Raw genomic sequence first — 57221 nt, 5'->3', positions numbered from 1 at the left:
CATGCTGGGCACGCTGCGGCCCTTGCTGAACCACGCGGCCAGCGCAATGCTCAAGCGAGCCGTGCCGACAGACCTCACGATTTACCAGGATCGGGATTTGAAGGAGCGCGTGGAGCTGGCCTTGGCGTCTTCCGAAGGTCAAGTCCACTAAGCCTTGCGGGCCGAACTACCACAAGCTGGTCAAGCGTCCATCCACCAGACGCACACCGCGCCCGCCCATGGCACGCGCTTCGGACTCGTCATGCGTGACCAGCAGCGTGGCCATGCCGGCTTCTTGGATGCGCTGGCTGAATTCATCGCGCAGGGCGACCCGAAGTTCGGCATCCAGCGCGGAAAACGGCTCGTCCAGAAGCAGCGCCCGGGGTGCCGTGATGAGGGCGCGCGCCAGGGCCACGCGTTGTTGTTCTCCACCCGACAACAGCCAAACATTGTGAGTGGCATGGCTGGCCAGACCAAAACGGCTCAGTAGTTCCCGAGCCCGCTCACGGGCCTCCGTCTTGACGATGCGCTGCTCAATCAGACCAAAGGCCACGTTGTCCAGCACATTGAGATGGGGGAAGAGTGCGAAGTCCTGAAACATGAGGGCAAAGCCGCGCCGCTCGGGCGGCTGCGCGCTGATGTCTTGCCCATCAAACCACACACTCCCCGCATCGGCCACCTCCAGCCCCGCCACAATTTTGAGCAAGGTGCTTTTGCCGCTGCCCGATGGACCCAGCAAGGCCACGATTTCACCGGCGGCAACCGACAAACTCACGCCGTCGGCCACGGTGCGCTCACCAAAGTGTTTGTGCAAATCGCGCAGCTCAAGCATGGCTCAATTCCTTTTCTCGGTGCCCGGCAGCGACAGCAACCCGAGGACCACGCGGTGCGGGTGTCGCGTCCCGTTCAGACGCTGCATTTCGTTGAGGCCACTCAATCACCAGAAAGGCCAACAGCGCCAGCCCCATCAACACACAAGACAGCACCATGGCCACGTCCAGATTGGCCACGCCGGGGCGCCCCAGGCGCTGGTAGATGAGGGTCGTTAGCGTGGCCCACTCGGGGCGCGACAGAAACAGCGTCACCGCAAACTCCCCCAAGGCTGTGGCGGCGGCAAACGCCATGCCGCGCCGCAGCGCAGTTGCCAACATGGGCAGAGTCACCCGCCAGAAGGTGCGCCATGGACTGGCACCCAACGTACGAGCCGCCTGAGGCAGGTGGGGCGGCAAACTGTCCAGCCCTGCGGCCAGTGATTTGGCGACAAACGGATACGCCAGTACGGCGTACGCGGCCACCAGCAGCGGCAAGCTGGCGGTCCATTGCGGATACAGCAGCAGCAAACCAAAAGCCACCGTGACGGGTGACACCACAAACGGCAAAAATGCCGCCGCACGCCATGCCACCGAGCGGGTGGCGACCAGCGCGTGGGCCACGCCCAGCACCGTGGCCACGACCAAGGCCATGAACGAGAAGCGCAAGGTGTTCCACAAGGCGTCCAATGTCTCTTCGTCCAGCACCTGCGCCCAGGCCTCGCTACCGGCAGACACCGCGCGCCAGACAATGGCCAGCATGGGCGCCACACAGAAAAACACCAATACACCCAGTCCACCGGCCAACGCCACCCATTGCCAAATACCTTGCGGGCGACGCCGGGCCAGGGGGTCCACCCGCGAAGGGGCGGCCAGCCGCTTCTCAATGGCCGCATAGGCCAGGGCCACGCCGCCGGTGAGCAGAATCATCCACACCGCCAGCACACTGGCTTCGGCCAGCTTCAGCTCGTGGGCGACCAGAGCATAAATCTCCACTTCCACCGTGGCATAACGTTGCCCGCCCAGCACCAGCGCCAGGCCAAACCCGGCAAAGCAGTACAAAAAAACAAGGCACAGGCTGGAGGCCAGCCAAGGGGCAATGGCGGGCCACTCGATCCGCCAAAAGGCTCGCCAAGGTGTGGCCCCAAGCGAACGGGCGGCAGCGACTTGGCGGGCGCTGACCTGATTCAACGCGTCCACTCCCGCACGCACCACCAGGCAAAGATTGAAAAACAGATTGCCATAAAGCAGCAACCAAGGAGTGTTTTGCAGCGAGACACCTAGCCAGCCACTGAACACCCCATGCGGTCCCCACAAGGCCAGCACACCGAGCGCCGCCACCAGCGTCGGCACCACAAACGGCAGCATCAGCAAGCGCAGCACCAGCCGACGCAGCGGAAATTCAAAACGGGCCAACACCCAGGCCACTGGCAGGCCCAGCACCAGCGCCAGCACACAGGTGACGCCGGCTTGCGCCAGCGACCAGAACACCCGCCAGCGCAGGTAGTCGTCTTGCCAGACGGACCACAGCGAGACATTAGCGGTCTGGCCGAACTCAGGCGCCCCGCTCCACCCTTGCCATGCCAGGCGGGCCAGTGGCGCGACCAGCATCAGGCCCAGCGCCAGCAAGGGCAGCGCGGCCAGCATCCCGCGCCCGAGTCGCGACTTGAAGGTCATCGCGCCGGGCATCATGGATCTACTTCAGAACGACTTGCGTCCAGCGGCTGACCCACTGGCTGCCTTTTTCGGCAATGGTGTCGGTGCCCATGCTCTCAAATGTCGTCGGCTCTTGCGCATGGCGCATGACTTCGGCACGGGGCGTGCTGCTTTGGGCCGGGTACATCCACATGGTGGTTTGCAAGGCTTCCTGCACGGGGGCCGAGCGCATGAAGTTGATGAACTTCAAGGCAGCTTCCCGCTGCACGCCACCTTTAACAAGCGCCACGCCTTCCACTTGCTGGAACACGCCGCCCTTCAGAGACAGCGAGCCAGTGGGCGACTCGGTGATTTTTTCCTTGCTGTAAAACACCTCCGCTGCCGGGCTGGTGGCATAGCTCACCACCAGCGGGTAGGCGCCACCGTTCCGGCTGAACTCGGTGTAATAAGCCTCGCTCCAACCTTTGGCAACTTTGACGCCGTTGGCGCGCATCTTGGCCCACCAGTCATAGGCTTTTTCTTCCCCCATGCCGGCAATGGTGGCCAGCATGAAGGCATAGCCAGGGCTGGACGTGGCCGGGTTTTGCACCACCAGCCAGTTGCGGTAGGCGGGCTGGGTCAGATCGTCCAGTGTTTTGGGCAGGGCTTGCCCGCTTTTGGCAACGGCCGCTTTGTCGTAATTGAGGGTGACGTAGCCATAGTCCACCGGCACCACCAAGGCACCGAATTGTTTCTCAGCGCCGGCCACAGTGCCTGCCAGCGCTGGCAGGCCATGGGCCTCCAGCACGTTGGCGGCCTGCGCCTTGGCGACGAGGGCGTTGTCGATGCCAAACACTACATCAGCCACGGGTTGGGCGCGGGTCAGAATCAGTTTATTCAGCATCTCACCCGCGTCACCGCCTTTGATGACGCTGAGCTTGAGACCGCTTTGGGTTTCGAACTGGGCCAGCATGGGCTTGGGCAGGGAGAAAGAGCTGTGCACCATCACGCGCAACTCGTTGTCGGCGGCGTTGGCCGGGGCTGCCAAGGTCCAGGCCGCCAGGGCGACCGCTCCAAATACAAAAATCCGCTTGTTCATTGCTTCGTCTTTCATTGCGCCGTCGTGGTGGCGTCAAAAAAGGGACGAGTCTCGTGACAGCGGACCTTGTTTCACGCTCCCTACGCTGGCATGACCCAGATCAGGTGAGTGGGGTATTTCTCAGTCCGCTTCTCAGCAGACACCCCCGGTGAACTTTCGATTGTAATTGCCCGGCAATTCCGCGGCGCGCCTTTGCGGATGCTCAACCCGCGCCCGTCGCAAGCACAACGCAATCGCCACCTCTCGCCTTGGATTGGTACATGGCTTTGTCTGCACTTCGGGACAAGGAGACATTGCTGTCACCGTGGTCAGGGAAAAGGGCGACACCGACGCTGGCTGAGATGTTCAGATCCAAACCGTCGAGTTCAAAACGTTGATTCAAGGCGGTCCGGATTTTTTCAGCAACCACCAGCGCGTCGCGTACCTGTTCGATGGCCGGCAACAACACCACAAATTCGTCGCCGCCTAAGCGTCCAACGGTATCCGCCTCGCGCACACAACCAAGCATGCGCGTTGCCACACCCTTCAAAAGCCAATCACCCACATGGTGACCGTGGCGATCATTCACGGCCTTGAAGCCATCCAGGTCCACAAACAGCACCGCCATTCGACCGCGGTCCCGACGAGACTGAGACACGGACTGGTTCAGCCGGTCATTGAACAAAGCCCGATTGGGCAAGCCGGTCAACACGTCATGCTGGGCGAGATGTTTGAGCGACTGCCGGCTCTCGTTCAACTCACGCAAGTTCTCAACAATGGTGCTCTGCATCTCGTTGAGACTGCGTGCTAGCAGACCTATTTCATCCTGGCGGGAAGATGGCAGCACACTGATGGACTGCGACCGTGAAAAGCTGCCCACCGCTCTGACCATCGACTTCAATGGCCCAGTCACCAGCCGCGACACCACGGCTGCCAGAGCCAAGGCCAAGGCGGCCAGCACCCCAATGATTTGAACGGTGTTCCAACCCATCTGATTCGCAGCGTGGACTACCTCCGGCAAAGGCCGGGACAATCCCATGATCACAAATCGCTGCGCTGACGCATCGCCGAACGGCAAGCGGACAAACGCACTCACCAAACCGCCATTACCAGACTCAGCTTCCTCGACACGGGCCACGACTCCGCTCTTATGACCGGCGATGAGGTCGGAGACCAAGGGAAACGAATCCTGAATCAATACCCGGCGCCCGGTCTCAAACCCAAAGGTCTGCGAGGCATCAGGGTGGACCAGAAAATCACCCCAGCGATTGCTGAGATAGACCTGATAGGAGGCTGGCAAATCAAGCCTCAGTCGATCAAACACGCTGTTCAGGTCCAGATTGATCACGATCAGCCCTTTGACGGCGCCGTCTGGCCCAATGATGGGGGCCGCGACCCGCACCGTGGGCTGATCCATTCCCGAATGGGCGCCCTTCTCATGATTGAGCCGAATATCAGACACGTTGACCTCACTGGAACCCAATCTCACGGTATTGAACACATAGGGAAAATGCGCTTTTTCCTGAAGCGAGGAGCCGCTCACTTGCGTCAACTTGTCGTCATCGCGATCCACCCGAACTTGCTCCAACCCGTACTGGTCAGCGCTGATCAGTCGAACCTGAAAATACTCGGGGCGCACCGACATCAGCGACTTGAACGTCGCCGACAGAGTCGACTTCTCGGCCTGCACAGAAGCCTCCCCGAGGCCCTCAAGACTACGTATGGCCGACGGCAACCCAGCCAACATGCGAGCATCGCCGGATACGGCTTCAATCGTGACCTGAAAATTGCGACTGACCACCTGCGTTGCCGTGAGCAAATTGGTCTGGGCGTTGTCCAGCAAGCTGGCGCGGCTACTGACGTGAGAGTAGTAACCCACCAGGCCCATCGACGCAATACCAAACGTGGCCAACAGGAGCCCTAACTTGAAGCCAATTCCATTGCGCATGGACTAAAACCGTTCGGGTCGATCGCCCGACACAATTCGTGCCCACAGTTCACTGCGGCGCGTCCCGTCTTCGACGGTTTCCAACCAGTGGATTCGATCCGATCCATGGCCGCCAGCGCCAACGCTCATGGTACTCGACAGACCCTGCCGCTGGACCAAGGCGTCACTGGCTCCGCGGCCCAGCATGAAATTGATCCAGTGGTGAGCCAGCAACGGGTTCTGGGCACCCTGAGCGATGGACCAACAATCCAGCCAGGCCAGCGCACCCTCCACAGGAATCACGTAGCCGACGTCCGCACCTGCGTCCTGCAACAGCTTGAGTTGCTGGCGACCATAGTTGGCAAATAAAACAGCTACCTTGTGATCGCCAAATAATTCGACAGACTCTTCGGGCGAGGTGTAAAAGGCCAGCGCATTGCGGCGCAGGGCAATCAAACGCTCAGCCACTTTCTCGAAGCGACCGTCGTCAATCTGAAAGGGCTTGCCGCCTATGGAGAGTGAGGCAAGGGAGAAGTTGTGATTGCCATCATCAAAGGCCAGCACCTTGTCCTTGTAGATGGGATCCCACATGACCGCGAGCGAGGTGCGGACCCGCGTGGATTGCTTTCGGTCGTAAATCAGCCCCATTTCGGCATAGGTATAGGGCACAGCGTAAACCTCATCCCCCCGGGTGATGCCCGGGATGCGCTGCGTCTCCCGAAAACGGGGTAACTGATTGGCGACTAGGGGAATCCTGCTAAGGGTAAGCGGGCGCAGCAGCTTTTTCGTGACGAGATTTTTAATTTCAACCGTGTTGGCTGCAATCACGTCAAAGTCGCCACCTTGATTGGCCTGCACCTTTTGACGCAAGGATTCGTCTGAGCTGACGAAACTGAGTTGCACCCGAACATGGTGCAACGCCTCAAATGCATTGACCAGTTCCGGCTCCGCGTAGCCGGGCCATGCCAGCACACGCAATACTTCTTCAGCCCGGGCTGGCCAGCACAAGGCCAAGCCGAGAAACAGCGCCGTGAAAAAACGCTGTGCCATGTCGGGCTAGCTGCCCATGGCCTTGGCAACAGCCGCAACCAGCACCGTCATGCCGCCCAAGTAGGGCTGCAGCGCTGGAGGGATCGAGATAGAGCCATCGGCATTCTGATGGTTTTCAAGCATACTAACCAGTGTACGCCCCACGGCAAGCCCTGAACCGTTCAATGTGTGCACCAACTCGTTCTTGCCCTGCGCGTTCTTGAACCTTGCCTGCAAGCGTCGCGCCTGAAAGGCTTCACAGTTAGAGACCGAGCTGATCTCACGGTAAGTGTTCTGCGCTGGCAGCCACACCTCCAGATCATAGGTTTTGGTGGCGCCAAAGCCCATGTCGCCGGTGCACAGCGACATCACCCGGTAGGGCAATTCCAGCTTTTTCAACACAGCTTCGGCGTGCGTCACCATGGTTTCCAGCACCTCGTAGCTGGTGTCGGGGTGCACGATTTGCACCATCTCTACCTTGTCAAACTGGTGCTGGCGAATCAGGCCACGGGTGTCGCGCCCGGCGCTGCCTGCCTCGGAGCGAAAACAGGGGGTGTGCGCCGTGAGTTGGATGGGCAGGTCGGACTCGGCCACCACCTCGTCGCGCACAAAGTTGGTCAGCGTGACTTCGCTGGTGGGAATCAAATACAGCGCCGTGCTATCCGGCTGGGCTTCGCCCTCTTGCCCGCCTTTCCGGGCGGCAAACAGGTCGCCTTCGAACTTGGGCAACTGCCCCGTGCCACGCAGCGTGTCGCCATTGACGATGTAAGGCGTGTAGCACTCGGTATAGCCGTGCTCCAGGGTTTGCACGTCCAGCATGAACTGCGCCAGCGCGCGGTGCAAGCGGGCGATCGGCCCTTTCATGACCGTGAAACGGGCGCCAGTGAGCTTGACGCCCATCTCAAAGTCCAGCCCCAGCGGCTCGCCAAGGTCCACATGGTCTTTGACGGGAAAGTCATACGCTTTGGGCTCGCCCCAGGTGCGCACCACCACATTGCCATGTTCGTCTTCGCCCACGGGCACGCTGTCGTGCGGCAGGTTGGGCACGGCCAGCAACAGGGTTTGCAGCTCGGCCTGAATCTGGTCCAGCCGCGCAGCTGAGGTTTCCAACTCGGTCTTCAAACCACCGACTTCGGCCATAACGGCATCGGCCTCGTCTTTGCCCGCCGGGCCTTTGGACTTGAGCTGGCCAATTTGCTTGCTCAGACTGTTGCGCTTGGCTTGCAGTTCTTCGGTGCGAATTTGGATGGTTTTGCGCTCGGTTTCCAGCGCGCGAAAGGCGTCCACGTTCAGGAACACCTGGGGCGACTTGCGGGTTTCCAATCGGGCGACGGCAGAGTCCAGGTCTTTGCGGAGCAGGTTGATGTCTAGCATGGCATTCGTCTCGTATCAAAAAAGGTTGTTACGACCTCCGTTTTACAAGCCTTTTAGGGCTCTAGCCCTTATTCAACCTGCGGAAGTCGCTATAAATAAGTGAGTATTCAGTCTGCGCTGGGTGTCCAGCCGTCAGCATCCAGTTTCAAGCCTTTGGGCAGGGGAAACTTCACGGTTTCCTCAATGCCGTCCATTTTGCGCACCGACACGGCGCCCAGCGCCTTGATGCGGTCAATCACCTCGCGCACCAAAATCTCGGGGGCGGAGGCGCCAGCGGTCAGGCCCACACGCTGGCGGCCCTCAAACCAGGCCGGTTGCAGCTCGTTCGCGTTGTCCACCATGTAGGCGTCGGTGCCCAATTTTTGGGCCAGTTCACGCAAGCGGTTGCTGTTGGAGCTGGTGGGGCTGCCCACCACAATCACCAAGTCCACCTGCGGGCTCATGATCTTGATGGCGTCTTGGCGGTTTTGCGTGGCATAGCAAATGTCTTGCTGCTTGGGCTCGCGCACGCTCGGAAAGCGCGCTTTGACGGCGGCCGCAATGTCAGCCGCATCGTCCACGCTGAGTGTGGTTTGCGTCACCAACGCCAGCTTGGCGGTCTGAGCGGGCTGCACTTTGGCCACATCGGCCACGTCTTCCACCAGGTGAATGCCGCTCTCCAGCTGTCCCATGGTGCCTTCGACCTCGGGGTGGCCTTTGTGGCCGATCATGATGAACTCAAAACCTTCTTTGGCCAGCTTGGCCACTTCCACGTGCACCTTGGTCACCAAGGGGCAGGTGGCATCAAAAATTTGAAAACCTCGCGCCTTGGCTTCGTCCTGCACCGCGCGGCTCACGCCATGGGCCGAGAAAATCAGCGTTGCGCCAGGCGGCACCTCGTCCAGTTCTTCAATAAATATCGCGCCCTTGGCCTTGAGGTCGTTGACCACAAAGGTGTTGTGCACGATTTCATGACGCACATAAATCGGGGCGCCAAACTTGGTGAGTGCCCGTTCCACAATCTCAATGGCGCGGTCCACACCGGCGCAAAAGCCGCGTGGCTCGGCCAGCAAAATCTCCTGGGGGGTGTTGGCGGCGCTCACAAGATGCCAATCACTTGGACTTCGAATGTCACCGGCTGGCCGGCCAGCGGGTGGTTGAAGTCAAACAACACGGCATCGCCGCGCTCGTCCTGGCGAAACTGGCGGATGGCACCTGCAAACTGGCCAGCGCCATCGGGCGTAGGGAACTGAACCACGTCACCAACCACGTACTCCGCGTTGGCGTCCCCCATGTCGAGCAACTCCTTGCGGGCCAGCCACTGCATCATCTCGGGGTTACGCTCGCCAAAAGCGATGCCTTTGGCCAGCTCAAACGTGGCCCGGCCGCCTTCATTCATGCCCAGCAAATGAGACTCCACGGCAGGTGACAGCTCGCCCGTGCCCAGTGTTAAGGTGGCGGGCTTGCCTTCAAAGGTGTTGATCACATCGCCCGCTGGCCCGGCCATGCGGTAGTGCAGCGTGAGGAAGGAGCCGGGTTGAACGGAGGGCAATGGGGCGGTCATAAAAGTCCTGAGCGGGCCGGGCGCGGCCCTGGTTTGGCGAATAAACTGATCCCCCATTCTAAAAGCTTGCCCCATGCCCCTGAAAGACCTGCCCCTTGATGCCCGCCCCCGGGAGAAGCTGCTGGCGCGCGGGCCGGGCGCTTTGAGCGATGTCGAGCTGCTGGCCATCCTCTTGCGCACTGGCATTCAGGGCAAAGGCGTGCTTCAAATGGCCCAGGAACTGCTCCAACTCAAAACTGGCACCAACGACAACGACGGGTTTGACGGCATCGCTGGCTTGCTGCACGCTACCTCAAACGACCTGAAACGGATCAAAGGCCTGGGCCCGGCCAAACGGGCCGAGATTGTGGCCGTGCTGGAGCTGTCGCGCCGCGCATTGTCGCAGCAGCTCAAAGAACGCACGGTGTTTGCCACGCCTGACGCGGTCAAGCACTACCTGCAACTGCATTTGGCGGCCAAGTCCCATGAGGTGTTTGCGGTGCTGTTTCTGGACGTTCAAAACCGCTTGCTAGCCATGGAAGAATTGTTCCGAGGCACGCTCACTCAAACATCGGTGTATCCCCGGGAAGTTGTGCTTCGCGCCCTGCACCACCAGGCCAGCGCCGTGGTGCTGGCGCACAACCACCCGAGCGGTTCAGTGCAGCCCTCCCGTGCCGATGAGGCGCTAACCCAGACCCTCAAAACCACGTTGGCACTGATTGATGTGCGGGTGCTGGATCATGTGATCGTCGCGCCCGGAGAAGCATTGTCGATGGCTGAGAAAGGCTTGATATGACCCGCCCCCCCGTCAAAGTCAGCAGCCTGGCCGACCTGAAAGTCGTCAAACGAGAGATTGCCGAGCAAGCCGCCGCCCGCGCCAAACTCGCCGCCGGGCAGCTGGCGGCCCAGCGGCAAAAAGAAGCGGAGGTCAACCTCTTCGTCAGGGCCGCTGGCGCCGTCCGGCCCCTGCCAGACAAGCGCACTGCGCTATTGAAGAAGGAGCGCACCCCTCCTGCCTCCCTGCAATACCAGCGCGACGAAAAAGCAGTTTTGAAGGAGGCGCTCAGCGACGAGTTCGATGTCAGCACGTTGCTGGAAACGGACGAACATCTGAGTTTTCGCCGCCCCGGCATTGGCACCGACGTGACGCACAAGCTACGCCGGGGAGATTGGTCGATCCAACGCCAGCTCGACCTGCATGGCCTGCGCCGGGACGATGCCCGTGAGGCCCTGGGTCATTTCATTCGCCAAGCCCACAAACAAGGCATTCGCTGCGTGCGCGTGGTGCACGGCAAAGGCCTAGGCTCCCCCGGCAAAGCGCCCGTGCTGAAAAGCCGGGTGCACAGCTGGCTGGTGCAAAAGAACGAGGTGCTGGCCTTTGTGCAAGCCAAGCCCGCCGACGGTGGTGGCGGGGCCTTGGTGGTGTTGTTGATGGCGTCGCGGGGTTGAGGATCTTTGGCAAAAATTTTGATGAATTTAGCCTCTAGCGCCCGTCCAATAGGCGCAAGAAGCTATCAATTGGGTAGCAAACAGATTTCTGACCTCCCAATCACATGCGAAATGCCAATGATGTTGACACTCGACAACACCGCAAGCTGTTGATTTTTCAGCCCCGGAAGGAGTGCCATTTACTTGGGCCTCCTGCGTTTGCACCACTCAACTTACTATTTTTCGGGCGCCCGCGTGCAAAGCGGAGGTCGGTGACGCAGAGACTGGGACAGCAAAGCGGGCGAAAGCGGTCATTGACGGTGGACACCGCTACTTTGGCACTGACGGCACTTGCTGTCGTTCGCGAATAACCGCTGACAGGCGGTCAAAGCCCGCTTTGAAGCCCACGACGGTTCTGGCCCAATGGCCATTAGGCGCTGATCAGTTTGAGGTCAAAGGCGCGCTCGATCAACCATACCAGCGCAACCAACATCGTTAGCCAAGAGCCCAGCACGAACACGCCGCGCAAATAAAAGCGCGTATTTCGCAATAAAAAGGCCACTGGAAAAAACGCCGCCACAATGGCCATTTGCCCCACCTCCACACCGGCATTGAAGCCCAGCAGCGACAACGCCAGCGCGTCCGCGGGTAGACCCAGTTCGGCCAGTACGCTGGCAAACCCGAAGCCGTGGATCAGGCCGAATCCGAACGCCACCAACCAACGCCGGTGCTCCACCACGGGCCACAGATTGTTGGCGGCAGCCAACACCACCGATAGCGCGATGGCGGACTCCACCAGCCGCGAGGGCAGCGAAACCAGTCCTAGCGCTGCCAGCGACAACGTAATGGAGTGCGCCGCTGTAAACGACGTCACCACCCAAAGCACCTCCCGCAAGGCCACGCCAAAACGCTCCACGCCCTGCCAGTGCCGCATCCGCACGACCAGCACAGCGGGCAGCAGCAGCGAGAGCAAAAACAGAATGTGGTCAAAGCCGATCCAGATGTGCCAGATGCCTTCCATCAGGTACTGTTTAAACTGGGCCCAGCGCGACACCTGTTCCGCACTGAACTGCACCTTTCCGCTGGTCGGCGACAGCACCGTGGTGTGGGTGGCACCGTCTAGCGTGAGGCGCAGCAGGCCGCGATGCAAGTTGTCCAAATCAAATAGCAAACGATATTGCAACGCCAGGTCGCCTGCGGCCTCCGGGCACTCGCCAGTGATGTTCAGCACGGCGTAGCCGCCGTCCGTGTGGTCATCCACCTGCAGGCTTGAGACCTTGAGCAGGCAAGCGCCACCGCGCTCAATCTCCAGCCGGCTTAAGGCCCAGGCGGACAGATCGCTCTGGCGCGCACGCAGTTCACCCCAGGTGACCTCTGCATTGCCGTCGTGGTCCAAGCCCAAGGCAAAGTCGATGTCCCGCAGAGCAATGTCCCATTGGGCCGCAATGGTGGCCCCTTTGGCATCCACCACCAGATAGCTGTCACTGGCCTTGTGCGCCCAAGCCCCGGCTTGGCAAAACAGCAAGACCACCAGCAGGGCAAGACGCCTCATCATGGTGTACCCCCGGACTTGTTCGTGCTGGTGGGCAATTGCAATGTCTGCGCCGCCAGGGCACGCAGGCGGGCATCTTCAAAGCCGGTGCGCTGAAGCCAGTCGCGAGCGGCTTGGGCCGCTTTGCCATCCCCTGCTGCGAGCGCAGACTCCAGCAGAATACGCAGGTCGCGCGGCTCTTTTTGCACCATGTAGTTGGCAGCGGCCAACTCCACAGCTTGAGCGGGGTTCTTACGCAGTCGCAGTTGGAAGCGAGCCTCTTCGGCCCGGTGAGTCGTATCGCCGCGCAGCTTGGCAGCGGCAAAACGGTCGTCAAGGGCCTGAATATGCGCGGACGCGGCTGGCAGTTGCAGCGCCGCCTCAGCTTCTGCCAGGCGCAACAGCAGCCCATCGGATGCCTCCCAGCTTGCCAGTAACTTAACTACTTCTGTGGGGCGCCGGTTGTCCAGCAAAAAGTCCGCCCAGGCGGCCAACAGATAGCCATCGTCCTGCCCTAGCGCCAGGGCCTCGCGGTAGTGGCGCTCGGCCTTGGCGCTTTGCCCCTGCCACGCGGCCACTTCGCCCAGCCGTGTGAGCAGCCACAGACGCTGGTCGTCAGCATAGGTGAGAGCTAAGGCTTGTTGCAGTGTGGCGTAGGCACCTGCGAGCTGGCCGGTATAGGCCTGCGCGAGACCGGCACAACCGCCGTGAAGCACCGGGCGCTGCAGGCGCAACAACGCGGCGCACTCTTCGCGGGCATTGGCGTATTGCGCCTCCACCAGATAGATGGCGCCGCGCCAGGCATGGGCACCTGCCCGGTCAGGATCGAGCATCAATACGGCAGCAAAGTCGGCCAGGGCTGCGGCAAAGTCATGTCGGTATTGCCGCAACATACCGCGCACCATCAGCAACTCGGCGTCCATTCGCGTGCCAAAGCGAGTCACGATGGCATCGGCATAGCCTACGTAGCGTGGGTCGCCCCGGGCCAGCGCCAGATCGAAATACGCCTGCGCCAGCGCCACGGATGCGGATGTGTCTTCGGGCGCCTTCAGCACGTTTGCCCGCAAGTCGGCCAGCGCCCTGCTGCGGCTGTCGCTCGCGCGAAAGGGCAACCGCTCGATGACGCTGGCGTCGTCAATCGGTGTGCGCGGCGCCGACAAAACCGGCACGGCTAGCAGTGTGCCAAGCAAAGCCACACTCAACCGGAAAGTCCACTGACAATACTTGATATTCATAATTAAAGTAGATTCTGCCTGCGGCCTAAATGCCGTGTGTCTCACCCATTAATTCCCAGGAGATTGAATATGAAAAAGTTGTTTTCCAGCCTCGCAATTGTCGCCCTCGCAACTGCTTCCGTGGGTGCTTTTGCCGCGTCTCACGGCGGTGCCATGTCGGACAAGGATAAAGCGGACATGACCGAAAAATGCGCCAAGATGGACCCTGCCAAGGCTGATGAAAAGATGAAGGCCGATTGCAAGAAGTTCATGGAAATGAAGAAGTAATCTTTACGTCCTTCGAAAAAAGTGGACTGCAAGTCCACTTTTTTTATGGTTCGCCCGACAGGGCGTACCTCATTGAAGGTAAAAATCCTCCATCAGCCCGCCAGGGGACGAGTTAGCCAAGAGCCAGGGGTCGTTGGTGACTGCGAGCCGGAGAAAGACCGATGGCAGGCGTGACGAAAAGAAAGCGGGCACGAGGCGTCGTGCTGGGTGTGGCGGGAATATTCAGCAAGACCCGAAACTTGCGCGGAGTAACCAAAGCACACCTGAATCCACAGTTGAATGCCCTTTAGTGGTCTTCTGCAGCGGCGGCAAGCGATCTCTCTCAGCTAAATCGTATGGTCGCTTTCTATTTTTTTGGATGGGGTTTTCTCCGTTTCAGTGATTGGCTCCTGAACGCTTTGGCGAGTCAGTCGTGGGCAAAGCGCCAAAGACTGTTGGCGCTGCGTACCTGACTTTGGAGGGCACTGAGTGAACTAAGCCAGGGCGTCTGAAGCTGCTCCCCACTCGCCTGCCAAATGCATTGCCCCTTGAGGCTGCCAGCATTAAAAAGTCAAGCTGAACGATCTGGCACGCCACAAAACTGAAACACAGCTTGCTGGTGCAAAAAGACGAGGTGGAGGAATTTTTTAGAAAACCCTTTGGGTAAAACAGCCTCTACCCCTAGCTCTACTTGCACAGGAATCAATCAATCCCATAGCAAGCAATGAAGTTTGAGGCAGGTGTGCCGCAAGGGCCACCCCTCGATAGTGACATGTGCCTTGCCTTTGACGAAGCGCTTCTTTGACTCAACTGTTGCAGTGAATGTCATGAACCCCGACAGGCGCTGGTCTATAGTCACCGCAATCCCGGCTTTTTATCGTGCGATCTTGGGGCAAGCAACCTCTTTGTCCCCGGCGTCTTGGCCGCTGCCTAGCTGTTTGGTCAGCGCAGGCCGTGCGGTTTCATGGCCAAATCGATGGCACCGACCCGCCAAGCCAGTCATCTTGAACACTATTTTGGAATTCCCTCATGGAAATTAAAGTCAATTTTCTCGACAAGCTTCGTCTTGAAGCCAAGTTCGATGATTTCACCGTGGTGGCCGACCAGCCGATTCGCTACAAGGGCGATGGGTCGGCGCCAGGGCCGTTTGATTACTTTCTGGCCTCGTCGGCCTTGTGCGCGGCTTACTTTGTGAAGCTGTACTGCTCCACCCGCAATATTTCGACCGAGGGTATCCGGCTGTCGCAGAACAATATTGTTGACCCGGAAAACCGGTATCAGCAGATTTTCAAGATTCAGGTGGAGTTGCCGGCGGATATTTCGGCCAAAGACCGTCAGGGCATTTTGCGATCCATCGAGCGTTGCACGGTCAAAAAAGTGGTGCAAGCCGGGCCCGAGTTTGTGATTGAAGAGGTGGAGAACCTGGACGCCGATGCCCAGGCCTTGCTGACCCTGACTCCAGCTTCTGAGGCCAGCACCTTTATTGCGGGCAAAGACCTGCCATTGGAGCAAACCATTGCCAATATGTCGGCCGTGTTGGCGGGCTTGGGCATGAAGATTGAAATCGCTTCGTGGCGCAATCTGGTGCCCAACGTGTGGTCGCTGCATGTTCGCGACGCGCACTCCCCCATGTGTTTTACCAATGGCAAGGGGTCGACCAAGGAAAGCGCGTTGGCGTCTGCGTTGGGGGAGTTCATTGAGCGCCTGAACAACAACCATTTCTACGCGGGGTCGTTCTGGGGCGAAGACATTGCCAACGCAGCGTTTGTGCACTACCCGACCGAGCGCTGGTTCAAACCGGGCCGCAAAGATGCGTTGCCGAAGGAGATTTTGGATGACTATTGCCGGAAAATTTACAACCCCGATGGTGAATTACGTGGCTCGCACCTGATTGACACCAACTCCGGCAATGTGAAGCGCGGTATTTGTTCGCTGCCATATGTGCGCCAGTCGGACGGCGAGGTGGTGTATTTCCCGTCCAACCTGATTGAAAATCTGTTTGTGAGCAACGGCATGAGTGCCGGCAATACGCTGGTTGAGGCGCAGGTGCAATGTCTGTCGGAAATTTTCGAGCGGGCGGTGAAACGCGAAATTCTGGAAGGTGAAATTGCCTTGCCCGACGTGCCGCCCGAAGTGCTTGCCAAATACCCCGGCATTCTGGCCGGCATTCAGGGCCTGGAAGAGCAAGGCTTTCCGGTGCTGGTGAAAGACGCATCGCTGGGTGGGGTGTACCCGGTGATGTGCGTCACCTTGATGAACCCACGCACGGGCGGTGTGTTTGCCTCATTCGGCGCGCATCCGAGCCTGGAGGTGGCGCTGGAACGCAGCCTGACCGAATTACTGCAGGGCCGCAGTTTTGAGGGCCTCAACGACTTACCTCCCCCCACCTTCACCAGCGAAGCCGTGACGGAGCCCAACAATTTTGTTGAACACTTCATTGATTCCAGCGGCGTGGTGTCGTGGCGCTTTTTCAGTGCCAAAGCAGATTTCGATTTTGTGGAGTGGGACTTTTCTGGCCAAGGGGACGACTCCAACGCCGAAGAAGCCGCGACCTTGTTTGGCATCCTCAAAGACATAGGCAAAGAAGCGTATGTGGCGGTGTACGACCAGTTGGGCGCCACGGCCTGCCGCATTCTGGTGCCGGGTTATTCCGAGGTTTACCCGGTTGATGATTTGATTTGGGACAACACCAACAAGGCACTGTTGTTCCGTGCCGATATCTTGAACTTGCACAGCTTGGACGACACGCGCCTGGAAGACTTGCTGGATCGTTTGGAGAACAATGAACTGGACGATTACTCCGACATCGCCACGCTGATTGGCGTCGAATTTGACGAGAACACGGTTTGGGGACAGTTGACCGTGCTGGAGTTGAAGCTGCTGATCAATCTTGCCTTGAAGCAGTTTGACGCGGCAAAAGAGGGGGTGGAAGCCTTCCTGCAGTACAACGACAACACTGTTGAGCGCAAATTGTTTTACCAAGCCTTGAATGTGGTGCTGGAGGTGCAATTGGATGACGATCTGGCGCTGGAGGACTACCTTGTCAATTTCCGCCGGATGTTTGGCAACCCGCGGATGGAGGCGGTGTTGGGGTCAGTGGACGGCAGCGTGCGCTTCTTCGGGTTGACGCCAACGAGCATGAAGCTGGAGACGCTGGACCGGCACCAGCGCCTGATTGACAGCTACAAAAAACTGCACACGGCGCGGGCCAAAGCGGCGACGTCCAGCTAGGGTGGCAGGCTATTCACCAGTCAGAATTCCAAATAAAAACAGCCTCTAGCCTCCGTCCTACGAACACAGGCAGCTATCAACAAGATAGCAGCCTGCAATCCCGGTCAGGACGCGGCGCGGCGCAGGGTGTCCACCACCGGGCGGCGCAGGATGTCGCGCAACCCCCACCAGCCCGCAGCCCAGGCCAGCAAGGCCCCGCTGATGGAGCCAAACAGGGGCACCCAAAGCGATACGCTCCACGCAAACTCAAAAACATACTTGGCCAGCGCCCAGCCCACGGCGGTGGCCACCAAAGAGGCCAAGAAACCGGCCAGCAAGCCCACGCCCAGCAACTCGGCGCGTTGCACCTGGCGCAGCAAACTGCTTTTGGCGCCCACAGCCCGCATGATGGCGAACTCGCGGGCCCGCTCTTCCCGCGTGGCCGTCACGGCGGCAAATAACACCACCAAGCCGGCGGCCAGGGTGAAGGCAAACAGAAACTCGACCGCACGAATCACCTGGTCCAGCACGCGCTGGATTTGGGCGATGGTGGCCGTCATGTCCACCGTGGTGATGTTGGGGAAGCTGCGCACCAGGGCGTTGTCAAATCCGGGCGTGTCCGGCGCCTTGAACGCGCTCATGTAGGTGGCAGGCACATCGGGCAAATGCTGCACGGGGTACATGACAAAGAAGTTGGCCCGCAGGGAGCCCCAGTCGACCTTGCGCAGCGACGTAATTTTGGACTCGACAGGGATGCCGCCAATGTCGAACTTCAGGCTGTCGCCCAGTTTCAAACCCAGTGTTTCGGCAATGCCCTCTTCCACGCTGATGGCGCCCTGCTCTTCCTCAGTCCAGCGGCCGGCCACCACCTCGTTCTGCTCGGGCTTGACCGCGCTGTTGGACAGGTTGAACTCGCGGTCAATCAGTCTCTTGGCGCGGTCATCCGCGTAATTTTCTGGCGATACGTCTTTTCCATTGACTGCAATCAAGCGACCGCGAATCATGGGAAACCAGTCGAATTTCGTCACACCACCGTCGCGCAAGGCTTGGGTGAAAGCGTCGCCTTGATCGGGCATGACGTTGATGACAAACCGGTTGGGCGCATCTTTGGGCGTGGCCTGACGCCAGCTGCTGATGAGGTCGGTGCGCAGCAACACCAGCAGCACCAGCGCCAACAGGCCCACGGCCAACGCGCTGACCTGCACCACGGCGTAAGCGGGACGCGCCGAGATTTGTCGTGTGGCCAGCACCAGCCAGCGCGGCGCGGTGGTCTCATTCACGCTCGCACGCAGGGCCTTTACGGCCAGCCAGCTGAGCGACGCAAATACCACCACCGCCCCGGCGAAACCGCCGACGGCGATCAAGCCCAACTTCAAATCGCTGCTGGCGGCCAGCAGCAAGGTGGCAAATCCCGCCACACCCAAGGCCAGCACACCGATGGAGGCGGGCTTGAGGCCGCCCACATCACGCCGAATCACGCGCAGCGGCGGCACCTGGGCCAGTTGCAACACGGGCGGCAAACCAAACGCCAGCAAGAGCGTGAGGCCCATGCCCATTCCAAACATCACCGGCCATAAACTGGCGGCCGGCAGCGATGAATTCACCAAGCCCGCCAGCAACGCCACAAACACGTAGTGCACAGAAAAACCAAACGCCACGCCCAGCCCGCTGGCAATGAGTCCAATCACGATGAACTCAAACGCGTAGCTGGAGGCAATGGTGCGTTGGCTCACGCCCAGCACGCGCAGCATGGCGCAGTCGTCCAGATGGTTGGCGGCAAAGCCACGGGCGGCCAAAGCCACCGCCACAGCGCTCAAGAGCGCAGCCAACAAAGCCACCAGGTTGAGAAACTTCTCGGCCCGCTCCAGAGTGCGGCCCAACTCGGGGCGACCGCCCTCCAGCGAATCCAACTGGGCGCCACGGACTTCGCGGTTTTCAAGTTCCTTTTCGGCCCAGGTCACATAGGTCTTCACTTGCGGGTCTTCACCCGCGACGGCCATGCGGTAGGTCAAGCGGCTGGCGGGTTGAATCAGGCCGGTGGCGGCCACATCGATCCGGTTGATCATGATGCGGGGCGAAAAGCTCATGAAGCCAGCCCCCCGGTCGGGCTCAATGACGATGATTTTGGCGAGGCGAAGCTGAGCGTCGCCCAGCAGCAATGTGTCGCCAATCTTCAGGCCAATGGCATCCAGCACGCCAGCGTCCACCCAGGCATCACCGGCGGCAGGAATCGCTTGCACCACTGACTCCGGCCCACCGGGCTCGTCAGCCAGGCGCAGCTTGCCGCGCAAGGGGTAGCCGGGCTCCACCACTTTCAAAGCCACCAACTTGGTGGCGCCGCCCTGCGCCTGCGAGGCGCGCCCCATGGTGGGAAAGGTCATGGTTTGCACCACATCCAGCCCCAGTGAACGGGCCTTTTCAATAAAGGCCGCCGGCGTGGGGTTGTCGCTGCGCAGCACGGCGTCACCACCCAGCAACTGGCGCGCGTCGCGCTGCAAACCGCCTTTCAGCCGGTCCGCAAAAAAACCCACGGCGGTCAAGGAAGCCACAGCCAGCGTGACGGCCACAATCAACAGGCGCAACTCACCCGAGCGCAGATCCCGCCACAAAGAACGCCAGCCAAGGCGCCAAAAAGAAATAGTCATGGCGCGACCATAGCCGAAGCGGCGCGACTTGAATGGCTGCGGTCGAAATGAACCCACGTCACACCCCGAATTGCACACCCACATATTTACCGAATACAAATTCGGGTAAAATTCAGGCGTGAAACTCAAAGACGAGCAAAAACTGGAAGCCATCTCCCGGGCGGCCTATGCCTGCGTGCTGGAACGCGGCTTGAGCGCTTTGACTTTGGCCGACATTGCCCGCCAAGCGGGCTTGGCGACCAGCACGCTTTATGTGTACTACCCGGCCAAACAGGCCTTGCTGGATGCGCTTTATGAACGCGCCAAAACCGTCACCTTAGCCCGTTTGATTGACGGCGACAGTGAGCAACTGCCCACCAAAGCCCGTGTGCGCCTGATTTGGCAACACCTGCTCGACATCCGGCTGGACAACCCGGCTGAAGTAGTGTTCATGGAGCAATACGCCAGCTCGGAATACATGAGCGAGCCCAACCGCGCCTTGAGCGCCCGGTTTGTGGCGGTCTTCAATGCCCTGCTGGAGCGCGGGCAAAAGGAAGAAACGCTGAAGGCCGTTCCGCTGCCCTTTTTGGCAGGTACCGTGTCGGCCTCGGTTCAAGAAATTGCCACGCTGATTCAACAACAGGTGCTGCCCAACGACGAGGCCACACGGGCCACGGGCTTTCAGCTCTGCTGGGATGCCATCAAGGCGTGAACTTTTCACGCCCTTTTATTTATCTTTTAACCGAATTTAAATTCGCCTAACTTTGCGATTTATCGCTTTCACAACCCAAGGACTCTCATGAAAACCATTTTGATTTCTGGCGCTTGCTCCGGCATTGACCTGGCCACTGCCAAACACTTCCAGGCTGCCGGCTGAAACGTGGTCGCCACCATGCGCAACCCTGCATCTGTTCCCGAGCTGCAATCGCTCGATCGCCTGATCGTGTCACCACTGGACGTAACCGACCAGAACAGCATCAAGGACGCCGTGAGTGCCACACTTAAAAAATTTGGCAGCATCGACGTTTTGCTGAACAACGCCGGCTACGGACTGGTCGGCCCCATGGAGGCCGTGACTCCGGCTCAGTTGGAGCGCCAATTCGCGACCAATGTGTATGCGCCGACTTACACCATGCAAGCCTGCTCGCCACATTTTCGGGGACGCAAGGCGGGCCTGATCATGAACGTGACCTCGGTCGGCGGGCGACTCGCGCTGCCCTTCAATTCTCTGGACCACGGCACCAAGTTCGCCCTTGAAGGCTTGTCAGAGTCATTGGCGCTGGAACTCGCCCCACAAGGCATTCAGGTCAAGCTGATTGAACCCGGTGGCGCGCGCACGGATTTTGCGGGCCGCTCATTGGATTGGCTGAAGCAGCCCAGCTTGACGGCTTATGACCAATCCCTTCTGGGCGCCGTGCAACGCTTCATGGACCCAACCCGCGCCGTGGACTACTCGGATGCGTCATACATCGCCGAAGCCATCTTTGAAGCTACCACTGACGGCAAGGACCAGTTCCGCTACCTCTTGAGTAAAGACGCACAGGCCATGGTCGCCCACCGCGCCACCCTGTCGGACGAGGCTTATCGCGACTGGTCTGTTCAGACCTACCAGCTGTGAGCACACCACTGTCTGCTGTCATGCTGGGCGCCACGGGTGCGGTCGGTACACAAGTGCTGACCGCCTTGCTGGCGCAGCCCAGCCCGGTGTCCATCACCTCCTTGGTTCGACGCCATGATGCGTCGTTCAAGGACGCCCGATTGACGCAACGCGTTGTGGATGTGCTGGACCCGTTCAACTATCAAAGCGGACTGGCAGAGCACGAGGTCACCATTTGTACTCTTGGGGTCGGCCAGCCTTCCAAAGTGAGTGCAGAGGAATTCACCCGAATCGACAAGGACGCCGTGTTGGCGCTCGCCACAGCCTGCAAGCAGGCGGGGGTGCGGCATTTTCAGCTGTTGGGATCGGTCGGCTCTAACTCAGGCTCACGCAACTTTTACCTTCGCAGCAAGGCGGAGTGGCAGGACGCACTGATTGCACTGGACTTTGAGCGGCTGAGCATCTTTCAACCGTCCATGATCCTCACGCCAACCAACCGCTACGGCTGGCTCCAAGGCCTGACGCCTGGTGGTGTGGCCTTGGTTGAACCCGCTTCTTAAGGGTGCGTGGCAAGCGTATCGGGGTGTCAAGGTGAGCACGCTGGGCGCGGCCATCGCGCGCAATGACCAGGAGTCAGGAAAAACGTGGCGTTTTTGCGCTGGCCTGATTTTCAGGCCCTCGCGGTGCAATCGCAGTAATCAGAACGCCTAAGCGACGCGTGCCAGAGGCGGCGCCAACTGCGATGCATCCATCACCAGGCGCTGGGCGCCGGTGTAGCAAAGAAAGCGCTTGTTGGTGGCGCGGCCAATGGTACACAGGCCAATGCGGCCCGCCACCTCGTGACCCATTTCGGTGATGCCGCTGCGTGAAATTACAAACGGAATGCCCATTTGTGCGGTCTTGATCACCATCTCGCTCGTCATGCGGCCGGTGGTGTAGAACGCTTTGTCTTGCCCCAGCATGTCTTGCGGGTCTTGCAACCACATCCAGCCGGCAATGGTGTCCACGGCATTGTGACGCCCCACATCTTCCACAAACACCAGCATTTCCTCGCCGCGGAACAGGGCACAGCCATGCACCGAACCCGAGGTTTTGTAAGTGCTGGCCTGAAGACGAATGGCGTTGACGATGCCGTACAACTGGGACTGCTTCAAATTGGCGTCAGGCAAGACGAGTTGATCCACCTCCGCCATCATGTCGCCAAACACGCTGCCTTGCCCACAACCTGTGGTCACCACGCGTTTGCTCGTGCGCTCTTCAATGTTCGAGATACCTTGCCGAGTTTTGACCGCTGCTGCGCCCACTTCCCAGTCTACGGTAATGGATTCGATCTCGTGCACGGATTCCACCAGCCGCTGGTTGCGCAAAAAGCCCAACACCAGCAACTCGGGATGTGCACCCAGTGTCATCAATGTCACCAGCTCGCGCTTGTCCACATAGACCGTGAGCGCACGTTCACAAGGAATAAAGATGCGATCCGACTCGCCAAATTCGTTGACCGCGAGAATTTCCCGCACCAGCGGTGCGCGTGCTTGGGTGAGACGGGGCAGTAGTGCCATCAAGGTTTCTTGACTTCTGCGGCGGGTGCAGGTGCGGCCACGGGCGTGTAGGCAAATGCGCCAGGGTCAGCACAGGGTGGCGTGGCAGTCGGTGCATTGACCGATTTACCTGCCGCCTTGGCGGTGCCGTAGAAGCGACTGGCCGCCTTGTCCTGTGACTTGCACAACTGATAGCCGGCGACTTTGCCGCTCCACGCCGTTTTAGCAGTCGCCTCAGCCGCTTTGGCCTTGGCTTCGTCTGTCAAAACAGGGGCAGGCAATTTGGCCCATGCGGCGTTGCCCATTGTCAGCATGGCAGCGGCCAAAGCCAGTGTTTTCAGAGAATTTTTCATAGGACGTCCTGATTGAACTTAGACCTTCACGGTCTGGCTGGGGGCTTTTTCTTGCGTGCGTTGAGCCGGAATCTTCCCGCTCTTGATGTCGTCCAGCCACAACTCGTGGTGCTCCTTGGCCCAAGTCTCATCCACATAGCCCGTACGCATCGCCTTGTAGGCGCCCTGCATGCCGATCGTTCCCATGTAGATGTGGCCCATGAACATCACCACCATGACGAGGGTCGCCACCGCGTGCACCATGTGCGCAATTTGCATCGTGCCGCGCTCATAAATGAGGCCCGGAATCAGCTTATCCAGTACCAAACCAGATGCCACCACGATCAAACCCAGCCCGAGCACACCGCCCCAGAACACCACTTTTTCGCCTGCGTTGAAGCGATGAGAGGGAACCTCAGTGCCCGACAACAGGCCGCCGCCTTTCTTGATCCAGGTCAGGTCTTCCTTGCTCAGAAAGTTGTCTTTCAGAAACGTGAAGAACACAACCAGCAACGACACGGCGAACAGCGGTCCCGCAAAGTTGTGCAAGTTCTTCAGGGCATAGGTCAGCCAGCCAAAAAGCGTACTGCCCATGATCGGCAGCAAGAAGAACTTGCCAAACGCCATGACCAGACCCGATATGGCCAACGCGACGAACGCGATGGCATTGGACCAGTGGGCGGAGCGCTCAAACGGCGTAAAACGTTCAATTTTTCGGCCGGTCTCTACACCGTGCAGCATCATCATGCCTTTGCGCCAGTAATACAAGGCAATGGCACCGGCCACAATCAACAGCAGTGAACCGCCGTACGGAATGATCCAGTTGTTGCGCACCTGCCTCCAGGCTTCACCCGCGGTGGTTAGGCGGGAACCGGGGTACTGCACAAACGGCTGGATCAGGTTACCGGCTTCGGGCGCCTCACTTTTGGGCAGGCTACTGAAGCCTGTCACGCCTTCGCCCACTTTGCGCCACATGGGCGCATTGTTGCCTGGCTGCACCTTGGCACGCTCGGCATTGGTTTGCCCGGCATAGCCCGGCTCTGCACTGGCGTCCGGCTTCACTTCAAAAATATTCTGGCTTTGGATACCACCCGCCGCTGCGGCTGGCGCGGCCGGCGCATCTTGCGCTGACGCGACACCCCATGCCAGCACAAGCAACAACGCGGAGAGAAAGGCTTTTTTCATGACGGCCTCCTTTCAATTCATGCGGGAGTTGTCGTTTTGACCATACTGACTGCGGGCTTTCATGTGGGACTCCCAACTGGCCTTGTCGCCTGGCTTCCAGCCACTTTCCACGAATGCAGAGCCCGTACCCTTGAAGGGCTCAGACCCCGGCTTGCCCGTGCTGGCGGTTTGCGGCCGTTCGCCGCATGCCGACAGCAAGACCACAGCGGCGATCACACCAAGTGTTTTTTTCATGATTTGACTCCTTCAGGCGCGGCTGCCGGGGGCTGTCCCGCTTGCTTGGAGCCGTAAGCGGTGCCCCAGCCCCAGACCTCGGCGCCCTTGCCGCGCTTGAGAACCCGGCTACGGAAGATGTCGGCCACCACGTCACCGTCACCAGCGATCAGGGCTTTGGTCGAGCACATCTCAGCGCAAGCTGGCAACTTACCTTCGGCCAAACGGTTGCGGCCATATTTCTCAAACTCGGCCTGGCTGCCGTTAGCTTCGGGTCCACCGGCACAGAAGGTGCACTTGTCCATCTTGCCGCGCACACCAAACGTGCCCTGTGAGGGGAACTGAGGGGCGCCAAACGGACAAGCGTAAGAACAGTAGCCGCAGCCAATACAGACGTCCTTGTCATGCAGCACCACACCTTCGTCGGTGCGGTAAAAGCAGTTGACCGGGCAGACTGCCATGCAAGGCGCATCGCTGCAATGCATACAAGCCACCGAGATCGATTTCTCGCCGGGAACGCCGTCGTTGAGCGTGACCACGCGGCGGCGGTTCACGCCCCACGGCACTTCGTGTTCATTCTTGCAAGCTGTAACGCAGCCGTTGCATTCGATGCAACGCTCTGCGTCGCAAATAAATTTCATGCGTGCCATATTTTGTTCTCCTTATGCTTTTTCGACGTTGCAGACCGTCGTTTTGGTCTCTTGCATCATGGTCACGCTGTCGTAGCCATAAGTGGTTGCTGTGTTGATGGCCTCGCCGCGCACGATGGGCGCCGCACCCGCGGGGTAATGCGCCAACATGTCGGCGCCCTGCCAGCGGCCGGAAAAGTGAAACGGCATGAACACCGTATCTGGGCCAACCCGCTCTGTCACCATCGCCTGCACATTAAGTCGAGCGCCGGTGGGAGTTGAGACCCAAGCCCGTTCGCCATTGCGAATGCCTTTTTCAGCCGCCACCTTGGGGTTGATCTCAATGAACATCTCTTGCTGCAACTCCGCCAACCAAGGGTTGGACCGCGTCTCTTCGCCGCCGCCTTCGTACTCCACCAGTCGACCAGAGGTCATCACCAGCGGGAACTTCTCATGCACCTTGTCGGCGATGTTTTTGTCCTGCAAAGACTTGAACAGCGTAGGCAGACGCCAGAAGTTTTTCTTGTCTTCATGCGTCGGGTATTTAGCCTGTAAATCCGCCCGATTGCCGTACAAGGGCTCACGGTGCTGCGGAATGGCATCCGGAAAGTTCCACACCACGGCCCGCGCTTTAGCATTGCCAAACGGATAACAGCCATGGACCTGCATCACAACACGCTGGATACCCCCCGAAAGGTCTGTCTTCCAGTTTTTGCCTTCTGCGGCCGCTTTCTCCGTGTCGGTGAGATCATCCCACCAGCCCAGCTTCTTGAGCAGAACGTGATCAAACTCCGGGTAACCGGTGGTGATGTCTGCGCCCACCGAGTGGGAACCGTCTTCAGCCAACAAGCTTTTCCCGTCGCGCTCCACGCCAAAGTTGGCGCGGAAGTTTCCGCCACCATCCATCACATGCTTGGAGGGGTCGTACAAATTGGGAGTGCCCGGATGCTTGAGTTCCGGCGTGCCATAGCAAGGCCATGGCAGGCCGAAATAGTCACCGGTCAGGTCGTAACCCGTCTCAGCGTCTTTGCCGCCTTTGGCCTTGAGCGTCTTGACATCAAACATGTGCATATTGCGCATGTGCGCCTTGAGGCGCTCAGGACTCTGGCCGGTGTAACCAATGGTCCACATGCCCTTGTTGATCTCTCTCAAAATATCCTCAGGCACAGGCTCATCCATGCCGTTGACTTTCTGCATCTTGAAGTTTTTCGACAGCTCTTTGCCAAAGCCCAAGCGATCGGCGAACTGCTGCATGATCATGTGGTCGCTGCGGCTTTCCCACAGCGGCTCGATCACTTTTTCACGCCACTGAAGCGAACGGTTGGACGCGGTCACCGATCCGCTGGTTTCGAACTGGGTCGCCGCGGGCAGCAAATAGACGGCCCGGTTGGGGTTCAGGTCTTCCGGCTTGCCGGGCATGGCCGCCATTGCGGCTGTGGCTGACGGATAGGGGTCCACCACCACCAATAAGTCTAGCTTGTCCATGGCACGCTTCATCTCCAGGCCTCGGGTCTGCGAGTTGGGCGCATGACCCCAATAGAACACGCCGCGCAAGTTGGAATCCTGATCAATCAGCTCGTTATTTTCCAACACACCATCAATCCAGCGGGACACGGTGATGCCCGGCTTGGTCATCATGGCTGGCGAAGAGAACTGCGCCTTGATCCACTCATAATCCACGCCCCATACCTTGGCAAAGTGTTTCCATGAGCCTTCTGCAATGCCGTAGTAGCCGGGCAGCGAGTCAGGATTGGGGCCCACGTCGGTGGCGCCCTGCACGTTGTCGTGTCCCCGGAAAATATTGGTGCCGCCCCCTGACTTGCCCACATTGCCAAGCGCCAGTTGCAAGATACAGGAAGCCCGCACCATGGCGTTGCCAATGGTGTGCTGGGTTTGGCCCATGCACCAGACAAGCGTGCTGGGTCGGTTGTCGCTCATCATCTTGGCAACGCGAAACACCTGGTCTTCCTTGACCCCACAGGCCTCTTCCACCTTGTCCGGCGTCCATTTGGAAAACACTTCCTCTTTGATCTTGTCCATGCCAAAAACACGGTCATTGATGTATTTTTTATCTTCCCAGTTGTTCTTGAAGACGTGGTAAAGCACACCGAAGATGAAGGGGATGTCCGAGCCAGAGCGCAAGCGCACAAATTCGTCCGCCTTGGCCGCGGTGCGAGTGAAACGGGGGTCCACCACAATCATCTTGCAGCCGTTTTCCTTGGCGTGCAGCATGTGCAACATGCTGACCGGGTGCGCCTCAGCGGCGTTGGAGCCGATGTACAACGCGCACTTGCTGTTCTGCATGTCGTTGTAGGAATTGGTCATGGCGCCGTAGCCCCATGTATTGGCCACCCCCGCCACCGTGGTCGAGTGGCAGATACGCGCCTGGTGGTCGCAGTTATTGCTGCCCCAGAAGCTGACGAACTTACGCATCAGGTAAGTCTGCTCGTTGTTGTGTTTGGACGAACCGACGTAATACACGCTGTCCGGGCCGCTGGCCTTGCGCAACTCCAGCATTCGTGCGGTGATCTCGTTGAGTGCGGTGTCCCAGCTGATGCGTTCGTACTTGCCGTTGACCAACTTCATGGGGTAGCGAAGGCGATATTCGCCATGCCCGTGCTCGCGCAAAGCGGCACCCTTGGCACAATGGGCGCCCAAGTTGATGGGCGAATCAAACACGGGTTCTTGGCGCACCCAGACGCCGTTTTCAACCACGGCATCCACCGCACAACCCACTGAGCAGTGGGTGCAGATGGTGCGCTTGACTTCAATCTTGCCCGCGCCCATGCCCGCTTTACCAGAGGCCGCGCCGGCTTTCTTCACCAATGTCAGTTGAGAGGCGGCCAAGCCGACCCCGACGCCCAGGCCAGAGCGACGTAGAAAGCCGCGCCGATCCATGGTGGGCAAGGCTTGTGACAACCCGCGGCGCAGGCTGTGCACAAAGGGGGATCGCGAGGCGGTGTCAGTAACACCTGTTTTTTTGGTCAACAACATGGGACTCTCCAAAGTCGGCTTAACTCGGTATAGCGCGGCAAAAACCGGCGTGAAATCAGACGCGGGTCGTCTTGTAATACTGCTTGACGTGGGCGCTCAGGCTGTAGCCGCCGCCGTTTTCAGGCGCTGGCTTGAGGGTCTCAGCGACGGGCAACGCGCTGCCTTTTAGGGCAGGCATCACACTCACTGCAACTGCCACTGCACCGGCGGTTCCGGCGCCCGCGAACAAGGTACGCCGCGACAACTTGGTCGACGATTGAGTCATGATGTGTTCTCCTCATGCGTTCCGGCTTGGAACTGTTTTACATATCTAAACTCGTCTGAATTTACCAACCAGAAGTGTCTTCGGCAAGCGATATATTTACCTATGACAAACCCTCGCTGCACCGCAGATGTGTCGCGACCCACATCAAAAAAATTGATAGCAGAGTTCGTGCCACCCTTAATTTTTCGAGGACTTTCTTTATGAATCATGGGCTTGCGAATTACAAACACCTCCGGTCTCTTGAAACCTTCGTCAGCCTGTCAAGACTTTGCGACAAACTGTCGCAAAGTCTTGACAGCATTGGCTGCAAACAGGTGTCAAATTGAACAAGGCGCGTTGCCAAACCTCCCTAATTTTCCATTACCCGAGTAAATTAGTCGGGTCTATTTGGTTCACTTCCGCTAACATCAAAACTTCATCGTGACGCAAAACGCATCTCAATTAACCGACAAAGTCGCAGACGGCTGGCCCATGTGGTCGATTTTGATTGTGGACGACGAGCCGGGAATGAGGAACTTTCTGGTGAAGACGTTGGCGCCTCGCTGTCATGGCATTCGCCAGGCTGGCAGTGCCGAAGAAGGTGCCGAAATCTTGCAGCACCATCATGTGGACCTGATCATTCTGGACATCTCGCTGCCTGGAAAAAACGGCGTCATTTGGCTCAAAGAGTTGCGCGAGCACGGCTACTCAGGCAAGGTCATTTTGATCACGGCGTTTGCTGATCTGGACACCGCCATTGAGGCCTTGCGCGCCGGCGCATCTGACTTCATTCTCAAACCGTTTCGTGTTCCCCAAATACTCAACGCCATCAAGCATTGCTTTGAGAGCGCCCAACTGGCCCGCGAGAACTATGTTCTCAAGCACACATTGACGGCGCGCGATGGCGCCAGCACCGGACTCGTGGGCCACTCGCTGGCGATGACCGAGCTGAACCAGTCGCTGGGGCGCGTGGCGGCCGTCAACAGCACGGTGCTTTTGCAGGGGGAGTCGGGCACGGGCAAGGAGCTGGTGGCCCGGGCGCTGCACAGCTTGAGCCCGCGCTCGAGTGGCCCCTTTGTGCCGGTGAACTGCGCCAGCATGTCACCCGAGTTGATTGAGAGCGAGTTGTTTGGACATGCCAAGGGCGCCTTCACCGGCGCCATCAAGGCCAGAGATGGTTTGTTCTACTACGCCCAGGGCGGCACGCTCTTTCTGGATGAGGTTGCCGAGCTACCTCTGGCGCTACAGGCCACCTTGCTTCGGACGCTGGAAGACCATCAGATACGCCCGGTAGGCAGCACGCAATTACAGTCCGTCAATGTGCGAATCATTGCCGCCACCAACCAGCCACTGGCTGATGCCGTGGTCAGTGGCCGGTTTCGCAAAGACCTGTATTACCGCCTTCAGGTGGTCGAGATCACCCTGCCCCCACTGCGCGAGCACAAGGAAGACATTGCCGACTTGGTTAGCCACTTCATGGCGCAGCTGGTGCCCGTGCTGCGCGTGGCCCCACTGCACATCACGCCCGCCGAGATGGCCTACCTTCATCAGTACAACTGGCCTGGCAATGCCCGCGAGTTGCGCAACCTGATTGAACGCTCCCTGATTCTGGGCGCCCTGAACGTATCGGCGCTGTTTACGCTGGGTCAGCCCCAGTCGCCTGCCAATGCGTTGTCAAACCCCAGCACCGCCGCCACCGACTTGCAATCTCTGGAGAAACAACACATCCTGGCTGTGCTCGACTCGGTGCAAGGCGATAAAAGTCAGGCGGCGCAGTTGCTGGGCATCTCGCGGCGCACTCTGGAGCGGCGCTGCGCCGAGTGGGCCACGCCATGAGGCTGTCTGCGCCAGCCACCTCCGCGCTCTGGGCGCGCCTGACACCGCGCTGGATCAGCCAGTCGGTTCGCAACAAGTTGCTGGCCATGGCCCTGCTACCGCTGCTGGTCGTGCTGCCCTTGTTGATTGGTGCTTTGGTGTTGTGGGGCAATGCAGCCTATGACCGCTTGCTGATCACCAAGGTACGGAGTGATCTGGCGGTGGCGCGTGGCTATTTCGAACAAGTGCTGGGCGCCGTGGGCTCTGGCACCCAAGCAGTGGCCGGGTCTCATCAACTGCATGTGGCGCTTGCCAGCCGGGACCTCCCTCGATTGCAAACCCAGCTGATGGCCGCGCGTGCCCGTCTCGGCTTTGACTTCATCAACCTCTACTCACCACAAGGCCAACTTCTGACGGCCGATTGGACTCAGGTACATCCTTTGCCCGCCTCTGTGAACGACACCCGCGGCGCAGGCGGTCCCGCGGCGCAATCTCCCGTCGAACCTGATCAGCCTGCCGGATTGAAGCTGCTTGCTGCCGAGGAAATGCTGGCCATGGCCCCACATTTGAGAGAACGAATTTACATTCCGCTCATTGGCACCGCCAACGCTTCAGCCACGACACGAACGCAGGAAAACCGCGCGCTGGTGATGTTGTCCAACGCCCCGGTTTTGGGCCCAACAGGCGAGACGCTGGCGGTGGTGCGCGCCGGCGTGCTGCTGAACCAGAACCTGGACCTGATTGACCACATCAACCGCATCGTCTACCCGGACGGCTCCCTCCCTTTGGGTAGCCATGGCACGGCCACACTTTTTCTGGAAGATGTGCGCATCGTCACCAACGTGCGTCTGTTTCAAAACCTGCGCGCAATTGGAACGCGGGTGTCCCAGGCTGTACGCGAAACGGTTCTTGACCGGGGCGAGTCCTGGCTGAACCGCGCCTTTGTGGTGAACGACTGGTATGTCTCAGCTTACGAACCGTTGCTTGACCAGACCGGCCAACGCGTGGGCATGCTGTATGTGGGCTACCTGGAGGCACCGTTTCGCCAAGTCAAAACCGGCATGTTGGTCTTGATCATTGGTATTTTTGTGTTGGTGATCATTCTGGCGGCTGTGTTTTCGCTTCGGTGGGCGCGCAGTATTTTCAAACCCGTGGAGCAGATGAACCACACCATGCGCAAGGTGGAGCACGGCGACACAAGCGCCCGGGTGGGCGAGGTGCAGGCGCGCGACGAGGTAGGAGCCCTGGCCAACCACCTCGACCAGTTGCTGGACGTGATTGACGACAAAACCCGCAGCCTTCAGGAGTTTGCCGATGATCTGGACGCCAAGGTGATCGCCGGCACCCGCGAACTTGCCGAAAGCAACACCTCGCTCCAGCAGGCGCAGCAGCAACTCGTCAAGTCCGAGAAGCTGGCCGCCATTGGCCAACTCACCGCCAGCGTGGCCCATGAGATCAACAATCCGATTGCCGTGATTCAAGGGAATTTGGACTTGGTGCGTGAGCTGTTGGGCGACCAGGCCAAGCCGGTGGCCGCCGAGTTCAAACTGATGGACCAGCAAGTGGACCGCATGCGGTTGATCGTGACCCAATTGCTGCAACATGCGCGCCCCAGCGAATTCGCGGGCTACGTGGAGGCCGTTGACACCCGCCTGGCGCTGGAAAACTCACTCGTGCTGGTGGGCCACCTGCTGGCCCACACCGGCATCACGGTGGTGAAAGATTTTCAGGCCACCCAAGCGGTCGAGATCAACCGGCAAGAGCTGCAACAAGTGGTCATCAACCTGCTGATCAATGCCATTCAGGCCATGCCTGACGGTGGAACTTTGCTGTTGCGCACTCTCGATCAGGTGGACGACCCAAGCTCCCCCGGCGTCGTGATGCAGGTGTGCGACACCGGCGCCGGCTTGAGCCCAGAGGTGAGCGCCAAGCTGTTCCGCCCTTTCTTCACCACCCGACCAGACGGCAATGGCCTGGGGCTGTGGATCAGCGTTGGGTTGGTTGAGCGCTACGGCGGTCGTATTCAAGGCATGTCGCGCCGTGATGTTGGTGAAGACAGTCCCGGTGCGGTGTTCAGCATTCATTTGCGACGAGATGGCGTATCTGAGGGCGACTAACGCTTGAGTGGTTTTCTCGCGCCGGGAATCACTACTATTTTTATAGCTGCAAGCACTCATTAATCGGGGGCCATAGCCCGATTTGGCACTAAAAATCCAACTCAAACGAAATACCGTGACCCATCATCCAGAGATGTGAGCCCTGCAGGGTTCAGCTCAGCATGTCAAAACCTTGCGCCTCCACCCCCACGAAAGCGCGGGTGAGTTCAGCCACAGCGGCATAGAAACGGGCCTTGGGGTGTTTTTGGATGTCGTCACACATCGTCAGCACCCAGGGTTGCATGTGGGTGGCGAAGAAGGCCTGCTGGCGGGTCAAATTGGCCACGGCCACATCGTCGCCCGCAATCAGGAAGCGCATCACTTCGCACAGGTAAGCCATGTGGTCTTCGGTCTCGGACATGGCTTCGTCGCGGGCCAGCCCCAGCTCAGCCAGTTCGGTGCGCAGGCGGGCCAGTGGTTTTTCGTTCAAAAACCCGCTCATGAAGTGCGAGCCATAGAGATAAACCTCGGGCTTGCCCACCCCGCCAAACAAGGTGTTGTACTCGGCTTGAATGGCGGCGTCCGTCATCTCGCGGGCGACGCCCACCAAGGCTTGCCATGGCGCTTCCAGAAAGGCCCCGGCTGCGGGTGCCTCGGTGCTGGCAACGCGCAAGCTTGCTACAAAATCAGGAGCTGGTGGCGCATAGTACACGATGGTCAGAAGACCATAAAGCTCTGAACGGGCGGTTTCTTCATCGAGGGCGCTGCTGGCGGCGGTATCGGGCAAAGGCATCATGATTTAGAGGTCCGTGATTTTGGATTCGTTCTGGGCGGAGTGAAGGTCAATCACCCGGCAGTCGCTGCACATTTTCAGACGCTCCAGCGCGGCGCCTTGGAACATGCTGTGTCCAGCCAGCTTGCCCAGCATGACCTCGATGGCCTTCATGGTGCCAAAGGGCTTGCTGCAGCGCACGCAGGAATAAGGCTTCATCTCGTTGATGACCACCGCCTCTTTGCGCAGCGGGCTCAGGTTGAGCTGCGGCACCAGGGTGAGTGCTTTTTCCGGACAGGTCTTGACGCACAAGCCGCACTGCACGCAATTCTTCTCAATAAATTTGAGCTGCGGCGCCTCGGCGTTGTCTTGCAGCGCACTGGCCGGACAGGCGTTGATACAACTCAGGCACAGCGTGCAGGCGTCTTTATTGAGGCTCAGTGCACCCAAGGGCGAGCCGATGGCCGGCAAGGCAATGACCTCGGCCTGCACTGGGGCATGGGCCATCAGGTGGTCCAGTGCCAACTCCAGCGTCGCCCGCTTGTCGGCCTGCACCGCAAAGCTGGCAGCGCGGCTAACCACTTGAGCGGGTGCCGCGCGCAAGGCCCGGTCCAGCTCAGCGAGGTCGCGGGCGTCACGCGCCTGCAAGACCTTGAAGTGCTCGCCCTGGTAACCCATGCCGTTCAAAATAGTCTGCGCCACCGCCATTTGAGTGCGCAAGGCCTCGGCGTATTGCGGGGCTTCTTCGTCGGTCATCAGCACCCAGACTTGGGATGCGCCATAGGCCACGGCCGTCAGCCAGACCTCCAGCCCCAAGGACGAGGTATGCCACAGCGCCACCGGCAACACGCGGGCCGGCACCCCGTGCGTGCCGTCTTTGGCACCGCGCTCCAGCTGCGCCGCGCGGCCCAAGTCACCCAACAAGCGGCTGCCCGCTTCTTGGCTGTGCAAAAGCAGTGCGGCGTCTTTTCCGCCGTTGCGCGCGTAGGTGCTCAGCAGAGTTTTGAATTTGACCCCCTGGTCACTGGCCCGGGGATAGGCAAAGGTCATGGCACCGGTGGGACATACCGTGCTGCAGGTGCCGCAGCCGACACACAAATTGGGGTTGACCTTGATTTGCTGGCCCTTGCTGTCCGAGGTGATGGCGCTGGCCGAGCAGACGTCAATACAGGCCGTGCAGCCGGTTTTTTCATTGCGGCTGTGGGCACACAGCTTTTGCTTGTAGACAAAGAACTTCGGCTTCTCAAACTCGCCCACCAGCGAGCGCAAAGTGTTCAACGGTTTGAGGTCCTGGCCATCCCAGCGCAGATAGCCCTGTGGCAAAGCGTGCTGAGTGAAGGCGGGGGTTGCACGCAGATCAAGTACCAAATCAAATTTATCAGTAGCCGTTTCAGGCGCGCGGTTGAAATCAATCGCCCCGACATTGCAGACCTTGACACAGGCGCGGTGAGACTGGCACGCACTCATGTCCACCTGGTAGTCCAACCCAATCGCGTCTTCCGGGCAGGCGGCCAAACACGCGTTGCAGCGGGTGCACAAGTCCAGGTCAATCGGGTTGTTGCGAAGCCAAGTGAGTTCAAACGCGCCCAACCAGCCCGTCAAGGACTGGATCTTGCCGCCCAGCACAGGGTAGCGTCGCTCCTGCGCGGCACCCAAGTCGCCCGACCCTTGAGTGAACAGGGTCACGTCCAGCGCATCGCCCAGCATGTCGGCTGCGCGTTCGGCCGCGCCCAACTCGCCAATGATCAACACCCGTCCGGCGCTTTTGTAAGTGACGGTGGCCACCGGCTCGGGATCGGGTAAATGCGCGGCCGCCAGCAGCGCAGCCAACTTCGGCATGGCCTTGGCCGCATCCTTGCTCCAGCCCCCGGTTTCGCGAATGTTCACAAAGCGGATGGGCGCACTGGCCGAGGCCGTGTCGGCCAACTCGGTAAACAGGCGTTTTTCCTGCGTGCAGGCCACCACCACGTCTTCGCCGGATTTGACCGCGGCCAAAAAAGAACCAGCCTCACGGCGGCATAAGCTGGAGTGCAGGGTCAGCGATTCATTCAGTGCCGCGCCCAGGCTCTTGGGGTCCAGCGGCATGGTTTGGTTGCAGTCGCAAATCAAGGTAGTCATTTTTTTGTGTCTCATCCAACGCGTCGGGCGTCTGTTTGTCTAAGGGGTCAGATTCGGGCAGTGTCGGCGAAGCGGAATCTGTCAGGGCAGGATCGATCTCCTCATCCTGCCCCACAACCGGCACTGGGGTTTTAACTTTGGCCGCCTCGTCCTCGTCGTCGTCGTCGTCAAACAGCTTGAGGAAGTGGGCGCTGGCCATTTTTCGAAGCATGGACGCCGGCAAGGGGTCTGGCTTGGAATAGTCGTCAATATAAATGTCAAGGCCGTCCATCACGTTGTAGTGCGGGTCGGTGAACAGTTTTTTCATGGCCGCGTTGCGCACATCAGGCGCCACGGCCCGGTTCACAAACGGGGCATAGCTATCGTCGGGTGTCAGTGCCTTGACATCGTCCAGCGACAACACCGGTGGCTCGGCCTTGGGTGTTACGCCCTCCTCGGTGGAGGCGGATTTTTCAGCCAGCGGGGGAGTGGCATCCGCCCGGACCGGGGCAGGTGGCTTTGGCACCACCACCGGCTCAGCCAGCGGCTTGCCTTCGGCCACGGCCTGTTTGCGCTGGGACCAGCGACCCAGAAAGCCATCAGCCACGCCCACCTCCGCCAAAATTCTTTTCCGTGCTGATGGACGCCGGATTGCCAAACCGGTCGGTCAGCGAGCGAAAGCTCTCGGGTCGCTTGCGGCGTTTGAGTTCCACCACATGGTGCTCGTCCACAAAAGCTTTCACCCAGGCTACCACGGGCTCAGGGGCAGGCAATTGCTCCACGGTTTCCTGCGCATCCAGCCAGCGGCCGGCGTCGTAGTAACTCAGGCTCACCATCACCGGCAAGGCCAGCGGCTCATCAGCCACCATGGCTTCTTCTTCCATGCGCCACAGTACGAACCAACCGGGGTGGTCGGTGGTGACGTTCATGTGATAACCCTCGGCGTCATCCTTGAACAGTTCCACCTTGTAGCCCGGATGCAGCCAGCGTTCTTCGTTCTCATTTTTATAGAGCAAGCGCGGCGTGGTTCCAAAACCTTCTTCGTTCGTCACCACATCGGCCAGCACCCAGCGCCAAGCTTGCCAACGGCTCATGGCCCCTTCAATGCGCTCGCGCCGCATGATGACGGCGACTTCAATGGCGGGACGTTCGGTCATGACATGCTTTCTCAGTTTGGCGCGAGACTCTGCAGTCCCGACACTCAGGTGTCTTTGGAGATTTTGATAGACGGAAACTTGGACGAAAAGTCCTTGTTTTTCGCCGCAATCGACACGGCTACCTTGCGGGCCACTGCCTTGTAAATCTCGGCCACCTCGCTGTCCGGGTCGGACACCACGGTGGGTTTGCCGTTGTCGGCCTGCAGACGAATCTGCATGTTCAGGGGCAGTGCACCCAAGTAGTCCATCTTGTAGTCCGCGGCCATTTTCTTGCCGCCGTCGGCGCCAAAAATATGCTCGGTGTGGCCACAGTTGGTGCACACGTGCACCGCCATGTTTTCCACAATACCCAAGATAGGCACACCCACTTTTTCAAACATCTTGATGCCTTTTTTGGCATCCAGCAAGGCAATGTCTTGGGGTGTCGTCACTACCACGGCGCCCGTCATCGGCACGCGCTGGGACAAGGTCAACTGAATGTCGCCGGTGCCCGGTGGCATATCCACGATCAGATAGTCCAGGTCGCGCCAATTGGTCTGGCGCAGCAATTGCTCCAGCGCCTGCGTGGCCATGGGGCCGCGCCAGATCATGGCTTCGTCCTGGGCGACCAGGAAACCGATGGACATAACCTGCACGCCGTAGTTCTCCAGTGGGTCCATGGTCTGGCCGTCCTGGCTCTCAGGCTTGCCGGTGATACCCATCATCATGGGCACGCTGGGGCCATAAATATCGGCGTCGAGCAAACCGACGCTTGCGCCTTCAGCGGCCAACGCCAGTGCCAGGTTCACCGCCGTGGTGCTCTTGCCCACGCCGCCTTTGCCGGAAGCCACTGCCACGATGTTTTTCACATTGGGCAGCAGTTGCACGCCGCGCTGCACCGAGTGCGGCACGACTTTCACATTGACGTTCACCGACACGTTCTCGACTCCTGCCACGCTCTTGGCGGCGGCAATCAGTGCCTTGCGAAAACCTGGAATCTGACTCTTGGCGGGGTAGCCAAGCTCGACGTCAAACGCCACATCGCCAGCGCTCACGTTCAGATTTTTGATGGACTTGGAGGACACGAAGTCCCGTCCGGTATTGGGATCGACCACACTGCTTAGTGCGTCCATCACCATTTGTTCTGTCACTGCCATTGATTACTCCTGAAGCCCTGTAGTCTAGCCAACCCACCCATAACCTTGACTGACACAGGCAAATCAGTGTTTACCCTTTGAAGTGGCGGTTTTCCGGGCTTTTCTTTCCCTCACCTGGGCATAGCCGCTCATAATATTTTTTAATGCAAAAAAGCCCTCCTTCACGCCAAGCTTCGCGACCGGCCACGGCCTTGATGCTGAGCGGCGGTGGCGCCCGCGCCGCCTACCAGGTGGGGGTGCTAGAAGCCATTGCTGACATTCGGAAAGCCGTCGGCGCCTAGAACGATGCCAAACCCTTCCCCATCCTGACCGGCACGTCGGCCGGCGCCATCAATGTGGCTGCGTTGGCCTGTGGGTCAGACGACTTCGATGCCTCGGTTCGCACCATCGCCAATGTCTGGCGAAATTTTGAAGCCGAGCAGGTGTACCGGGCCGATGCGGTCAGCATGCTGCGATCAGGCGCCACCTGGATGACGCTGCTGTCGGTGGGGTGGCTGATTGCCAAGTGGCGCCGTTTAAAGCCACGTTCACGGCTGGACAACGCGCCGCTGGCCGAGTTGCTGCGAGAGTTGGTGCCGCTCCAGCGTCTGCCCTATTTGATTCGCAGCGGGCATATTCAGGCGCTGGCCATCAGCGCATCCAGCTATGGCACGGGAGAACACGTCACTTTTTTTGAAGGCGACAAACGCCTGAAGCACTGGGTCCGCAGCCAGCGACTTGCCGTTCGCGACAAAATCACACTGGACCATTTGCTGGCCTCCTCGGCCATTCCGTTCATTTTTCCGGCCAAGTCGCTGGACTATCAGGGGCGCAAAGAGTTTTTTGGGGACGGCTCCATGCGCCAATCCGCCCCAATTGCACCGGCCATTCATCTCGGGGCTGAGCGCATTCTGGTGATTGGGGCCGGGCGCATGCACGAGCCCAAGGTGGAGCGGACCGACAACTCGGATGGCAGTTACCCCTCCCTGGCGCAAATTGCCGGACACGCCTTGTCCAGCATCTTTCTGGATTCGCTGGCGGTGGACATTGAACGCGTGCGCCGCATCAACCAGACCATGGCGCTGGTGCCGCCAGAGGCTCGCAGTGGCAGTGCGCTGCGCCCGGTGGAGATTCTGGTGATCTCACCCTCCGAAAGGCTGGACAGCATTGCCGCCCGCCACGTGGGCCAACTGCCTGCCCCGGTGCGCACCATGCTGGGCGCAGTGGGTGTCTCGCCCAGCGCCGACGACGTCAAAGGCGCCGCCCTGGCGAGCTACTTGCTCTTTGAGAGCCACTACATCCAGGAACTAATGGCGCTGGGCTATGCCGACGCGAACAAACAATCCTTGGAGATTTGCCAATTTTTCGATTGGGACGCCACCCGGATCAGCGACGCGCCACCGCCCGCACCGGCCCAAGCCGAGCGGCGACGCGACCCCTTGCGACTGCGCTGAATCGGGGCCGACTAAAATCGCGCTCTCTCCCAGAAAGCCCGATTCATGTCACGTCAACTCTTTGTTACCACCGCCCTGCCCTACGCCAACGGCAATTTCCACATCGGCCACATCATGGAATACATCCAGGCTGACATTTGGGTGCGGTACCAAAAGATGCGGGGCAACGTGGTCAACTTTGTGTGCGCCGACGACGCCCATGGCGCCCCCATCATGATTGCCGCTGAAAAAGCCGGCATCACGCCTCAGCAGTTTGTGGCCAACATTGCCGCTGGCCGCAAGCCTTACCTAGAAGGTTTCAACATCGAGTTCGACAACTGGCACAGCACCGACGCGCCTGAGAACCACGAACTGGCGCGCCAGATTTACCGTGACCTGCGCGACAACAAAGATGGCTCCCTGATCGAGACCAAAACCATTGAGCAGTTCTTCGACCCCGAGAAGAACATGTTTCTGCCGGACCGCTTTATCAAAGGCGAGTGCCCCAAGTGCCACGCCAAAGACCAGTACGGCGACAACTGCGAAGTCTGCGGCGCGGTCTACGCCCCCACCGACCTGATCAACCCGTTTTCCGCCCTGTCTGGCGCGACGCCTGAGTTGAAAAGCTCGGAGCACTTCTTTTTCAAGTTGTCTGACCCGCGCTGCGTGGCCTTTCTGGAAAAGTGGACGCAAGACGGCAAGTTGCAACCCGAAGTGGCCAACAAGGTCAAAGAATGGTTTTCGGTACGCACCAACGCGGACGGCACACAAAGCGAAGGCTTGGGTGACTGGGACATTTCCCGTGACGCGCCTTACTTCGGCATCGAAATTCCTGACGCACCGGGCAAGTATTTCTATGTCTGGCTGGACGCGCCCATTGGTTACCTCGCCTCTTTGAAAAATCTGCTCGAAAAACGCGGCCAGGACTTTGACGCCTACATGGCCAACCCAGGCCTAGAGCAGTACCACTTCATTGGCAAGGACATCGTCACCTTCCACACGCTGTTCTGGCCCGCCACACTGCATTTCAGCGGCCGCAAGACACCGGACAACATCTTTGTGCACGGTTTCCTGACCGTGAACAACGGCGAGAAGATGAGCAAAAGCCGTGGCACCGGACTGGACCCGCTCAAGTACCTGAGCCTGGGCATGAACCCCGAGTGGTTGCGCTACTACCTGGCGGCCAAGCTCTCGGCCCGCAATGAAGACATTGACTTCAATGCCGACGACTTCATGGCCCGCGTCAACAGCGATTTGATTGGCAAATTCGTCAACATCGCCTCCCGCGCCGCCGGTTTTTTGACCAAACGCTTTGAAGGTCAACTCACCCAAGAATTTGGCGACACCGGTGCGGCCCTGCTGGCCGAGGTCCGCGCCGCCGCCGACGGCATTGCCGAACTGTATGAAAGCCGCGAATTTGGCAAGGCCACCCGCGAGATCATGCTGCTGGCCGACAAGGTGAACGCCTACGTCGATCAAAACAAACCGTGGGACCTGGCCAAAGACCCGGCCAACAACCTGGCCCTGCATCAGGTGTGCTCGGTGTTGATCAACACTTTTGCCGTCATCACCCGCTACCTGGCGCCCGTGCTGCCCTCGCTGGCCAACGCCGTGTCCACCTTTGTGAACTGCCCCATGACGAACTGGGATGTGGGCACCAACCTGGTCGCCATCACCCCCTACCAGCACCTGATGCAACGTGTGGACCCCAAACAACTTGAAGCATTGTTTGAGCCGCCAGCCCCCGCAGAGACTGCGCAAGCAGCTACTGAAATCATAGTACCCGGCGGCGAGCCAATTGCGCCGCTGATCACCATTGATGACTTCGCCAAGATCGACCTGCGAATTGCCCACATCGTCAACTGCGAAGCCGTTGAGGGCTCCAGCAAGCTGCTGCGCCTGACGCTGGACGCCGGCGAAGGCCACCACCGCAATGTCTTCAGCGGCATCGCCAGCGCCTACAAGCCTGAAGACCTGGTGGGCAAACTCACCGTGCTGGTCGCCAATCTGGCGCCGCGCAAGATGAAGTTCGGCATCAGCGAAGGCATGGTGCTGGCCGCCGGTCACGCGGATGAAAAAGAGAACCCCGGCATTTATGTGCTGGAACCCTCTCCCGGCGCCCAACCCGGCATGCGGGTGCGATAAGCCAGCCACCGCATGATCCCTCAGCTGCGCGGCTGGACGGCAGTCCAGCGGACTCCCCAGAACAATGTTCGCTTGGGGGTCACGCTCAGCTTTGTCGCTGGGGCCACCAACGCGGGCGGCTTTCTGGCGGTGGGTCAGTACACCTCCCACATGACAGGCGTACTGTCGTCAGTGGCCGACTCGGTAGTTCTTGGCCAACTTGCTTTGGCCGGGGTTGGACTGGCCTCGTTAATGGCCTTTCTGTTTGGTGCCATGACCACGGCCTGGATGGTGAACTGGGGCCTGCGGCGCCAGTTGCAAAGCGCCTATGGCCAGCCCCTGCTGCTGGAGGCCGCTTTATTGGTAGTGTTTGGCCTGTTCGGCACCGGCATCGATTTTTTCGCAGGCCTCTTTGTGCCGCTGACGGTTTTGGTGCTGTGCTTCATCATGGGGCTGCAAAACGCGGTCACCACAAAAATATCAAATGCCGAAATTCGCACCACCCACATCACCGGGCTGCTGACTGACCTGGGCATTGAGTTGGGCAAGCTGTTTTATATCAACCGCCTGACCCGTGACAGTCTCGTGAAAGGCAACCGAAAGAAGATTCGACTTCACGCCAGCCTGATTGGCAGCTTTTTCCTCGGCGGTCTGTCCGGGGCACTGGGGTTCAAACACATTGGGTTTATCAGCACCGTACCACTGGCAATGTTCCTGCTTCTGCTGGTATGGCGCCCCGTGCTCAACGACGCCCGGCATTGGATGGACCCCACACGGTCCGACCATGACGACTGACCACCGGCCCACGCCATGACCTCACCTGCCGCGACGCCCCGCGCTTCATCGGGCTTTCGCCCCCGTCTGCTGGACGCGCTAAAGGACTACAACCGGGGCCGCCTGCTGAAAGATATGGGCGCTGGCGTGACGGTGGGCGTGGTGGCCCTGCCTTTGGCCATGGCATTTGCCATCGCCAGCGGACTAAAACCGGAGGCTGGCCTCGTCACCGCCATCATTGCCGGCCTGCTCATCTCTTTGCTGGGCGGCAGCCGGGTGCAGATTGGCGGCCCGGCGGGCGCTTTCATCGTCATCGTGTACGGCATCGTCGAGCGCTATGGCCTGGCCAACCTGATCATTGGCTTCACCAACGGCATTGCGGTGCTGATCGCTGTCTCCCAGGTGAAAGACTTTCTCGGCTTGAGCGTAGTCAACATGCCAGCCAGCTTTTTTGGCATGTTTTACGCAATAAAGGGTGCCCTGCACACGCTCAACCCCTATGCCGCGGGTTTGGCAGTGGCTTGTCTGGCACTGCTGGCGTTCTGGCAGTTTGGCCTGTCCCGCCTGCGCCGCTCCCTGCCCTGGACCGGGCAACTGGCCACACTCCCCGGCTCTGTGGTGGTGCTGGTGCTCGCCACTCTCGTGGTGTCATGGATGGACTTGCCAGTGGAGACCATTGGCAGCCGGTTTGGCGGCATTCCCAGCGGGCTACCTGCCCTGGTCTGGCCCGATTTCTCTTGGGAAAGTGCCCGGTTTTTGCTGATTCCAGCCCTGACTCTCGCGCTCTTGGGCGCCATCGAGTCCCTGCTCTGCGCCCGCGTGGCCGACAACCTGATCGATGACCGGCACAACCCCAATCAGGAGTTAATGGCGCAAGGCATTGCCAACTTTGTGACGCCGTTCTTTGGCGGCATGCCCGCCACCGGCACCATCGCCCGCACAGTGACCAACGTGAAAAGCGGTGCCACCTCGCCCATTGCCGGCATCGTTCACGCGCTCACCCTGCTGCTGGTCATGCTGGTGGCTGCGCCGTTGGCGCAAGACATTCCGCTAGCGGCCATGGCAGCAATTTTGATGTTTGTGGCCTGGAACATGGGCGAATGGCACAAGTTTGTCCACCTGCGCCAATACCGCATGCCCTACCGGCTGACCTTGCTGGCGGTTTTCTTCCTGACTGTGGTGTTTGATTTGACCGTGGCCGTGGAAGTGGGCCTGGTGGCGGCCTGCATTACCTTCATTTACCGCATATCCAGCCTGTCGCGCTGTGTCGAGGTGTCGGCCACCGAATGCCCCGACTATCCACAGAATGCCGGCCAAGTCGCCGCTTTCCGACTGTATGGCGCCTTGTTCTTCGGTGCGGTGAAATTGATTGAAGACTTGCAAGACCATTTAACGGGCAAGTCGCTGGTGCTGGATTTGAAAAACTTGATCTACATCGACTCATCCGGTGCTGATGCGCTGAATGATCTGGCCCGCGCCTGTCGAAAGAATGACGTTCGGCTTTTTGTATGCGGCCTGACGCACCAACCATTGGACATTCTCCAGCGCTGCGGCTTTTTGGCCGTGGTGGCAGACGGCTATCTTTACCCTGATCTGGCAACGGCGATGGCGGCGGCGCTGCCTGCCCGAGTCGGGCCGTCTGGCGCCCCGTAAAATGCGACAAAGAGGTTTTAGTTCATGAATATTTTTTACCGCCCCAAATACCGCTCCGAGGTCACGTCTTTCATTGACGAACTCAAAACCAAAGACCCCGCGCTGGAGGCCAAGCAACGCGAAGGGCGCGATTTGCTATGGGACAAAAACATCGACCGCACCGCCTGGGTGGGTTTTCGGGACGCGGAAGTGGAACAACAGCCCTACGTTTACCAAACCAATTCAGATCATTGAACAAATTGACCTGCAGCCCTTGCCGAACCTGCGCAAGTAGCTCCTTTTTCAATAGCAAAATTCAACCATGGGTAAGAGCGCCAGCTTGAACGATCCGCTTGCGCTTGGCAGTTCCATCATGCCCGAGGTGGTGGACAACGTGGCGGTGGCGCGTCTTTATGGTGAGCCGCTGTTTGCCATGCCCAAGGATTTGTACATTCCGCCTGACGCACTGGAGGTCTTTCTGGAGGCCTTTGAAGGCCCGTTGGACCTCTTGCTTTACCTGATTCGCAAGCAGAACTTCAACATTCTGGACATCCCCATGGCGGGCATGACCCGCCAGTACTTGGTGTACGTTGAAGAAATCCGCAACCACAACCTGGAACTGGCCGCCGAGTACCTGCTGATGGCGGCCATGCTGATCGAGATCAAGTCGCGCATGCTGCTGCCGCCCAAGAAGGTGGCTGAGGGCGAAGAAGCCGAAGACCCGCGCGCCGAGTTGGTTCGCCGTTTGCTGGAATACGAGCAGATGAAAATGGCCGGGGCCAAACTAAATGCCCTGCCTCAATTTGGCCGCGACTTCCTCACGCCACAGGTGATCGTCGAACAATCTCTGCAACCCCGCTTTCCGGACGTAAACGTGGATGACCTGCGGGACGCCTGGCGCGACATTTTGAGGAGGGCCACACTGGTGAGCCACCACAAGATCACCCGCGAAGAGCTCTCCGTGCGCGAACACATGACCATGATTCTGAAAAAGCTTCAAGGCCGGCGCTTTGTTGAATTTGAAGAATTATTTGACCCCAGCCAAGGTACGCCCGTGTTGGTGGTGACTTTTATTGCGATGCTGGAACTGGCCAAAGAAACACTGCTTGAAATCACCCAGGCCGAGGTATTTGCCCCCATATACGTCCGCCTGGCCTACACCCCTGCTTAAGGTTTGCATGACCGCCTCCCACGAAACTTTGCCTGCTGTTCCCCCGCCTCCCCTTCAATTTGACGTACTGATCGTCGGCAGCGGCTTGGCCGGGCTGAGCGCCGCCCTGCTACTGGCTCCCAAACACCGCGTGGCCGTGATCACCAAACGTGCGGTGCATGAAGGCTCCAGCGGCTGGGCCCAGGGTGGCATTGCCGCCGTCTGGAGCAAAGACGACAGTTTCGAGGCCCATGTGGACGACACCCTGGTGGCCGGCGCTGGACTGTGCGACCTGGACGCCACCCGCTTTGTGGTGGAGCAGGCGCCTCAGGCCATTGCCTGGCTGCAATCAATGGGTGTGCCCTTCTCCGAAGAGGCCGGCCAGCTGCATTTGACCCGTGAGGGCGGCCACAGCGCCCGACGCATCGTGCATGTGACCGACGCCACAGGCGCGGCTGTGCAACGCACGCTGATCGAGCGGGTGCGCAACACCCCCAGCATCACCCTGTTTGAAAACCACACCTTGGTGGACCTGATCACCGCCGACAAATTGGCGGCCATCAATGACGCCGACTACAGCGCGGCCAATCAGTGCCTGGGCCTGTACGCGCTGGACGAAGTCACCGACGAGGTGCTCACATTTCAAGCCCCGCACACCATTCTGGCCACCGGCGGCGCGGGCAAGGTTTACCTCTACACCACCAACCCGGACACGGCCACCGGCGACGGCATTGCAGCGGCGTGGCGGGCGGGCTGCCGGGCGCAGAACATGGAGTTCATCCAGTTCCACCCCACCTGCCTCTACCATCCGCACGCCAAGTCCTTTCTGATCAGCGAGGCTGTGCGCGGCGAAGGTGGTCGCCTGTTGCTGCCCGACGGTACCCGCTTCATGCCGGGCCACGATGCCCGCGCTGAGCTCGCCCCGCGCGATGTGGTCGCCCGCGCCATTGACTTCGAGATGAAAAAAGGCGGTTTTGACTGTGTCTACCTGGACATCTCGCACCAGCCGCTGAGCTTTTTGATGGAGCACTTTCCCAACATCTACGCACGCTGCCTCGAGTTGGGCATTGACATCTCCAAGCAACCGATTCCAGTGGTACCTGCCGCCCACTACACCTGTGGTGGCGTGGTGGCAGACCTGTCAGGCCGCACTGACTTGCAGGGCCTGTATGCCATTGGCGAGACCGCCTGCAGTGGCTTGCATGGCGCCAACCGTCTGGCCAGCAACTCCTTGGTGGAATGCATGGTGTTCGCCCAAGCCACCGCCAAGGCCATCAACGAGGTAGCGGCTGGGCACTTGCCCGAGCTGCCGGCCTGGGATGAAAGCCGCGTCAGCGACCCCGATGAGATTGTGGTGATTTCGCACAACTGGGACGAGCTGCGCCGCTTCATGTGGGACTATGTGGGCATCGTACGCACCAACAAGCGCCTAGAGCGGGCCGCCCACCGCATCACCCTGCTGCAAAGCGAGATTCACGAGTTCTACGCCCGCTTTCACGTCACCCGCGACTTGTTAGAACTGCGCAACCTGGTGCAAGTAGCCGATTTGATTGTGCGCAGTGCCCAGGCTCGCAAAGAAAGCCGTGGCTTGCATTTCAGCCGGGACTACCCCGACATGCTGGAACAAGTCAGCCCCACGGTGCTGACTCCCAGCAACCTGCCCCAGCAACACCTCAACTTGAGCAAGACCTGAGCAAGCCATGACCTACAGCGTCAAAGAAATTTTCTACACCCTGCAGGGCGAAGGCGGCCAGGCCGGCATGCCGGCCGTGTTTTGTCGCTTTGCCGGCTGCAACCTCTGGAGTGGTCGAGAGAGCGACCGCGAAAGCGCGGTGTGCCGGTTTTGCGACACCGACTTTGTGGGCACCGACGGCACGCTGGGCGGCAAGTTTGCCCAAGCCGACGTTTTGGCCGACCGTATTGCAGCCCAGTGGCCCACCAGCGACCACGCCAACCGTCTGACCGTGCTCACGGGCGGCGAGCCCCTGATGCAAGTAGACACCGAGCTAATTGACGCCCTCCATGCACGCGGTTTTCGTATTGCGGTAGAGACCAACGGTACCCTGCTGGCCCCGCCCGGCATCGACTGGCTGTGCGTCAGCCCCAAGGCTGGGTCGCAGTGGATTCAAACCCGGGGCCAAGAGCTCAAGCTGGTCTGGCCACAAGCCGGTTTCGATTTGCACACCATGGCCACCACGGGCAAGTTCGAGCATCGTTTCCTGCAACCCATGGACGGCCCGGTGCAAGCGGCCAACATTGCGACCTGCATCGACACCTGCATGCAAAACCCCACCTGGCGCTTAAGCCTGCAAACCCATAAGGTCAGCGGCATTCGCTGACCAAGGAGGCCCGACTGGGCCTACGCAGCGCCTGACGGCCTGACCGGTTGGCGCACGCTCCCGCCCAATTCCGGCGGCACCGCCACCCCGAGGACTGACCCCATGCTTCACCCCCCGCCCACCGGCACGCTGGCCCAGCGCAGCTTGAAAAGCGTCTGGCACCCCTGCACCCAGATGCAGCGCGCCGCCACCGTGCCGCCTCTGGCCATCGTGCGGGGAAGCGGCCCTTGGTTGTACGACGATGCCGGCCAGCGTTACTTTGACACCAGCAGTTCCTGGTGGGTCAACCTGTTTGGCCACGCCGACGCGGGCATCAACGCGGCCATCAAGGCGCAGCTGGACGTACTTCCCCACGTCATGCTGGCGGGCTGCACCCATGCACCGGCGGTAGAACTGGCCGAGCGCCTCTCCGCGCTGACCAACGGGGTACTGGGTCATTGCTTTTTTGCCAGTGACGGCGCCTCGGCGGTAGAAATCGCGCTGAAGATGAGTTTTCACCACTGGCGCAACCGGGGCCAGGGCGACAAGCGCGAGTTTGTCTGCCTGCGTCGTGGCTACCACGGCGAAACACTGGGGGCACTGGCCGTCACCGACGTCGCCGTGTTCCGCGACGCCTACGACCCCTTGCTACTGAAGTCGCACCAGGTCATGTCGCCAGACGCCCGCCAGGCCCTGCCCGGTGAATCCGCAGCCGATGTCGCCCGCCGCGCCGCAGCCGAGCTGAAAGTGCTGTTTGAAGCCCGCCACCAGCACATAGCCGCCCTCATTCTGGAACCACTGGTGCAGGGCGCCACTGGCATGGCCATGCACGACCCGCTGTACCTGCGGGAAGTGCGTGCCCTGTGCGACCGGTTCGAAGTCACCCTGATTGCCGACGAAATTGCCGTGGGCTGTGGCCGAACTGGCACCTTCTTTGCCTTCGAGCAGGCCTCGTTGCCAGGTGAACTCCGAATCTGGCCGGACTTGATTTGCCTGTCCAAAGGCATCAGCGGTGGTTACCTGCCGCTCTCGCTGGTGCTCAGCCGCGACAGCATTTATGAGGCCTTTCTGGACGACGATGTGGCGCGCGGCTTCCTTCATTCGCACTCCTACACCGGCAATGCCCTGGCCTGCCGCGCCGCTTTGGCGGTACTGGACCGCTTTGATCAGGATGATGTACTCGCCAAAAACCAACAGCGAGCGCAGGCCCTGAACGCCGCCATGGCCCCGCTGCGTGCCGACACCCGGCTGGAGCACTGGCGTCAACGCGGCATGATTTGGGCGTTTGATGTCCGAGAAGAGCTGGTGGGCGCACGCTTTCCCGAGCGCTTTCACCTCGCTGGTCGCACCCATGAACTGTTGATTCGACCCATTGGTCGCACCGTCTACCTCATGCCGCCCTACCTGCTGGACGACGAACTCAGCCCCTGGCTTGCCCGTGCGCTCACCGCCACGCTGAACGACGTACTCAACCAAACCCCTACCGATGCTCATCTCACACCTGAACCACCAACTGCGTGAACGCGACGCGCTGGCGCTCACCCGCCAGCGGCGCATTGCCGAGTCCGCCAGCGCGCCGCACCAGCGTCTGACGCACGGCGCACAGCCCGCGCGCGATCAGCTCACTTTTTGCAGCAACGACTATCTGGGTCTGGCCAATCACCCTGCACTGATTGACTCCGTTGCCGAAGGCGCCCGACTCTATGGCGCAGGCAGCGGCGCCTCGCACCTGATCAACGGCCATTCCCGTGCCCATGTGCTGCTGGAAGACGCCCTAGCTGACTACCTGTCAACCTGCATCCCCGAGGCACGAGCGCTCACTTTTTGCACCGGCTACATGGCCAACATGGCGCTGCTGACCAGCTTGGGCTACGCCAACGCCACCCTTTTTTGCGACAAGCTCAACCACGCCTCCTTGATCGACGGCGCCCGCCTGGCCAAGGCCAGCGTCAAGCTCTACGCCCACCGCAACTTGCCTGACCTTGCCCGACAACTGGTCGAATGCACCACGCCTATCAAACTAATCGTGACCGATGCCGTTTTCAGCATGGACGGGGACTTGGCCGAACTGGATGAACTGTTGGCCCTGGCAGAGCAGTTTGACGCCTGGTTGATCGTGGACGACGCCCATGGCTTTGGCGTGCTGGGCGAACAGGGACGCGGCAGCCTGTCGCACTTTGGCTTGTGCAGCGAGCGTCTGATTTACATGGGCACCTTGGGCAAGGCCGCTGGCTTGAGCGGCGCCTTTGTGGCCGCCCACCCCAGCATCATTGAGTGGCTGATCCAAACCGCCCGCGCCTACATCTACACCACGGCCGCCCCACCCGCCATGGCCCACGCCTTGCTCACCAGTTTGGCCCTCATTGGGGGCGATGAAGGCAAGCAACGCCGCCAGCACCTGCAGACCTTGATTACGCAACTGCGCCAGCAACTGCAGGCTTTGATTGAAAAACATCCCACGTTGGGCTGGACGCTGACAGACTCACACACCGCCATTCAAGGCTTGGTGGTCGGCGAAAACGCCACGGCGCTGGCACTCTCCAGCCAGTTGGATGCGCGAGGCCTGACCGTGCCCGCCATTCGCCCGCCCACCGTGCCTTTGGGCACCGCCCGCCTGCGTATCACCCTGAGCGCAGCCCACACCTTGGCCGACATTTCGCAACTGATGAACGCCCTGACAGACATTGTGCAAACCCTGGAAAACACTCCGTCATGAGTCAGAACCCACCACTTCAAAGCTGCTTTGTCGCCGGCACCGACACCGGCGTCGGCAAAACGCACATCAGCGCAGCGCTGCTGCACTGGTGCGCCCTGCAAGGCTGGGCCAGCGCCGGCCTCAAACCGGTGGCGGCCGGCACCACCCTGGTCAACGGAAAAGCGGTGAACGACGATGTGCAGGCCCTGCAGGCCGCCAGTTCCATAGATTTAAGCGACGCTGAAGTCGGCCCCTTCCAATTCGAGGCCGCTTGCGCCCCCCACATAGCCGCTCAGCTGGAGGGGAAAACCATTGAGCGCGAGCATGTGATGGCAGCCACCCACGCCCTGATGGCCCGCGCAGAAATCACCGTGGTGGAAGGCGTGGGCGGGTTCTGTGTACCGCTCAATGACACCTGGGACACCGCCGACTTTGCCCAGGAACTGGGCCTGCCCGTGGTGCTGGTGGTGGGTATGCGGCTGGGCTGCCTGAGCCACGCCTTGCTCACGGCTGAGGCCGTTCGCGCCCGTGGCCTGGCGCTGGCCGGCTGGGTGGGCAATGTCATTGACCCCGACATGCCCCACCTGGTCGCCAATCTGGCGACCCTGCGCCAGGAAATGCAGCGCCGCCATCAGGCGCCCTGCCTGGGCAGCGTGCCGTGGATGAGCCAGCCCACCCCGGCCCTGATTGCGGCGCACTTTGACGCAGCAGCACTGCACGCGGTGCTGGCACCTGGGCGCCCGCTGAAGGCCATGGGGTCTTAGTGAGCCACGCCTATCCTGTACAAAGCCTCTGGTTTGATCGACTAGACTCCCGCCATTACCTGAATCGTTCTCGGAGACAGCCATGAACAGCCCACCCCCCGCTTCCAACACGCCTTACGGCACCCTGCCCACCACCAGCAACCCCACGGCGCGCAAGCCCGTGAGCCTGCCTCGTCTGCTTGACATGCGGGCCCGGGGAGAAAAAATCGCCATGCTGACCGCTTACGACGCCACCTTTGCCGCCGTGGCCGACGCCGCCGGCGTGGACTGCGTTCTAGTAGGTGACTCGCTGGGCATGGTTTGCCAAGGCCTGTCCACTACTGTAGGCGTCACGTTGGAGACCATGCGTTACCACGTCGAAAGTGTCGCGCGCGGCGCCCGGCGGGTGCAGGCCACCGTGTGGATCGTCGGTGACCTGCCTTTTGGCAGTTACCACGAATCAAAAGAACAAGCCCTGCGCAGCGCCGTCGTTCTAATGGAAGCAGGCGCTCACATGGTCAAGCTTGAAGGCGGCGGCTGGACCACCGAGACCGTGCATTTCCTGGTGGAACGCGGCATTCCCGTGTGCGCCCATTTAGGGCTCACGCCCCAAACCGTTCACGCACTGGGCGGCTACCGGGTTCAGGGAAAAACCATCGAATCCGCCGCCTTGCTGAAGAAACAAGCCCACGAATTGCAAGATGCTGGCGCCTCCATGCTGGTGCTGGAGATGGTACCCGCCGCCCTGTCAGCCGAGGTGACCAACGAGTTGCTGCATTGCCCCACCATTGGCATTGGCGCCGGCAAAGACACGGCTGGCCAAGTACTGGTGCTGCACGACATGCTGGGCATGAACCTGGGAAAAATGCCCAAGTTCGTACGCAACTTCATGGCCGATGCCCCCGGCATCAAAGAAGCAATGCAAGCCTATGTGGCTGCGGTCAAAGACGGCAGCTTCCCCGACAACGCTCAACACGCCTGGTAAGGCGTCCCCCCATGCAAATTGCCCGCACTGTGGCCGAACTGCGTCAGCAGCTCGGCCCCTTTAACCACGCCGCTTTCGTGCCCACCATGGGCAACCTGCACGACGGCCACTTGGCCCTGGTGCGCCAGGCCAAACCGCTGGGCGACGTGTTGGTCGCCAGCATCTTTGTCAACCGCCTGCAGTTTTTGCCGCACGAAGACTTTGACACCTATCCCCGCACTTGGGATTCCGACTGCGAACGTCTGGAAGCCGCTGGCTGCAACATCGTGTTTGCGCCCAGCGAAAAAGAGTTGTACCCCGAGCCCCAAACCTTCAAAGTGCATCCCCCGGCCGAACTGGCCGACATTTTGGAAGGTCACTTTCGCCCCGGCTTCTTTGTCGGCGTGTGTACGGTGGTCATGAAGCTGTTCGCCTGCGTGCAGCCCCGCGTGGCCGTGTTTGGCCAGAAGGACTACCAGCAATTGATGGTGATCAGGCGCATGGCCCAGCAATTCGCACTGCCCATTGACGTGGTCGGCGGCCCTACCCTGCGCGCCGCAGACGGCCTGGCGCTGTCATCACGCAACGGCTATTTGAGCGAAAGCGAACGCACGGAGGCTGTGCAACTGTCCCTGGCCCTGAAAACCATGGCTGACGCCCTGCGCGCTGGTGCCACCGACATCGCCGCGCTGGAAGCCCAAGCCATGCAGGCGCTCACGGCGCGAGGCTGGCAGCCCGACTACCTCGTCGCCCGCCGTCGCTACGACCTGCAAGCCCCGCAAGCGGGTGACGCGCTGGTGGTATTGGCCGCGGCCAAACTGGGTAAAACCCGGCTCATCGATAACCTGGAAGTGTGAGTCCGCGGTGACGGCTTGCCGGGTGCTGGCACGATGGCAGTCACTGACCCTTTTTTGCTACACATTCAGTAGCTGCTCCCGCTGGCTGAAAATGGACTACAGGCCTAAAAGGCATATAAAAGTTTGTCTGACATCCTGGTGGGCAGCAAGGACCCGTCACGGCCTTGATGCACCCCGCCCCCAGCCCGTCTCGCCCCCGCAGGGGCGAAAGGGGCACCGAACTGCCGAGTTTGGCCAACACTTTTGAGCGAACGCATTCAACTGAGAATTCGTCGTTCTAGCGGATTGCCGCAAGGCGGGTGGCTGAATTGGCCACCTGGGTTCGCCGGGAAATTTAAGTCAAAAATGGGCCTTGGCTGTCCGCATTGGGAGCGGCGGGAGTCATTCGACTTATGGCCGTGAGAGATTCTTCCCGACCAGGACCAACTATTCTAAGATGGTGTCGGCTTTTCGTGATGGCTATCACTGTTTCATCAAGCCTTCGTGGTGAGCATGACCTTCCATGACATCTTTGCCGTGGTCCGACAACTGGGCGTCAAACCACTGGTGCAATGCTGCAACCAGGGTAGCTACTGACGTTTTGTAGGTTAATTCGGCGCCGCCGTTGACATCCTTGTAAGCAATGTCAATTTGCCTTGGTTTCGTGTCCTTCAATTCGGCCAGACCAGGCATGTCTTGACCATGAATGTGGCCAGGCCCGGAGAAGTCACCCTTTAGAAACTGCTCACGGATTTCTTGGAGATGCTGGCGTACCAGCTTCACCTGGGCGGTATCGGACGGGTTCTTGGCCACTACACGCTGCACACCCCCCTGCGCGCCCTTGGTAAAGATGTGGGTGGTAGCTGCCAGTGTGAAAGGCATCACATCTTTGCCCCGCGTGGCGACTTCAGCCTGCCGCTGCGCGTCAGCCATCATCGTTATGTGAGCGGCATGGTCCATTTTCGAGTGGTCCATCATCGGCGAATCCATTGTTTGGGCATGGGAAAGTCCAGCGAGAACGGAAAGACAGAAAGGGATGGCGACAAATTTTCGCATGTAATTTTCCAAGGTTGAATTGGCTTGATCCTATGCCTTGACGGAAACAAGCAGATATGATCCAAATCACATGGAACCCAATAATGCCCCCTTGGAGTGGCCCAAGCTGGTTGCATCTGACCTTGCCCTCGAAAAACGTATCTCTTGCTGAGTGTTTAAATTCACGCAAGGAGAACGGAAATGACGAAGACAGCAAGAGCGCGCTACACGCTCGAATTCAAGCAAGAAGCAGTTCGACTGGTCGAAGGTGGCCAGAGCATTGCAGCCGCGGCACGCACGCTGGGAGTGGTCGACCAGACGTTGTTCAATTGGGTCAAGGCGCAGCGCCAGGGCCAGCTCAAGGGAGCTGACAGCAAGGTATTGGTCAGCGCCGAGCAGATGGAGATCAACCGGTTGCGGGCCGAGCTGGCGCGTGTGAAGATGGAGCGTGACATTCTGGGAAAAGCGACGGCGTACTTCGCAAAGGGATCGATTTGAAGTACGCCTTCATCCAGCGCCACCGCAGCACATGGCCGATCTCGGTACAGTGCCGCGTACTGGGGGTGAGCATCGCCGGGTACCACGAACACTTTGTGCGACTGGCCAGTCCGGCCCAGCTCCGCCACCTGAGCGATGACGCCTTGCTGGTGCACATCAAGGCCATCCATGCCGAGACGCGAGGCGGCTACGGCTGGCCACGCACCTGGAAGGAGCTGCTTGCCCGTGGCATCCGTGTGGGCAAAGAGCGCGTGCAAAAGCTCATGCAGTTGCACGGCATCCGTGCCAAGGGAAAGCGGCGCTTCAAGGTCACCACCGATAGCAATCACGATCTAGCGATCTCACCCAACCTGCTCAACCGGGAGTTCGATGTGGCAGCACCCGACAAGGTCTGGGTGGGTGACATCACGTACATCGCCACGGACGAAGGCTGGTTGTTTCTGGCCGTGGTGATTGACCTGTTCAGCCGCCAAGTAGTGGGCTGGTCGTTACGAGAGGAAATGACGCGGGACATCGTCATTGATGCGCTGCGCATGGCATGGTTCAAGCGGCATCCGGGCAAGCAGGCTGGCCTGATGTTCCATAGCGACCGCGGCAGTCAGTACGCCAGCAAGGACTTCCGGGAAGTGCTCAAGGAGTACGACATCACCAGTTCAATGAGCCGGCGCGGCAACTGTTGGGACAACGCCTGCAGCGAGACGCTGTTTGGATCATTGAAGGTGGAACGGTTATACGGACAGAAGTTCAAGACTCAGCGGGAGGCAAAGGATGAAACGATTGCTTGGATGCTTTGGTATAACCGGACTCGACTGCATTCGACACTGGCCTACGTCAGCCCGGTGCGGTTCGAGCAAAACTGGCTTGCTAATCAGCCCAAGCAAGCCAACTCATGATCTCGGTTATGGGATACGGATTCCAGGGGCAAGGTCAATCTCAATGTCTTTGGAACTCATTCCAAAGACATTGAGGGTGGTCGCCAAGCAATTCGCCGTCGATTCCGGTGAAACCCTATTTTGAGACCCATACCTGCGAATGGTACGGTGTAGTTAAGAAGGAATTGGAGCGATTGCTAAGTGATGTGAACAAGCCGTCCGAGTACTGAGGCGGACACCAGCCGCGCGTCCCAAACGCAATACCGGGGCAGTGCCATGCTGGCACTGCCCCGGTATTCACAGCGAAGTCAGAGCCTCAAGGAAGAACAGCGATCTCGTTGCGCACAGACACAACACCTTTGACACCACTCGCAATGGATTCAGCGGTGGTGCGTTCGTCAATGCTCTTGGCGAAGCCGGACAGCATGACGGTGCCTTTCAGGGTCTCGACCTTGATCGAAGAGGCGTCCACCTGTTTGTTCTCGACGAAACGGGGCTTCACCAAGGTGGTAATACCTGTGTCATCAATGTAGGAGCCCACAGTATCCTGCCCGCGTTGAACGGCACAGCCCGTTGCGGTCAAAAGAACGATGGTAGAAACGGCAACGGCGAGTGTGTAACGAATTTTCATATATATCTCCAGTGGGAAAAAAATTGAAACAGACTGACCTGTCAACTTTAAAAAAATGTGCTTCGGCGGTCGGTGCGCTGACGCACATTGCGGATCGAAAGATCAGAGTTTCTGATGGCGTTGTGCCAATCAATCGCCCCAACAATGACACTAACCGGCCCAACGAGCGCCCTCATACCTAGACTCGACCTACCAACAGCAGAATCAGCACAATAGTGGCGATCAAACCCAGCCCGCCACTGGGGCTGTAGCCCCAAGACCGACTATGTGGCCACGTGGGGAAAACGCCCACCAACATCAGTATCAGAAAAACCAGAAGAATGGTTCCCAGGCTCATGTCAGTCTCCTCAAATCGTTGAAATTTGCAAGCAGCGTCCATTTGAAAACGGGCTTTCGCTTGTGATTGCAGCTTAGGGTTAGGAGGCACCTAGGTCTGTTCGCTGGCGCACCCTCAGGTGGCTTGCCGTCAAGCTGTGCCGGCTTCCCCTGTCTCGGCACCCATGCCACCTTGGCAGCGTGACTGCATGGGGCCCACTCAGCGGGGCATTCGCCCAGCTGCTGCACTTTGGCCTGTCAGTAAAATTCGTGTAAATTTGGCCACTCAGCCTTGATTTCTAGTTTTGGACTTGGCCCCGCTACAGTTTCAGCCTTGTTATGGTTCACGGTCCTGAACTTTGGGCACCGTATGACACCGACCACAGCGCGTAATCTATCCAGAACTACCTGATCGGCTGACCCCAGGCGATTTGCAGCAACTCTTCAATCCGAGTTTCGATGAGCGGAAGTGGGCGCCAAGCATTGCGCGGGCAACGCATAGCCAAGACCATGAACTGGCTTGCCTGGGCTAAGCCGCAAACCGTTCTTCTCGAACCGCATTGACCGACATGAGCCAGAGTTGAATGCAGCCGTGCTTTGTTGTACCAGTGCAGCCACGCGATAGTTTCATCTTTGGCCCGGCGCAGTGCCTTGCATTGGCTTTGCAGGAAGGCAATGCACGAATCGATGGAATTGATCAAGAACTCATAGGTGGCGCGACCAATGGCTTACTCACGGCGGTTCTGCTCGCGCCGAACATCTGCCTCCAGACCGTCCAAACGCATCAACATTACGTTGAAGTCCTGCAATTGAACAGCTACAGGATGCCACGACCGTGACGGGGAGATCTGAATTGAACCACTTAGCAAGGGATACGTTTTTAAGGAGAAAGGCCACATTTGGAAAGGCCGCTACTACCCCTCCTTCAGCGAAAGACGGGATGTTCCACCATCGATATTTTTCGAACTGTGTGCCAGCGAACAGACCCGCCGCTGATCAAACCTTACTGTCTGGACTCCCAAGCCTTTGCTGCTTGCGAAATTCTTAACACTGAGGAATCTCCATGGTGAAATCCCTCAACTTGCGCAGTGGCGTGGCAATGGTCGCTTGCCTGCTGTTTGGCGCCAGCGCGATGGCGCAAACGATGTCATCTGGCGATATCAGTGCCAGCAAGACCCGCATCAAAACAGAATACAAGGCTGACAAGAAAGCCTGCGCTTCTCAGGCCAGCAACGCCAAGGACATCTGCGTGGCCCAGGCCAAGGGCAAGGAGGCCGTCGCTTTGGCCGAGTTGGACAACAGCTACAAGCCAACTTTGAAAACCCAGTACAAGGTGAGTGTGGCCAAGGGTGAAGCCACCTATGACGTGGCTAAACAAAAATGCGATGACTTGGCCGGTAACCCCAAGGATGTTTGCATCAAAGAGGCCAAGGCCGGCCTGACTTCGGCCAAGGCCGATGCCACTGTGGCAATGAAAACATCGCAGACCAACCAGGTGGCCAGTGAGAAGAAGTCAGATGCCAACGTCAAGGCCAACACTGAGAACAAGGAGGTTCGCGCCGATGCCGCCGCTGACAAGCGTGCCGCACAACTCAAGGTGGCCGAGGAGAAGTGTGATGCGCTCTCCTCTACCGCCAAAGACAACTGTCTGGCGGCCGCCAAAGCCCATTTCGGCAAGCGTTAAAACGAGCTGACCGGCGCAAGTCGGTCAGTCTGCCCCTTAACCTATCAGGAGACCTCTCATGTTGCATTACGCCGTTGTTTTCTTCGTCATCGCCCTGGTCGCGGCT

Annotated in this window: 52 protein-coding genes, 1 pseudogene and 1 riboswitch (2 of these 54 cut by a window edge); of the genes and pseudogenes, 26 read left to right on the top strand and 27 right to left on the bottom strand. The window is 59.6% G+C overall.

Translation table 11 applies throughout. The features are described from left to right. Positions 1–151, top strand: partial view of a host attachment protein gene (locus J8G15_RS20945; protein WP_210544901.1) — the final stretch only. The gene continues 311 nt to the left of window position 1, outside the view; only the last 151 of its 462 coding nucleotides appear in the window; the start codon falls outside the window, past its left edge; its stop codon occupies positions 149–151. A 15-nt stretch (positions 152–166) separates the two neighbouring features. Here the strand turns inward: J8G15_RS20945 and J8G15_RS20940 are convergent, their stop codons facing one another. From J8G15_RS20940 to J8G15_RS20905, 8 genes are all read right to left on the bottom strand, one after another. Further along, positions 167–811 (bottom strand): ABC transporter ATP-binding protein, encoded by a 645-nt coding sequence (locus J8G15_RS20940; RefSeq protein WP_210544899.1) that lies wholly within the window; start codon positions 809–811, stop codon positions 167–169. After that, complete coding sequence (locus J8G15_RS20935; protein WP_240538395.1) at positions 804–2480, bottom strand: iron ABC transporter permease; 1677 nt, start codon at positions 2478–2480, stop codon at positions 804–806. The genes J8G15_RS20940 and J8G15_RS20935 overlap by 8 nt, the downstream gene beginning before the upstream one ends. Before the next feature lie 4 nt (positions 2481–2484). Beyond that, on the bottom strand, positions 2485–3522 hold the full coding sequence (locus J8G15_RS20930) for a thiamine ABC transporter substrate binding subunit (RefSeq protein ID WP_210544897.1): 1038 nt from the start codon (positions 3520–3522) through the stop codon (positions 2485–2487). 59 nt (positions 3523–3581) lie between these two features. Then, a riboswitch (TPP riboswitch) is annotated at positions 3582–3679 on the bottom strand. Between the two features lie 45 nt (positions 3680–3724). After that, on the bottom strand, positions 3725–5449 hold the full coding sequence (locus tag J8G15_RS20925; protein ID WP_210544895.1) for a GGDEF domain-containing protein: 1725 nt from the start codon (positions 5447–5449) through the stop codon (positions 3725–3727). Positions 5450–5452: 3 nt separating this feature from the next. Then, a complete protein-coding gene (locus J8G15_RS20920; protein WP_210544893.1) occupies positions 5453–6478 on the bottom strand; it encodes an extracellular solute-binding protein in 1026 nt (341 codons plus the stop codon). 6 nt (positions 6479–6484) lie between these two features. Next, positions 6485–7831 carry a serine--tRNA ligase gene (serS, locus tag J8G15_RS20915; RefSeq protein ID WP_210544891.1) on the bottom strand — a complete coding sequence of 449 codons (1347 nt, stop codon included), beginning with the start codon at positions 7829–7831 and terminating at the stop codon, positions 6485–6487. 107 nt (positions 7832–7938) lie between these two features. Beyond that, a complete protein-coding gene (ispH, locus tag J8G15_RS20910; protein WP_210544889.1) occupies positions 7939–8913 on the bottom strand; it encodes a 4-hydroxy-3-methylbut-2-enyl diphosphate reductase in 975 nt (324 codons plus the stop codon). Further along, positions 8910–9374 (bottom strand): peptidylprolyl isomerase, encoded by a 465-nt coding sequence (locus J8G15_RS20905; protein ID WP_210544887.1) that lies wholly within the window; start codon positions 9372–9374, stop codon positions 8910–8912. The genes ispH and J8G15_RS20905 overlap by 4 nt, the downstream gene beginning before the upstream one ends. Positions 9375–9447: 73 nt before the next feature. Here J8G15_RS20905 and radC point away from each other — a divergent pair, with 73 nt between their 5' ends. Together radC and J8G15_RS20895 are read left to right on the top strand one after the other, a co-directional pair. Continuing rightward, positions 9448–10149 (top strand): DNA repair protein RadC, encoded by a 702-nt coding sequence (gene radC / locus J8G15_RS20900; protein WP_210544885.1) that lies wholly within the window; start codon positions 9448–9450, stop codon positions 10147–10149. Beyond that, entirely contained in the window at positions 10146–10802 is a 657-nt protein-coding gene (locus J8G15_RS20895) for a Smr/MutS family protein (protein ID WP_210544883.1), read from the top strand. Before radC ends, J8G15_RS20895 begins: the two co-directional genes overlap by 4 nt. A 409-nt stretch (positions 10803–11211) precedes the next feature. Here J8G15_RS20895 and J8G15_RS20890 read toward each other — a convergent pair whose 3' ends face one another. Then, entirely contained in the window at positions 11212–12336 is a 1125-nt protein-coding gene (locus J8G15_RS20890; RefSeq protein WP_240538394.1) for a HupE/UreJ family protein, read from the bottom strand. Continuing rightward, a complete protein-coding gene (locus tag J8G15_RS20885; RefSeq protein WP_210544882.1) occupies positions 12333–13547 on the bottom strand; it encodes a lipopolysaccharide assembly protein LapB in 1215 nt (404 codons plus the stop codon). Before J8G15_RS20885 ends, J8G15_RS20890 begins: the two co-directional genes overlap by 4 nt. Positions 13548–13616: 69 nt before the next feature. On the opposite strand from J8G15_RS20885, the gene J8G15_RS20880 reads away from it, so the two are divergent. Then, positions 13617–13814 (top strand): hypothetical protein, encoded by a 198-nt coding sequence (locus tag J8G15_RS20880; protein WP_210544880.1) that lies wholly within the window; start codon positions 13617–13619, stop codon positions 13812–13814. Positions 13815–14822: 1008 nt separating this feature from the next. Beyond that, positions 14823–17024 carry an OsmC domain/YcaO domain-containing protein gene (locus J8G15_RS20875; protein WP_210544878.1) on the top strand — a complete coding sequence of 734 codons (2202 nt, stop codon included), beginning with the start codon at positions 14823–14825 and terminating at the stop codon, positions 17022–17024. Positions 17025–17128: 104 nt separating this feature from the next. Here the strand turns inward: J8G15_RS20875 and J8G15_RS20870 are convergent, their stop codons facing one another. Further along, complete coding sequence (locus J8G15_RS20870; RefSeq protein WP_210544876.1) at positions 17129–19648, bottom strand: ABC transporter permease; 2520 nt, start codon at positions 19646–19648, stop codon at positions 17129–17131. A 118-nt stretch (positions 19649–19766) separates the two neighbouring features. On the opposite strand from J8G15_RS20870, the gene J8G15_RS20865 reads away from it, so the two are divergent. The 3 genes from J8G15_RS20865 (at position 19767) to J8G15_RS20855 (ending at position 21784) form a co-directional block, all read left to right on the top strand. After that, on the top strand, positions 19767–20339 hold the full coding sequence (locus tag J8G15_RS20865; RefSeq protein ID WP_210544875.1) for a TetR/AcrR family transcriptional regulator: 573 nt from the start codon (positions 19767–19769) through the stop codon (positions 20337–20339). Positions 20340–20519: 180 nt separating this feature from the next. Beyond that, positions 20520–21245 (top strand): SDR family NAD(P)-dependent oxidoreductase, encoded by a 726-nt coding sequence (locus tag J8G15_RS20860; protein WP_210544873.1) that lies wholly within the window; start codon positions 20520–20522, stop codon positions 21243–21245. Beyond that, entirely contained in the window at positions 21242–21784 is a 543-nt protein-coding gene (locus J8G15_RS20855) for an NAD(P)H-binding protein (RefSeq protein ID WP_210544871.1), read from the top strand. The genes J8G15_RS20860 and J8G15_RS20855 overlap by 4 nt, the downstream gene beginning before the upstream one ends. A gap of 147 nt (positions 21785–21931) precedes the next feature. On the opposite strand, the gene J8G15_RS20850 is transcribed toward J8G15_RS20855, so the two are convergent. Genes J8G15_RS20850 through J8G15_RS20820 form a run of 7 tightly spaced genes read right to left on the bottom strand, consistent with a single transcriptional unit; the run spans position 21932 to position 28380 of the window. Beyond that, positions 21932–22783, bottom strand: coding sequence for a formate dehydrogenase accessory sulfurtransferase FdhD (locus J8G15_RS20850; RefSeq protein ID WP_210544868.1), 852 nt, complete (start codon positions 22781–22783; stop codon positions 21932–21934). Beyond that, positions 22783–23115: a hypothetical protein gene (locus tag J8G15_RS20845; protein WP_210544866.1), complete on the bottom strand. Its 333-nt coding sequence runs from the start codon at positions 23113–23115 to the stop codon at positions 22783–22785. Before J8G15_RS20845 ends, J8G15_RS20850 begins: the two co-directional genes overlap by 1 nt. An 18-nt stretch (positions 23116–23133) precedes the next feature. Then, positions 23134–24279: a formate dehydrogenase subunit gamma gene (locus tag J8G15_RS20840; protein WP_210544864.1), complete on the bottom strand. Its 1146-nt coding sequence runs from the start codon at positions 24277–24279 to the stop codon at positions 23134–23136. A 12-nt stretch (positions 24280–24291) separates the two neighbouring features. Continuing rightward, a complete protein-coding gene (locus J8G15_RS20835) occupies positions 24292–24513 on the bottom strand; it encodes a hypothetical protein (protein ID WP_210544862.1) in 222 nt (73 codons plus the stop codon). Beyond that, the gene (gene fdh3B / locus J8G15_RS20830) at positions 24510–25142 is read right to left on the bottom strand and encodes a formate dehydrogenase FDH3 subunit beta (RefSeq protein WP_210544859.1); all 633 of its coding nucleotides are present in this window, start codon (positions 25140–25142) and stop codon (positions 24510–24512) included. Before fdh3B ends, J8G15_RS20835 begins: the two co-directional genes overlap by 4 nt. 12 nt (positions 25143–25154) lie before the next feature. Then, positions 25155–28115, bottom strand: a complete 2961-nt coding sequence (locus J8G15_RS20825; RefSeq protein ID WP_210544857.1) for a formate dehydrogenase subunit alpha — start codon at positions 28113–28115, stop codon at positions 25155–25157. 55 nt (positions 28116–28170) lie between these two features. Beyond that, the gene (locus J8G15_RS20820; RefSeq protein WP_210544855.1) at positions 28171–28380 is read right to left on the bottom strand and encodes a formate dehydrogenase; all 210 of its coding nucleotides are present in this window, start codon (positions 28378–28380) and stop codon (positions 28171–28173) included. Positions 28381–28800: 420 nt separating this feature from the next. On the opposite strand from J8G15_RS20820, the gene J8G15_RS20815 reads away from it, so the two are divergent. Continuing rightward, a complete protein-coding gene (locus tag J8G15_RS20815) occupies positions 28801–30195 on the top strand; it encodes a sigma-54-dependent transcriptional regulator (protein WP_370627450.1) in 1395 nt (464 codons plus the stop codon). Next, positions 30192–32291 (top strand): cache domain-containing protein, encoded by a 2100-nt coding sequence (locus J8G15_RS20810; RefSeq protein ID WP_210544854.1) that lies wholly within the window; start codon positions 30192–30194, stop codon positions 32289–32291. Before J8G15_RS20815 ends, J8G15_RS20810 begins: the two co-directional genes overlap by 4 nt. Positions 32292–32442: 151 nt before the next feature. Here the strand turns inward: J8G15_RS20810 and J8G15_RS20805 are convergent, their stop codons facing one another. From J8G15_RS20805 to apbC, 5 genes are read right to left on the bottom strand one after another with little or no spacing between them, the layout of a single operon-like run. After that, entirely contained in the window at positions 32443–33066 is a 624-nt protein-coding gene (locus tag J8G15_RS20805; RefSeq protein WP_210544852.1) for a molecular chaperone, read from the bottom strand. A 3-nt stretch (positions 33067–33069) separates the two neighbouring features. Then, on the bottom strand, positions 33070–35160 hold the full coding sequence (locus J8G15_RS20800) for a 4Fe-4S binding protein (RefSeq protein WP_210544850.1): 2091 nt from the start codon (positions 35158–35160) through the stop codon (positions 33070–33072). Continuing rightward, the gene (locus tag J8G15_RS20795; RefSeq protein ID WP_210544848.1) at positions 35087–35746 is read right to left on the bottom strand and encodes a DUF3306 domain-containing protein; all 660 of its coding nucleotides are present in this window, start codon (positions 35744–35746) and stop codon (positions 35087–35089) included. Before J8G15_RS20795 ends, J8G15_RS20800 begins: the two co-directional genes overlap by 74 nt. Continuing rightward, complete coding sequence (locus J8G15_RS20790; RefSeq protein ID WP_210544846.1) at positions 35739–36296, bottom strand: DUF3305 domain-containing protein; 558 nt, start codon at positions 36294–36296, stop codon at positions 35739–35741. Before J8G15_RS20790 ends, J8G15_RS20795 begins: the two co-directional genes overlap by 8 nt. 44 nt (positions 36297–36340) lie before the next feature. After that, positions 36341–37432, bottom strand: a complete 1092-nt coding sequence (gene apbC, locus J8G15_RS20785; protein ID WP_210544844.1) for an iron-sulfur cluster carrier protein ApbC — start codon at positions 37430–37432, stop codon at positions 36341–36343. Positions 37433–37575: 143 nt separating this feature from the next. Between apbC and J8G15_RS20780 the strand changes: the two are divergent. The 13 genes and pseudogenes from J8G15_RS20780 to panC all read left to right on the top strand — a co-directional run bounded on the left by J8G15_RS20780 (position 37576) and on the right by panC (position 52101). Then, positions 37576–38865: pseudogene (locus J8G15_RS20780) on the top strand (patatin-like phospholipase family protein). Positions 38866–38910: 45 nt separating this feature from the next. Further along, positions 38911–40989 (top strand): methionine--tRNA ligase, encoded by a 2079-nt coding sequence (metG, locus tag J8G15_RS20775; RefSeq protein WP_210544842.1) that lies wholly within the window; start codon positions 38911–38913, stop codon positions 40987–40989. Positions 40990–41001: 12 nt separating this feature from the next. Continuing rightward, positions 41002–41763, top strand: a complete 762-nt coding sequence (locus J8G15_RS20770) for a YoaK family protein (RefSeq protein WP_210544840.1) — start codon at positions 41002–41004, stop codon at positions 41761–41763. A 15-nt stretch (positions 41764–41778) separates the two neighbouring features. After that, positions 41779–43395: a SulP family inorganic anion transporter gene (locus J8G15_RS20765; RefSeq protein ID WP_210544838.1), complete on the top strand. Its 1617-nt coding sequence runs from the start codon at positions 41779–41781 to the stop codon at positions 43393–43395. A 24-nt stretch (positions 43396–43419) separates the two neighbouring features. After that, positions 43420–43629, top strand: coding sequence for a DUF3460 family protein (locus tag J8G15_RS20760; RefSeq protein ID WP_210544836.1), 210 nt, complete (start codon positions 43420–43422; stop codon positions 43627–43629). 67 nt (positions 43630–43696) lie between these two features. Continuing rightward, positions 43697–44545, top strand: a complete 849-nt coding sequence (locus J8G15_RS20755; protein ID WP_210544834.1) for a ScpA family protein — start codon at positions 43697–43699, stop codon at positions 44543–44545. Positions 44546–44552: 7 nt separating this feature from the next. Then, positions 44553–46217, top strand: coding sequence for an L-aspartate oxidase (gene nadB / locus J8G15_RS20750; protein ID WP_210544833.1), 1665 nt, complete (start codon positions 44553–44555; stop codon positions 46215–46217). Positions 46218–46224: 7 nt separating this feature from the next. Beyond that, complete coding sequence (gene queE / locus J8G15_RS20745; RefSeq protein ID WP_210544830.1) at positions 46225–46863, top strand: 7-carboxy-7-deazaguanine synthase; 639 nt, start codon at positions 46225–46227, stop codon at positions 46861–46863. A gap of 102 nt (positions 46864–46965) precedes the next feature. Continuing rightward, positions 46966–48363 (top strand): adenosylmethionine--8-amino-7-oxononanoate transaminase, encoded by a 1398-nt coding sequence (gene bioA, locus J8G15_RS20740; protein ID WP_210544828.1) that lies wholly within the window; start codon positions 46966–46968, stop codon positions 48361–48363. After that, a complete protein-coding gene (gene bioF, locus J8G15_RS20735) occupies positions 48329–49558 on the top strand; it encodes an 8-amino-7-oxononanoate synthase (protein WP_210544826.1) in 1230 nt (409 codons plus the stop codon). The genes bioA and bioF overlap by 35 nt, the downstream gene beginning before the upstream one ends. Next, a complete protein-coding gene (gene bioD / locus J8G15_RS20730) occupies positions 49555–50301 on the top strand; it encodes a dethiobiotin synthase (protein WP_210544825.1) in 747 nt (248 codons plus the stop codon). The genes bioF and bioD overlap by 4 nt, the downstream gene beginning before the upstream one ends. Positions 50302–50383: 82 nt before the next feature. Further along, positions 50384–51265 carry a 3-methyl-2-oxobutanoate hydroxymethyltransferase gene (panB, locus tag J8G15_RS20725; protein WP_210544823.1) on the top strand — a complete coding sequence of 294 codons (882 nt, stop codon included), beginning with the start codon at positions 50384–50386 and terminating at the stop codon, positions 51263–51265. An 11-nt stretch (positions 51266–51276) separates the two neighbouring features. Then, the gene (gene panC / locus J8G15_RS20720) at positions 51277–52101 is read left to right on the top strand and encodes a pantoate--beta-alanine ligase (protein WP_210544821.1); all 825 of its coding nucleotides are present in this window, start codon (positions 51277–51279) and stop codon (positions 52099–52101) included. A gap of 462 nt (positions 52102–52563) precedes the next feature. On the opposite strand, the gene J8G15_RS20715 is transcribed toward panC, so the two are convergent. Beyond that, positions 52564–53055: an aspartate carbamoyltransferase gene (locus tag J8G15_RS20715; RefSeq protein WP_240538393.1), complete on the bottom strand. Its 492-nt coding sequence runs from the start codon at positions 53053–53055 to the stop codon at positions 52564–52566. 261 nt (positions 53056–53316) lie between these two features. Here J8G15_RS20715 and J8G15_RS20710 point away from each other — a divergent pair. Then, positions 53317–54506, top strand: a protein-coding gene (locus J8G15_RS20710) for an IS3 family transposase (RefSeq protein ID WP_210544819.1) whose coding sequence is annotated in 2 segments (ribosomal slippage) — positions 53317–53575 and positions 53575–54506 — 1191 coding nt in all. Because the reading frame shifts where the segments join, the coding sequence is not laid out codon by codon here. Positions 54507–54801: 295 nt separating this feature from the next. Here J8G15_RS20710 and J8G15_RS20705 read toward each other — a convergent pair. From J8G15_RS20705 to J8G15_RS20695, 3 genes are all read right to left on the bottom strand, one after another. Continuing rightward, positions 54802–55116, bottom strand: a complete 315-nt coding sequence (locus J8G15_RS20705) for a BON domain-containing protein (RefSeq protein ID WP_210544817.1) — start codon at positions 55114–55116, stop codon at positions 54802–54804. A 178-nt stretch (positions 55117–55294) separates the two neighbouring features. Next, a complete protein-coding gene (locus J8G15_RS20700; protein ID WP_210544815.1) occupies positions 55295–55453 on the bottom strand; it encodes a DUF3309 domain-containing protein in 159 nt (52 codons plus the stop codon). A gap of 382 nt (positions 55454–55835) precedes the next feature. After that, positions 55836–56132 carry a hypothetical protein gene (locus J8G15_RS20695; RefSeq protein ID WP_210544813.1) on the bottom strand — a complete coding sequence of 99 codons (297 nt, stop codon included), beginning with the start codon at positions 56130–56132 and terminating at the stop codon, positions 55836–55838. Positions 56133–56494: 362 nt separating this feature from the next. On the opposite strand from J8G15_RS20695, the gene J8G15_RS20690 reads away from it, so the two are divergent. Continuing rightward, on the top strand, positions 56495–57115 hold the full coding sequence (locus J8G15_RS20690; protein ID WP_210544812.1) for a hypothetical protein: 621 nt from the start codon (positions 56495–56497) through the stop codon (positions 57113–57115). Between the two features lie 58 nt (positions 57116–57173). Further along, positions 57174–57221, top strand: the 5' portion of a protein-coding gene (locus J8G15_RS20685) for a DUF1328 domain-containing protein (RefSeq protein ID WP_210544810.1). The gene runs 117 nt beyond the window's last position; only the first 48 of its 165 coding nucleotides appear in the window; it begins with the start codon at positions 57174–57176; the stop codon falls past the right edge of the window.

The organism is Rhodoferax sp. PAMC 29310 (assembly GCF_017948265.1).
Classification (GTDB): domain Bacteria; phylum Pseudomonadota; class Gammaproteobacteria; order Burkholderiales; family Burkholderiaceae_C; genus Rhodoferax.
This window is presented reverse-complemented; position numbering and strand designations above follow the sequence as displayed.

Excerpts from the sequence above, each read along its gene's own strand:
- J8G15_RS20940 (WP_210544899.1), bottom strand. The coding sequence starts at position 811 with ATGCTTGAGCTGCGCGATTTGCACAAACACTTTGGTGAGCGCACCGTG.
- J8G15_RS20935 (WP_240538395.1), bottom strand. The coding sequence starts at position 2,480 with ATGATGCCCGGCGCGATGACCTTCAAGTCGCGACTCGGGCGCGGGATG.
- J8G15_RS20930 (WP_210544897.1), bottom strand. The coding sequence starts at position 3,522 with ATGAACAAGCGGATTTTTGTATTTGGAGCGGTCGCCCTGGCGGCCTGG.
- J8G15_RS20925 (WP_210544895.1), bottom strand. The coding sequence starts at position 5,449 with ATGCGCAATGGAATTGGCTTCAAGTTAGGGCTCCTGTTGGCCACGTTT.
- J8G15_RS20920 (WP_210544893.1), bottom strand. The coding sequence starts at position 6,478 with ATGGCACAGCGTTTTTTCACGGCGCTGTTTCTCGGCTTGGCCTTGTGC.
- serS (WP_210544891.1), bottom strand. The coding sequence starts at position 7,831 with ATGCTAGACATCAACCTGCTCCGCAAAGACCTGGACTCTGCCGTCGCC.
- J8G15_RS20905 (WP_210544887.1), bottom strand. The coding sequence starts at position 9,374 with ATGACCGCCCCATTGCCCTCCGTTCAACCCGGCTCCTTCCTCACGCTG.
- radC (WP_210544885.1), top strand. The coding sequence starts at position 9,448 with ATGCCCCTGAAAGACCTGCCCCTTGATGCCCGCCCCCGGGAGAAGCTG.
- J8G15_RS20895 (WP_210544883.1), top strand. The coding sequence starts at position 10,146 with ATGACCCGCCCCCCCGTCAAAGTCAGCAGCCTGGCCGACCTGAAAGTC.
- J8G15_RS20890 (WP_240538394.1), bottom strand. The coding sequence starts at position 12,336 with ATGATGAGGCGTCTTGCCCTGCTGGTGGTCTTGCTGTTTTGCCAAGCC.
- J8G15_RS20885 (WP_210544882.1), bottom strand. The coding sequence starts at position 13,547 with ATGAATATCAAGTATTGTCAGTGGACTTTCCGGTTGAGTGTGGCTTTG.
- J8G15_RS20880 (WP_210544880.1), top strand. The coding sequence starts at position 13,617 with ATGAAAAAGTTGTTTTCCAGCCTCGCAATTGTCGCCCTCGCAACTGCT.
- J8G15_RS20875 (WP_210544878.1), top strand. The coding sequence starts at position 14,823 with ATGGAAATTAAAGTCAATTTTCTCGACAAGCTTCGTCTTGAAGCCAAG.
- J8G15_RS20870 (WP_210544876.1), bottom strand. The coding sequence starts at position 19,648 with ATGACTATTTCTTTTTGGCGCCTTGGCTGGCGTTCTTTGTGGCGGGAT.
- J8G15_RS20860 (WP_210544873.1), top strand. The coding sequence starts at position 20,520 with ATGCGCAACCCTGCATCTGTTCCCGAGCTGCAATCGCTCGATCGCCTG.
- J8G15_RS20850 (WP_210544868.1), bottom strand. The coding sequence starts at position 22,783 with ATGGCACTACTGCCCCGTCTCACCCAAGCACGCGCACCGCTGGTGCGG.
- J8G15_RS20845 (WP_210544866.1), bottom strand. The coding sequence starts at position 23,115 with ATGAAAAATTCTCTGAAAACACTGGCTTTGGCCGCTGCCATGCTGACA.
- J8G15_RS20840 (WP_210544864.1), bottom strand. The coding sequence starts at position 24,279 with ATGAAAAAAGCCTTTCTCTCCGCGTTGTTGCTTGTGCTGGCATGGGGT.
- J8G15_RS20835 (WP_210544862.1), bottom strand. The coding sequence starts at position 24,513 with ATGAAAAAAACACTTGGTGTGATCGCCGCTGTGGTCTTGCTGTCGGCA.
- fdh3B (WP_210544859.1), bottom strand. The coding sequence starts at position 25,142 with ATGGCACGCATGAAATTTATTTGCGACGCAGAGCGTTGCATCGAATGC.
- J8G15_RS20825 (WP_210544857.1), bottom strand. The coding sequence starts at position 28,115 with ATGTTGTTGACCAAAAAAACAGGTGTTACTGACACCGCCTCGCGATCC.
- J8G15_RS20820 (WP_210544855.1), bottom strand. The coding sequence starts at position 28,380 with ATGACTCAATCGTCGACCAAGTTGTCGCGGCGTACCTTGTTCGCGGGC.
- J8G15_RS20810 (WP_210544854.1), top strand. The coding sequence starts at position 30,192 with ATGAGGCTGTCTGCGCCAGCCACCTCCGCGCTCTGGGCGCGCCTGACA.
- J8G15_RS20805 (WP_210544852.1), bottom strand. The coding sequence starts at position 33,066 with ATGATGCCTTTGCCCGATACCGCCGCCAGCAGCGCCCTCGATGAAGAA.
- J8G15_RS20800 (WP_210544850.1), bottom strand. The coding sequence starts at position 35,160 with ATGACTACCTTGATTTGCGACTGCAACCAAACCATGCCGCTGGACCCC.
- J8G15_RS20790 (WP_210544846.1), bottom strand. The coding sequence starts at position 36,296 with ATGACCGAACGTCCCGCCATTGAAGTCGCCGTCATCATGCGGCGCGAG.
- apbC (WP_210544844.1), bottom strand. The coding sequence starts at position 37,432 with ATGGCAGTGACAGAACAAATGGTGATGGACGCACTAAGCAGTGTGGTC.
- metG (WP_210544842.1), top strand. The coding sequence starts at position 38,911 with ATGTCACGTCAACTCTTTGTTACCACCGCCCTGCCCTACGCCAACGGC.
- J8G15_RS20770 (WP_210544840.1), top strand. The coding sequence starts at position 41,002 with ATGATCCCTCAGCTGCGCGGCTGGACGGCAGTCCAGCGGACTCCCCAG.
- J8G15_RS20765 (WP_210544838.1), top strand. The coding sequence starts at position 41,779 with ATGACCTCACCTGCCGCGACGCCCCGCGCTTCATCGGGCTTTCGCCCC.
- J8G15_RS20760 (WP_210544836.1), top strand. The coding sequence starts at position 43,420 with ATGAATATTTTTTACCGCCCCAAATACCGCTCCGAGGTCACGTCTTTC.
- J8G15_RS20755 (WP_210544834.1), top strand. The coding sequence starts at position 43,697 with ATGGGTAAGAGCGCCAGCTTGAACGATCCGCTTGCGCTTGGCAGTTCC.
- nadB (WP_210544833.1), top strand. The coding sequence starts at position 44,553 with ATGACCGCCTCCCACGAAACTTTGCCTGCTGTTCCCCCGCCTCCCCTT.
- queE (WP_210544830.1), top strand. The coding sequence starts at position 46,225 with ATGACCTACAGCGTCAAAGAAATTTTCTACACCCTGCAGGGCGAAGGC.
- bioA (WP_210544828.1), top strand. The coding sequence starts at position 46,966 with ATGCTTCACCCCCCGCCCACCGGCACGCTGGCCCAGCGCAGCTTGAAA.
- bioF (WP_210544826.1), top strand. The coding sequence starts at position 48,329 with ATGCTCATCTCACACCTGAACCACCAACTGCGTGAACGCGACGCGCTG.
- bioD (WP_210544825.1), top strand. The coding sequence starts at position 49,555 with ATGAGTCAGAACCCACCACTTCAAAGCTGCTTTGTCGCCGGCACCGAC.
- panB (WP_210544823.1), top strand. The coding sequence starts at position 50,384 with ATGAACAGCCCACCCCCCGCTTCCAACACGCCTTACGGCACCCTGCCC.
- panC (WP_210544821.1), top strand. The coding sequence starts at position 51,277 with ATGCAAATTGCCCGCACTGTGGCCGAACTGCGTCAGCAGCTCGGCCCC.
- J8G15_RS20715 (WP_240538393.1), bottom strand. The coding sequence starts at position 53,055 with ATGGACCACTCGAAAATGGACCATGCCGCTCACATAACGATGATGGCT.
- J8G15_RS20705 (WP_210544817.1), bottom strand. The coding sequence starts at position 55,116 with ATGAAAATTCGTTACACACTCGCCGTTGCCGTTTCTACCATCGTTCTT.
- J8G15_RS20700 (WP_210544815.1), bottom strand. The coding sequence starts at position 55,453 with ATGAGCCTGGGAACCATTCTTCTGGTTTTTCTGATACTGATGTTGGTG.
- J8G15_RS20690 (WP_210544812.1), top strand. The coding sequence starts at position 56,495 with ATGGTGAAATCCCTCAACTTGCGCAGTGGCGTGGCAATGGTCGCTTGC.